Source organism: Mesorhizobium sp. M1295 (genome assembly GCF_040318135.1).
GTDB lineage: Bacteria > Pseudomonadota > Alphaproteobacteria > Rhizobiales > Rhizobiaceae > Mesorhizobium.
The window spans coordinates 565289-622959 of sequence record NZ_JAMYLU010000001.1 but is presented as its reverse complement, the minus strand read 5'-3'; the positions used below and the strand labels follow the sequence as shown (position 1 = coordinate 622959).

Annotated in this window: 51 protein-coding genes and 1 pseudogene (2 of these 52 running past the window's edge); 21 read left to right on the top strand and 31 right to left on the bottom strand. The window is 62.7% G+C overall.

The features are described from left to right. The 5 genes from gltX to NKH29_RS02915 all read right to left on the bottom strand — a co-directional run. Positions 1–929, bottom strand: the 5' portion of a protein-coding gene (gene gltX / locus NKH29_RS02935; protein WP_352998960.1) for a glutamate--tRNA ligase. Its footprint begins 445 nt before the window's first position; the window shows 929 of its 1374 coding nt (coding positions 1–929); its start codon is at positions 927–929; its stop codon lies off the left edge, out of view. A 133-nt stretch (positions 930–1062) separates the two neighbouring features. Continuing rightward, entirely contained in the window at positions 1063–2868 is a 1806-nt protein-coding gene (locus tag NKH29_RS02930; protein ID WP_352998958.1) for an ABC transporter ATP-binding protein, read from the bottom strand. Positions 2869–3255: 387 nt separating this feature from the next. Next, positions 3256–3669 carry a GNAT family N-acetyltransferase gene (locus tag NKH29_RS02925; protein WP_023720083.1) on the bottom strand — a complete coding sequence of 138 codons (414 nt, stop codon included), beginning with the start codon at positions 3667–3669 and terminating at the stop codon, positions 3256–3258. Positions 3670–3695: 26 nt separating this feature from the next. Beyond that, positions 3696–5378 (bottom strand): NAD+ synthase, encoded by a 1683-nt coding sequence (locus tag NKH29_RS02920; RefSeq protein WP_352494564.1) that lies wholly within the window; start codon positions 5376–5378, stop codon positions 3696–3698. 65 nt (positions 5379–5443) lie between these two features. Then, positions 5444–6157, bottom strand: a complete 714-nt coding sequence (locus NKH29_RS02915) for a DNA-3-methyladenine glycosylase I (protein ID WP_023720085.1) — start codon at positions 6155–6157, stop codon at positions 5444–5446. Between the two features lie 84 nt (positions 6158–6241). Between NKH29_RS02915 and NKH29_RS02910 the strand changes: the two genes are divergently transcribed. Further along, the gene (locus tag NKH29_RS02910) at positions 6242–6805 is read left to right on the top strand and encodes a DUF1003 domain-containing protein (protein WP_023720086.1); all 564 of its coding nucleotides are present in this window, start codon (positions 6242–6244) and stop codon (positions 6803–6805) included. Further along, positions 6802–7389, top strand: coding sequence for a DedA family protein (locus NKH29_RS02905; protein ID WP_023720087.1), 588 nt, complete (start codon positions 6802–6804; stop codon positions 7387–7389). The genes NKH29_RS02910 and NKH29_RS02905 overlap by 4 nt, the downstream gene beginning before the upstream one ends. Positions 7390–7392: 3 nt before the next feature. Here NKH29_RS02905 and NKH29_RS02900 read toward each other — a convergent pair whose 3' ends face one another. The 6 genes from NKH29_RS02900 to NKH29_RS02875 all read right to left on the bottom strand — a co-directional run bounded on the left by NKH29_RS02900 (position 7393) and on the right by NKH29_RS02875 (position 14378). After that, a complete protein-coding gene (locus NKH29_RS02900; protein WP_023720088.1) occupies positions 7393–7980 on the bottom strand; it encodes a hemerythrin domain-containing protein in 588 nt (195 codons plus the stop codon). A 40-nt stretch (positions 7981–8020) separates the two neighbouring features. After that, on the bottom strand, positions 8021–8380 hold the full coding sequence (locus NKH29_RS02895; RefSeq protein ID WP_023720089.1) for a diacylglycerol kinase: 360 nt from the start codon (positions 8378–8380) through the stop codon (positions 8021–8023). A gap of 76 nt (positions 8381–8456) precedes the next feature. Further along, complete coding sequence (locus NKH29_RS02890; RefSeq protein ID WP_023720090.1) at positions 8457–8876, bottom strand: GFA family protein; 420 nt, start codon at positions 8874–8876, stop codon at positions 8457–8459. 147 nt (positions 8877–9023) lie between these two features. Then, positions 9024–10397: a class II 3-deoxy-7-phosphoheptulonate synthase gene (locus tag NKH29_RS02885; RefSeq protein ID WP_023720091.1), complete on the bottom strand. Its 1374-nt coding sequence runs from the start codon at positions 10395–10397 to the stop codon at positions 9024–9026. Positions 10398–10576: 179 nt separating this feature from the next. Then, positions 10577–14077 (bottom strand): transcription-repair coupling factor, encoded by a 3501-nt coding sequence (gene mfd / locus NKH29_RS02880; RefSeq protein ID WP_023720092.1) that lies wholly within the window; start codon positions 14075–14077, stop codon positions 10577–10579. Positions 14078–14090: 13 nt separating this feature from the next. Next, positions 14091–14378, bottom strand: a complete 288-nt coding sequence (locus NKH29_RS02875) for a succinate dehydrogenase assembly factor 2 (RefSeq protein WP_023720093.1) — start codon at positions 14376–14378, stop codon at positions 14091–14093. Positions 14379–14469: 91 nt separating this feature from the next. Between NKH29_RS02875 and recG the strand changes: the two genes are divergently transcribed. Further along, complete coding sequence (recG, locus tag NKH29_RS02870; RefSeq protein WP_352547358.1) at positions 14470–16578, top strand: ATP-dependent DNA helicase RecG; 2109 nt, start codon at positions 14470–14472, stop codon at positions 16576–16578. On the opposite strand, the gene NKH29_RS02865 is transcribed toward recG, so the two are convergent. Continuing rightward, a complete protein-coding gene (locus NKH29_RS02865; RefSeq protein WP_031194320.1) occupies positions 16530–17282 on the bottom strand; it encodes a DUF502 domain-containing protein in 753 nt (250 codons plus the stop codon). The genes recG and NKH29_RS02865 overlap by 49 nt on opposite strands. An 80-nt stretch (positions 17283–17362) precedes the next feature. Next, positions 17363–19186, bottom strand: a complete 1824-nt coding sequence (gene glmS, locus NKH29_RS02860; protein WP_023720095.1) for a glutamine--fructose-6-phosphate transaminase (isomerizing) — start codon at positions 19184–19186, stop codon at positions 17363–17365. A gap of 226 nt (positions 19187–19412) precedes the next feature. Between glmS and NKH29_RS02855 the strand changes: the two genes are divergently transcribed. Continuing rightward, positions 19413–19766, top strand: a complete 354-nt coding sequence (locus NKH29_RS02855; RefSeq protein ID WP_031194321.1) for a hypothetical protein — start codon at positions 19413–19415, stop codon at positions 19764–19766. A gap of 1 nt (position 19767) precedes the next feature. Here NKH29_RS02855 and glmU read toward each other — a convergent pair whose 3' ends face one another. Together glmU and NKH29_RS02845 are read right to left on the bottom strand one after the other, a co-directional pair. Continuing rightward, on the bottom strand, positions 19768–21129 hold the full coding sequence (gene glmU / locus NKH29_RS02850; protein ID WP_352482206.1) for a bifunctional UDP-N-acetylglucosamine diphosphorylase/glucosamine-1-phosphate N-acetyltransferase GlmU: 1362 nt from the start codon (positions 21127–21129) through the stop codon (positions 19768–19770). A 130-nt stretch (positions 21130–21259) separates the two neighbouring features. Beyond that, a complete protein-coding gene (locus NKH29_RS02845; RefSeq protein WP_352482204.1) occupies positions 21260–22207 on the bottom strand; it encodes an AraC family transcriptional regulator in 948 nt (315 codons plus the stop codon). Between the two features lie 129 nt (positions 22208–22336). Between NKH29_RS02845 and NKH29_RS02840 the strand changes: the two genes are divergently transcribed. Then, positions 22337–23230, top strand: coding sequence for an SDR family oxidoreductase (locus tag NKH29_RS02840; RefSeq protein ID WP_023720099.1), 894 nt, complete (start codon positions 22337–22339; stop codon positions 23228–23230). A 66-nt stretch (positions 23231–23296) separates the two neighbouring features. Here NKH29_RS02840 and NKH29_RS02835 read toward each other — a convergent pair whose 3' ends face one another. After that, a complete protein-coding gene (locus NKH29_RS02835) occupies positions 23297–24043 on the bottom strand; it encodes a cytochrome c biogenesis CcdA family protein (protein ID WP_023720100.1) in 747 nt (248 codons plus the stop codon). Positions 24044–24240: 197 nt separating this feature from the next. Here NKH29_RS02835 and NKH29_RS02830 point away from each other — a divergent pair, with 197 nt between their 5' ends. Next, complete coding sequence (locus NKH29_RS02830) at positions 24241–24618, top strand: COG4315 family predicted lipoprotein (RefSeq protein ID WP_352482202.1); 378 nt, start codon at positions 24241–24243, stop codon at positions 24616–24618. Between the two features lie 142 nt (positions 24619–24760). Here the strand turns inward: NKH29_RS02830 and NKH29_RS02825 are convergent, their stop codons facing one another. Continuing rightward, complete coding sequence (locus tag NKH29_RS02825; RefSeq protein ID WP_023720101.1) at positions 24761–24988, bottom strand: hypothetical protein; 228 nt, start codon at positions 24986–24988, stop codon at positions 24761–24763. A gap of 76 nt (positions 24989–25064) precedes the next feature. On the opposite strand from NKH29_RS02825, the gene topA reads away from it, so the two are divergent. The 7 genes from topA to rpmG all read left to right on the top strand — a co-directional run bounded on the left by topA (position 25065) and on the right by rpmG (position 33304). After that, positions 25065–27680 carry a type I DNA topoisomerase gene (gene topA, locus NKH29_RS02820; RefSeq protein WP_352642684.1) on the top strand — a complete coding sequence of 872 codons (2616 nt, stop codon included), beginning with the start codon at positions 25065–25067 and terminating at the stop codon, positions 27678–27680. A gap of 6 nt (positions 27681–27686) precedes the next feature. Beyond that, complete coding sequence (gene rnr / locus NKH29_RS02815) at positions 27687–29993, top strand: ribonuclease R (protein ID WP_023720103.1); 2307 nt, start codon at positions 27687–27689, stop codon at positions 29991–29993. Then, positions 29993–30445, top strand: a complete 453-nt coding sequence (locus tag NKH29_RS02810) for a DUF983 domain-containing protein (protein WP_031194322.1) — start codon at positions 29993–29995, stop codon at positions 30443–30445. The genes rnr and NKH29_RS02810 overlap by 1 nt, the downstream gene beginning before the upstream one ends. Positions 30446–30518: 73 nt before the next feature. After that, entirely contained in the window at positions 30519–31259 is a 741-nt protein-coding gene (locus tag NKH29_RS02805; RefSeq protein ID WP_023720105.1) for an NUDIX hydrolase, read from the top strand. 16 nt (positions 31260–31275) lie between these two features. Further along, positions 31276–32451, top strand: coding sequence for an MFS transporter (locus NKH29_RS02800; protein ID WP_023720106.1), 1176 nt, complete (start codon positions 31276–31278; stop codon positions 32449–32451). A gap of 109 nt (positions 32452–32560) precedes the next feature. Beyond that, positions 32561–33016, top strand: coding sequence for a YqfO family protein (locus NKH29_RS02795; RefSeq protein WP_023720107.1), 456 nt, complete (start codon positions 32561–32563; stop codon positions 33014–33016). Between the two features lie 120 nt (positions 33017–33136). After that, positions 33137–33304: a 50S ribosomal protein L33 gene (rpmG, locus tag NKH29_RS02790; protein WP_006201775.1), complete on the top strand. Its 168-nt coding sequence runs from the start codon at positions 33137–33139 to the stop codon at positions 33302–33304. Between the two features lie 68 nt (positions 33305–33372). On the opposite strand, the gene NKH29_RS02785 is transcribed toward rpmG, so the two are convergent. The 8 genes from NKH29_RS02785 to NKH29_RS02750 all read right to left on the bottom strand — a co-directional run bounded on the left by NKH29_RS02785 (position 33373) and on the right by NKH29_RS02750 (position 41944). Next, entirely contained in the window at positions 33373–34440 is a 1068-nt protein-coding gene (locus NKH29_RS02785) for an ABC transporter ATP-binding protein (protein ID WP_352587004.1), read from the bottom strand. A gap of 4 nt (positions 34441–34444) precedes the next feature. Beyond that, positions 34445–35293 carry a carbohydrate ABC transporter permease gene (locus NKH29_RS02780; protein WP_352789182.1) on the bottom strand — a complete coding sequence of 283 codons (849 nt, stop codon included), beginning with the start codon at positions 35291–35293 and terminating at the stop codon, positions 34445–34447. Next, positions 35293–36216, bottom strand: coding sequence for a carbohydrate ABC transporter permease (locus NKH29_RS02775; RefSeq protein WP_352789180.1), 924 nt, complete (start codon positions 36214–36216; stop codon positions 35293–35295). The genes NKH29_RS02780 and NKH29_RS02775 overlap by 1 nt, the downstream gene beginning before the upstream one ends. 214 nt (positions 36217–36430) lie before the next feature. Further along, a complete protein-coding gene (locus NKH29_RS02770; protein ID WP_023720111.1) occupies positions 36431–37708 on the bottom strand; it encodes an ABC transporter substrate-binding protein in 1278 nt (425 codons plus the stop codon). A 30-nt stretch (positions 37709–37738) separates the two neighbouring features. Beyond that, positions 37739–38926 carry a PLP-dependent transferase gene (locus NKH29_RS02765; protein WP_023720112.1) on the bottom strand — a complete coding sequence of 396 codons (1188 nt, stop codon included), beginning with the start codon at positions 38924–38926 and terminating at the stop codon, positions 37739–37741. After that, on the bottom strand, positions 38923–39657 hold the full coding sequence (locus tag NKH29_RS02760) for a FadR/GntR family transcriptional regulator (RefSeq protein WP_023720113.1): 735 nt from the start codon (positions 39655–39657) through the stop codon (positions 38923–38925). Before NKH29_RS02760 ends, NKH29_RS02765 begins: the two co-directional genes overlap by 4 nt. A 463-nt stretch (positions 39658–40120) precedes the next feature. Next, the gene (locus NKH29_RS02755) at positions 40121–41494 is read right to left on the bottom strand and encodes a PleD family two-component system response regulator (protein ID WP_352586987.1); all 1374 of its coding nucleotides are present in this window, start codon (positions 41492–41494) and stop codon (positions 40121–40123) included. Between the two features lie 33 nt (positions 41495–41527). Then, positions 41528–41944, bottom strand: a complete 417-nt coding sequence (locus NKH29_RS02750; RefSeq protein ID WP_348625950.1) for a response regulator — start codon at positions 41942–41944, stop codon at positions 41528–41530. Between the two features lie 172 nt (positions 41945–42116). Here NKH29_RS02750 and NKH29_RS02745 point away from each other — a divergent pair, with 172 nt between their 5' ends. Then, positions 42117–42416, top strand: a complete 300-nt coding sequence (locus NKH29_RS02745) for a DUF3572 domain-containing protein (RefSeq protein WP_023720115.1) — start codon at positions 42117–42119, stop codon at positions 42414–42416. Positions 42417–42482: 66 nt separating this feature from the next. Here NKH29_RS02745 and NKH29_RS02740 read toward each other — a convergent pair whose 3' ends face one another. Together NKH29_RS02740 and NKH29_RS02735 are read right to left on the bottom strand one after the other, a co-directional pair. Further along, positions 42483–43967 (bottom strand): hypothetical protein, encoded by a 1485-nt coding sequence (locus NKH29_RS02740; RefSeq protein WP_352789174.1) that lies wholly within the window; start codon positions 43965–43967, stop codon positions 42483–42485. 108 nt (positions 43968–44075) lie between these two features. After that, a pseudogene (locus NKH29_RS02735) lies at positions 44076–44651 on the bottom strand (GNAT family N-acetyltransferase). A gap of 68 nt (positions 44652–44719) precedes the next feature. Between NKH29_RS02735 and NKH29_RS02730 the strand changes: the two are divergent. Further along, a complete protein-coding gene (locus NKH29_RS02730; protein ID WP_023720118.1) occupies positions 44720–46048 on the top strand; it encodes a DNA polymerase IV in 1329 nt (442 codons plus the stop codon). Positions 46049–46053: 5 nt separating this feature from the next. On the opposite strand, the gene NKH29_RS02725 is transcribed toward NKH29_RS02730, so the two are convergent. Then, positions 46054–46560: a hypothetical protein gene (locus NKH29_RS02725; RefSeq protein WP_352495357.1), complete on the bottom strand. Its 507-nt coding sequence runs from the start codon at positions 46558–46560 to the stop codon at positions 46054–46056. Positions 46561–46734: 174 nt separating this feature from the next. Here NKH29_RS02725 and NKH29_RS02720 point away from each other — a divergent pair, with 174 nt between their 5' ends. Then, positions 46735–47616, top strand: a complete 882-nt coding sequence (locus NKH29_RS02720) for a DMT family transporter (protein WP_352495358.1) — start codon at positions 46735–46737, stop codon at positions 47614–47616. A gap of 9 nt (positions 47617–47625) precedes the next feature. On the opposite strand, the gene NKH29_RS02715 is transcribed toward NKH29_RS02720, so the two are convergent. From NKH29_RS02715 to NKH29_RS02705, 3 genes are all read right to left on the bottom strand, one after another. Beyond that, on the bottom strand, positions 47626–48429 hold the full coding sequence (locus NKH29_RS02715; RefSeq protein WP_352482189.1) for an ion channel: 804 nt from the start codon (positions 48427–48429) through the stop codon (positions 47626–47628). A gap of 58 nt (positions 48430–48487) precedes the next feature. Continuing rightward, a complete protein-coding gene (gene dnaE / locus NKH29_RS02710) occupies positions 48488–52015 on the bottom strand; it encodes a DNA polymerase III subunit alpha (protein WP_352814555.1) in 3528 nt (1175 codons plus the stop codon). Between the two features lie 491 nt (positions 52016–52506). Next, on the bottom strand, positions 52507–54519 hold the full coding sequence (locus NKH29_RS02705) for an acetyl-CoA carboxylase biotin carboxylase subunit (RefSeq protein WP_352998953.1): 2013 nt from the start codon (positions 54517–54519) through the stop codon (positions 52507–52509). A 213-nt stretch (positions 54520–54732) separates the two neighbouring features. On the opposite strand from NKH29_RS02705, the gene NKH29_RS02700 reads away from it, so the two are divergent. The 5 genes from NKH29_RS02700 to NKH29_RS02680 all read left to right on the top strand — a co-directional run. Then, complete coding sequence (locus tag NKH29_RS02700) at positions 54733–55860, top strand: S-(hydroxymethyl)glutathione dehydrogenase/class III alcohol dehydrogenase (RefSeq protein ID WP_352961583.1); 1128 nt, start codon at positions 54733–54735, stop codon at positions 55858–55860. Next, the gene (locus NKH29_RS02695) at positions 55857–56129 is read left to right on the top strand and encodes a hypothetical protein (RefSeq protein ID WP_352792020.1); all 273 of its coding nucleotides are present in this window, start codon (positions 55857–55859) and stop codon (positions 56127–56129) included. Before NKH29_RS02700 ends, NKH29_RS02695 begins: the two co-directional genes overlap by 4 nt. A 20-nt stretch (positions 56130–56149) precedes the next feature. Further along, complete coding sequence (gene gfa, locus NKH29_RS02690) at positions 56150–56719, top strand: S-(hydroxymethyl)glutathione synthase (RefSeq protein WP_352792021.1); 570 nt, start codon at positions 56150–56152, stop codon at positions 56717–56719. 66 nt (positions 56720–56785) lie between these two features. Further along, entirely contained in the window at positions 56786–57253 is a 468-nt protein-coding gene (locus NKH29_RS02685; RefSeq protein ID WP_352482183.1) for a YaiI/YqxD family protein, read from the top strand. Between the two features lie 4 nt (positions 57254–57257). Continuing rightward, positions 57258–57671, top strand: the 5' portion of a protein-coding gene (locus tag NKH29_RS02680; RefSeq protein WP_352482182.1) for a DUF1345 domain-containing protein. 264 nt of this gene lie beyond the right edge of the window; the window shows 414 of its 678 coding nt (coding positions 1–414); its start codon is at positions 57258–57260; its stop codon lies off the right edge, out of view.

Genomic DNA, 57671 nt, shown 5'->3' with positions numbered 1-57671 from the left:
TTGGCGGCGGATTTCGATGTTGCCGCCGGATCGAAGCGCTCGGCAAGTTCAGCCATCGTCGGCACCGCCACGACGTTTTCCGAGGTACCGACGAGTACCGCCAGCGAAGCGACCGCCATTGGCTCTATGCCGCTCTCACGCAGGCTCTGTATGGACAGCGCGCCGGTGCGCTTGGAAAGCCCCTCGCCTGATGCTGTTGTCAGAAGATTGTGGTGGCCGAACACCGGCGGCTCGGCGCTGAGCGCCCGGAACAGGGCTATCTGGACGCCGGTATTGGTGACGTGGTCGTCGCCACGAATGACATGGCTGACGCCCATGTCGATGTCGTCGATCACCGAAGGCAGTGTGTAGAGATAGGTGCCGTCCTCGCGCCGCAGAACGGGATCTGAAAGCGAGGCGAGGTCGACGGTCTCCTCGCCGCGCACCAGGTCGTTCCAGTGGATTTCGGTGCGCTCCGGCTGCAGCGGATCGCTGCTGAAGTTGGGCAGCAGAAAGCGCCAGTGCGGCCGCCGGCCATCGGCCTCATATTCCGCGACCTGCTCGGGTGCCAGCGTCAGCGCCTCGCGGCCATAGACTGGCGGCAGGCCACGCGTGCGGCGCACCTTGCGCCTCAGGTCGAGCTCTTCAGGCGTCTCATAGCAGGCATAGACGAGGCGGGCCTCCTTCAGCCTTTCCAGTGCGGCATCATAGATTTCGACCCGCCGCGACTGATACTCCGTGGCATCGGGGAAGATGCCCAACCAATGCAGATCATAAAGGATGGCGTCGGAAAATTCCTGCGTCGAACGGGCAACGTCGGTATCGTCGAAGCGCTGGATGAAGCGGCCCTTGTTCTTGATGGCGAACAGCCAGTTGAACAAAGCGGTGCGCGCATTGCCGATATGGATGCGGCCGGTCGGTGACGGGGCGAAACGGACGGTAACTGTCATGAGCGGGGCGTACCGGATGGTTTTGCTGTTGACAAGACGCGCCCCCGCGCTCTGCGGCAGACATAGAACATGACGAAGACGAAGAAAAGACGGCAGCGCCGCGCGTCCATTAAGACGCGCCGCGCCGTAACCGTCAGATCACCAGGCCTTTGGTCAGCTCAAGCGCCTGACGTTCGAACAGCCGGCGGTAGATGCCGCCTTGCAGCCGGATCAGTTGGTCATGCGATCCCTCCTCGACAATGCGGCCGCGATCGAACACCAGAAGCCTGTCCAGCGCGCGCACGGTCGACAGCCGGTGGGCGATGACCAGCGTCGTGCGGCCGACCATCAAGCGCTCCATCGCCTGCTGGATCAGTACCTCCGATTCCGAATCGAGGCTCGACGTTGCCTCGTCCAGGATGAGGATGCGCGCATCGGCGAGGAAGGCGCGTGCGATTGCAACACGCTGACGCTCGCCGCCCGACAGCTTTACGCCACGCTCGCCGACCAACGTGCCATAGCCTTTCGGCAAATCGGCGATGAAGTCATGCGCGCTGGCCAAGCGCGCCGCGTGCTCGATCTCGGCCTGCGTGGCGCTCGGCCGGGCATAGGCGATGTTTTCAGCCAGCGACCGGTGGAACAGGATCGGCTCCTGCTGGACAATCGCGATCTGTGCGCGCAGCGACGCCTGCGCGACATTGGCAATATCCTGGCCGTCGATCAGGATATTGCCCGCAGTCACGTCATAGAGGCGCTGGATCAGCTTGACGAACGTGGTCTTGCCGGAGCCCGAATGGCCAACCAGCCCGACCCGCCCGCCCGGAGCGATATCCACCGAAAAGTCCCGATAAAGCGGCAAGCGGTGGCTACCGTAGTGGAACGTGACATTGTCGAAGGTGATACGGCCATCGGTGATCCGGATCGGCTTGGCTCCGGGCCGATCCTCGATGCCGAGTGGTTCGGACTGGAAGTCGACCAGTTCCTCCATGTCATTGATCGAGCGCTGCAGATTGCGGATATGCGTGCCGATGTCACGCAGATAGCCTTGCAGCACGAAGAATGAGGTCAGCACGAAGGCGACGTCGCCGGCGCTCGCCTGCCCCCACGACCACAAAAGCAGGGAAAAGCCGATGACCGCTGCCCTCAAAAGCAGCAGCATCGTGCCTTGCGTGGTGCCGTTGACGGTGCCGCGCACCCAGGTGCGCCGCGTGCGTGCGCGCCATTTGGCGACGACGTCGGCAAGCCGTGTCTCCTCGCGCTCCTCGGCGCCAAAACCCTTGACCACGGCGTTGCAGCTCACCGCATCGGCCAGCGAGCCGCCAAGCCGCGTATCCCACGCATTGGCAAGCCTTGCCGCGGGGGCGACATAGCCGAGCGACAGCATCGTCGTTACGCCGATGAACAGCACCGAGCCCGTCGCGACGACCGCGCCCATCAGCGGCCAGAACCAGCCGAGCAACAGCGTCGAGCCGACAAGCATGACGACCGACGGCAGCAGCGCGATCAGGATCGTGTCGTTGAGCAGGTCGAGCGCCCACATGCCGCGCGTTATCTTGCGCACCGTCGATCCGGCGAAGCTGTTTGCGTGCCAGTCGGTGGAGAAGCGCTGGACGCAGTGGAAGGCATCGGCGGCGATGTCGGCCATCATCTTCAGGGTCAGTTCGACGATGGCCATGAAGGCGAGATTGCGCAGCACGACACCGGTGAGCGCCAGGGCCACCAGCATCGAAAAGGCAGCCGTCGCGGCATTCCATGCGACATCGTCGGCAGTGGCACTGCTGGCAACGGCGTCGACCAGCCGGCCGGAATAGAGTGGCGTCAGCACGTCGGCCAGGGTCGACAGCAGGAATGTGGCCATGATCAGCGAAAGCCGCCACGGCTGGCGCCGCCAATGACTGAGCGTAAAACCAAGAACGCTGCGAAAGGCGCCCGCGCGCAAATCTATTCGAAAACGAGCCATGATGTCATTCGGGCGCAACGAGCCCGATCCCGGAAAGGTCGAAATTGAAAAAACCGCGTCGGGCGAATTAGCACCCAGGGAATGCGGAGGTTCGGCACATTGGCGGCTCGCCCGAATACGGGCGGCGACCGGCATCGACGAACGCCTGTTCTCAGCTCGACTTCGCCGCAAAGGTAAGAACCTTCTGGCTCGCCGATTGAGACCTAGGCTTCGCGGCCTCGCATAACGATGTCAAATCCTGGCATTTCGGTCCTCCCCTAGGGGATCGCGGAAAGGCGTTTATAGAGACGCCTCAACGCCGCGCCAAGTCAGTAGATGGTCGAAAGCGCATCTGGTCCAACCAGTGAGACGATTTTGCAACAATCGCGGGTTGTGCGCTGCCTCTGTTCAGGTTGCCGGGATACGGTCGAAGCGCATATAGCGGCCGTCGGTGGAAGGCCTGAAGCCGAGCTTCTCGTAGACCGCGTGGGCATCGTTGGTAGACAGGCTCCAGTGGGTGACAGTCTTGCAATCCGGGTGGTCGATAAGCGCCTGGACAAGCCGGGTCCCGATGCCTTGCCCGCGATACCCGGGCCAGACAATGATGTCGGCGAGATAGGCAAATACCGTACGGTCGGTGATCGCCCGGCCAAAGCCGACCTGATTGCCGCCGACATAGGCGCCGACGCACAGTGAGTTGGCAAAGGCGCGGCGGTGCAGTTCATCGCTGCGGCCGCTGCCCCAATAGCTCTCCTTCAAAATGTCGGACGTCGCCCGGAAGTCGATCTGCGACAGGTCGAAGCTGATTTCAAAGTTGGCCATGGCTAAACCGTTATGCAGCCAATCGCCTACCCGCCATCCCTGAACCGGTTGGTAATAGGATAGCGGCGGTCGCGGCCAAAATTCTTCCTGGTGATCTTCACGCCGGGCGCTGCCTGCCGGCGCTTGTATTCGGCGACGTAAAGCAGGTGCTCGACGCGCGTCACCGTCGCCCGGTCATGGCCGCGCGCAACGATCTCGTCGACACCCATCTCGTTCTCGACCAGACACTCCAATATGTCGTCGAGCACTGGATAGGGCGGCAGCGAATCCTGGTCGGTCTGGTTCTCGCGCAGTTCCGCCGAGGGCGCCTTGTCGATGATATTGTTCGGGATCACCTCGCCGGACGGGCCTAGCGCGCCCGGCGGCACATGCGCGTTGCGCCAGCGCGACAACGCATAGACCTGCATCTTGTAGAGGTCCTTTATCGGGTTGAAGCCGCCATTCATGTCGCCATAGAGCGTGGCGTAGCCTACCGACATCTCGCTCTTGTTGCCGGTAGTGACCACCATCGAGCCGAACTTGTTGGAAATCGCCATCAGGATGGTGCCACGGGCCCGGCTCTGCAGGTTTTCCTCGGTGATGCCTTCCTTGGTGCCCTCGAAAAGCTGCGTCAGTGTGTGCAGGAAGCCCTCGACCGGCTCGAAGATCGGCACGATATCGTAGCGGCAGCCGAGCGCGCGGGCGCAGTCCTCGGCGTCCTTGAGCGAGTCCGTCGAAGTGTAGCGGTAAGGCATCATCACGGCGCGCAGCCGTTCCTCGCCGAGCGCATCGACGGCAAGTGCCGCGCAGATCGCCGAATCGATGCCGCCGGAAAGGCCGAGCACGACATTCTTGAAGCCGTTCTTGTTGACGTAGTCGCGCAGGCCCAACATGCAGGCGCGATAGTCGGCCTCCTCCTTCTCCGGGATTTTCGACATCGGTCCGTCAGAGCAGACCCAGACGTCATTCTTTCGCTTCCAGGTGGTGACGTTGACCGTCTCCTCGAACTGGCTCATCTGGAAGGCCAGCGTCTTGTCAGAGCCTATGGCAAACGACGCGCCGTCGAAGATCAGCTCGTCCTGGCCGCCAAGCTGGTTGGCATAGATAATCGGCAGTCCGCATTCGATGACCTGGCGGATGACGATCTGGTGGCGGACGTCGACCTTGCCGCGGTAATAGGGCGAGCCGTTCGGGACCAGCAGGATTTCCGCGCCGCTTTCGGCCAGCGTCTCGCAGACGGCAATCTCGCCCCAGATATCTTCACAGATCGGCACTCCCACCCGCACGCCGCGGAAATTGACCGGCCCTTGGATCTCGGGTCCGGCCTGGAAGACGCGCTTCTCGTCGAACTCACCGTAATTCGGCAGATCGAGCTTGTAGCGTTCGGCAAGGATCTTGCCGCCATCGGCAAAGATGATCGAATTGTGCGTGCCGGTCTTGCGCTTCAGCGGCGTGCCGATGATGACGCCCGGGCCGCCATCGGCGGTATCGCCGGCGAAGTCCTCGGCAGCCCGCTCGCAGGCCTTCAGGAAGGCGGGCTTCAGCACCAGATCCTCAGGCGGATAGCCGGCCAGGAAAAGCTCGGTGAACAGCACGAGATCGGCGCCCTGGCGGGCGGCATCCGCCCTCGCCTCGCGCGCCTTGGCAAGATTGCCGGCGACGTCGCCGACCGTCGGATTGAGCTGGGCGACGGCGATGCGCAATATGTCTGGAGCGGTCTTGTCGATCATGCCTGTGGGTTTAGCGCGGCAAAATTCGTCGGGCAATGGCGTTCGTTTGGACCAAACAATCGGTCCTATTCGCCCATATATTCGCGTAGCGCCTCCGGCGGATGGTTCTCGCCGATCGACATTGCCAGAATGCGCGAAATGTGTCGGCGCGGCAGCTCGGTCTCCGCCGCCCAGGCGTTGATCTGCACCTGGATCTTGTCTAGGTCCTTCTTCGATGTCGGGCTCTGCGCGATGTCGAGCCCGGCGTCGCGCAGCGCTGCCGCCATGTCGGCCGAGACGATGAAGGCGTCCCACTCCAGCCAGCGCAGAAAATACTGGCCGGTATTGCCGCCGAGCCGGCTCCCGTGCTTGCCGAGATAAGCCATCAGCCCGACCTGATCGCCGGCCGGCCAGTCGGCGAGGAACTTGCCGAAGCTGCCATGCTCCTTCGACACGCGCTCGACGAAGGCTGCGTTGTCGCGTACCGACTTGATCTTCTGCGGATTGCGCACGATGCGCTTGTCGGCGGTGAGATCGTGCCAGAAATCGTCAGGCTGGAACAGCAGCCGCTTCGGCTCGAAGCCAAGAAATGCTTCCTCGAAACCTGGCCATTTCTGCTCGATGACGCGCCAGACGAAGCCGGCGGCAAAGACCCGTTCGGCCATGGTCGACAGGATCCGGTCATCCGCAATCTTTGCCAGCGCGGCATTGTCGGGCGTAGGGCCCAGCAGCGACGTCAGCGCTGCCTCACCGCCTTTGCGTTTCGCCGCACGGGCGCGAATCTTCTGAAAATCCACCATTGTTTCCTGACCCCATCGCGTCAATCTACCACTTCCCGTATGAACCGGCAGCTTCTACCTCTATCGCTGACGACGGAGGCGACGATGAACAAAACGATCGAGGACCTGGCAAACCGCTGGCTGAAGCGAAAGCCGGACGGCCTCAGCGCGCTCGAAAGCCGGGTGCTGCAATCAACGCTCGAGCGCACCACGATCTCCAAGGACACCAACAAGGCCGTCGCCTTTCACCAGACGTTTGGCGACCGCCTGGCTGACACCATCGCCCGGATCGGCGGTTCGTGGTCCTTCATCCTGACATTCATTGGCTTCCTGATCCTGTGGACGGCAGGCAATGTCTGGCTCTTGTCGCGCGCCGCCTTCGATCCCTATCCTTTCATCTTCCTCAATCTCGTGCTTTCCATGGTTGCTGCCCTGCAGGCGCCAGTGATCATGATGGCGCAGAACCGCCAGACCGAGCGCGATCGTATCGACGCCGCCCACGACTATGAGGTTAATCTCAAGGCCGAGATCGAGATCATGGCGTTGCATGAAAAGCTCGACGAACTGCGCCACAGCCAGATCATCGGCATGCGAGACGAGATCGCCCGGCTGGCCGAGCAGGTGAAGCGCATCGACGAGATTCTGTCGAAGCAGCGGACGTCTTCATGACGGAAGCCATTCATCGTCTCATTGAGCAATATGGGCTGGTCGCGGTTTTTCTGGGCTGCGTCGCCGAGGGCGAAAGCGCCGCCATCCTTGGCGGTTTCTTTGCGCATCAGCATGTCTTCGTCCCGTGGCAGGCCTTCCTCGCGGCGGCGCTCGGCGCCTTCGGTGGCGACACGTTCTTTTTCATCCTGGGACGGAGCTTCGCCGACCATAAATTCGTGATCGGACTCCGAGCCCGGCCAGGGTTCAGCCACGCCTACCGCCTTGTCACCTCTCATCCCAACATTTTCGTGCTGTCGAACCGCTACATCTATGGCCTGCGCCTGGTCGGTGGTATCGCAGCCGGGCTGTCGGGCATCGCCGCAGCGCGCTTCGTCATCCTCAACGCCATCTCGTCGGTAGTCTGGGCGGCACTGTTCTGCACTGTCGGTTATGTCTTCGGGCTGGGCGCGGAGCGCATCGTCGGCCAGGCGCTGGCCCGCCACGAGCGGTTGCTGATCGCCCTGGTCATCGGTCTCGTTGTGGCCATCCTCGGCTGGCTGGCGTCGCACGTCCTCGCCAAGAAGGAGCTTCGCAAGGGAAGCTGATCGTCAATCAATGCCGAGCGCGCGGTCGCCCTTCTCGAGGATCAGCGGAATGATCAGGTCTTCCTCGTCGGCAAGATGCCGGGTCAACATGGCGATCAGCCGGCTGTTCTCGTCGGCATAGGCATCGGCGGCGAAGCGCTGTTTGTCCTCGCTCTCCTGAAGCGTGCCGATGAAGGCATTTGCCGCCTCGGCATTGCGCTCCAGTCCCTCATGGATTGTGTGGTGGTCGGCATCCAGGATTTCGAAGCCGCGCTTCAGACGAGTCTCGGCCCTGGCGAAGACCGGGAAATAGTGATGGTCCTCGACATTGTGGTGGCCATCGAGATTGCCGAGGAAATGATTGAGGCGCGGCGCGAACCAGCGTGCGAATTCCGGCGCGTTCAGCCTGCCCTCACGATAATCGCCAATGCCGTTGGTGAGCATGCCGCCAAGGTCGCGGAACATGTCGTGCCGCTGCAGCCACATATTGGCCATGCCGTGGATGTTGGCATGCGCCTGCCAGTCCTCGCGCGGATATTTTTCCACCAGCCAGCGCAGATCGTCCGGCAGGCCCTCACGTTCAAGCAGCAGAAATCCGGCGGTATCGGCCATATCGGTCTCCTCGATTAACCGGCATGTGGTGCCTGAAACCTCAGATCGGTACCCCAACGATGCGCTCGATGACTGCGACGCCCCAGACGCCGGCGACGATCACCACCGAAATCAGCACCGCCAGCGAACCGCAATCCTTGGCTAGCTGGATGTCGATGTTGAATTCGCGGCTGAACGCGTCGCATGCCGCCTCAATGCCGGTGTTCAGCACTTCGATCATGATCATGAGCAGCACCGCACCGATCAGCAGGGCATAGCCGCGCCACGATTCTGAAAGGAACCAGCCGAGCGGCAGCGCAAGCACAAGCAGGACCAGTTCCAGCTGGAAGGCCTCCTCGCCGGCGGCCAGTTTGCGAAACGCCCGCACCGAATTGTAAAAAGCGTCGATCAGCCGCTGCATGCCAAAACCCTTCGGAATCACCGGCAGGGGATAGCGCAATGGCTGGATCAAGGGAATAAGGCGGCCTCTTCAAAAATCAGCCGTCTGCTACCTTGATCGACGGCGTCGACTTCTCGAACTGCGGCAGCCCGTCGTCGATCGCGTAATAGTCGCCCTTGTCGCCGACAAAGATATGACATTCCCCTTGAAGTCCGGTTGGCGCGTCGAACAGGCCGGCCATGACCGAAACGTAGCCACCCTCCATCGGCTTCCAGAACAGCAGAGAGCCGCATATCTTGCAGAAGCCGCGCGCGGCGAACGAAGATGCCTCGTACCAGGTGACGTTCTCTGCGCCGGCGATTGTGATGTCGCGATCGGCAACATTGGTCGCGGCATAAAAATGCCCGCTCTGCTTTCGGCACTGCGAGCAATGGCAGTAGATAACGCCGCGTAGCGGTCCTCGCGTCTGCAACCGCACTGCCCCGCACAAGCATGATCCGCTGTGACTGTCAGCCATCTCGGCCTCCCAATGCAATTGCCATCGCTTGGCAGGATTCCAGTTTTGCGCGCGTTAGGCACGAGCAAATGCGACACCCGCCGGATTGAATACAAAAAGCGCCGGATTTCTCCGGCGCTTTTCCAATACATCAAAGTTCAGATCGCATCAGCCGTTGACGGCCTGCTTGTGCTGGACCGGATGGGTCTTCTTGAGCAGATCGGATACCAGGAAGGCCAGCTCGATCGCCTGGTCAGCGTTGAGGCGCGGGTCGCAATGGGTGTGGTAGCGATCCTGCAGTTCTTCGGCGGTGATGGCGCGGGCACCACCGGTGCATTCGGTGACGTTTTTGCCGGTCATCTCGATGTGGATGCCGCCGGGATGCGTGCCTTCGGCGCGATGCACCTCGAAGAAGGTCTGCACCTCCTTCAGGATGCGGTCGAACGGCCGTGTCTTGTAGCCGGCGGCCTCGATGGTGTTGCCATGCATCGGATCGGAAGACCACACCACGCTGCGGCCTTCCTTCTGCACCGCGCGCACCAGTTTGGGCAGATGTTCGGCGACCTTATCGGAACCGAAGCGGGCAATCAGCGTCAGCCGGCCAGGCTCATTCTCCGGATTGAGCAGGTCGATGAGCTGCAACAGGCCGTCCGGCGTCAGCGACGGGCCACATTTCAGGCCGAGCGGGTTCTTGATGCCACGGCAGTATTCGACATGCGCGTGGTCGGGTTGGCGCGTGCGATCGCCGATCCAGATCATGTGGCCGGAGGTGGCGTACCAGTCGCCCGAAGTCGAATCGACGCGGGTCAGCGCCTCTTCATAACCGAGCAGCAGCGCTTCGTGGCTGGTGTAGAAATCGGTCTCGCGCAGTGCGTAATTGGTCTCCGAGGTGATGCCGACGGCCTTCATGAAGTCCATCGTCTCGGTGATGCGGTTGGCGAGCGACTCGTATTTCTCGCCCTGCGGGCTGTCGGACACGAAGCCGAGCATCCATTGATGCACGTTCTCCAGGCTGGCGTAGCCGCCCTGGGCGAAGGCGCGCAACAGGTTGAGCGTCGCCGCCGACTGGCGGTACGCCATCTCCTGCCGCGCAGGATCGGGAATGCGCGACTTGGCATCGAACTCGATGCCATTGATGATGTCGCCGCGATAGCTGGGCAGCGTCACACCGCCCTTGGTCTCATTGTCGGACGAGCGCGGCTTGGCGAACTGGCCGGCGACACGGCCGACCTTCACCACCGGCTGCGCGCCGGCGAAGGTCAGTACCACCGACATCTGCAAAAAGACGCGGAAGAAGTCGCGGATATTGTCGGCGCCATGCTCGGCGAAGCTCTCGGCGCAATCGCCACCCTGCAGAAGGAATGCGTCCCCGGCAGCGACGGCTGCAAGCTGCTTCTTCAGCTTGCGCGCCTCACCTGCAAAAACCAACGGCGGAAAGGTGGCGAGCTGGGCTTCCGTGTTCCTCAGCGCGACAAGGTCCGGATAGGCAGGAACCTGCTGGATCGGCTTAGCTCTCCACGAATTCGGCGACCATTTCGTCATCGAAGCACCCAACGCTCTTTCGCACGGACGCCATCGCCCGCCAATCCGCCCAATATGGGGTCGCGGCTCCATACACGAAGCCGATTTCCTATTCTAGACCGGAATTGGCCGCGTGGCGAATGGGCACGGCACGGTGAAAGTGCCGGTGCGGCTGTGCCCAGAGCACCAGCGACACCCTGCTATGCCGCCGCCTTCTCCACCAGCCGTGCCAACTGCGTCATGACAACCGCCGAGCCTGCCAGCCGCTTTTCGGGGGTCGGCCAGTCGCGGCTGAAGACGACGCTCTGGTCGGGCCGGATCTTGGCCAGCGAGCCCTGTTCGCCGATGAGCTTGACCAGCCCGACCGGATTGGGGAATTCCCGCTTGCGGAAATGGATGACGACGCCTTTCGGCCCGGCGTCGAGCTTCTCGACGTTGGCCTTGCGGCAAAGCGCCTTGATGAAGACGATCTTCAACAGATGTTTTACCTCTTCCGGCAGCGTCCCGAACCGGTCGATCAGCTCGGCGCCGAAAGCATCGATCTCTGCCGTATTTTCGAGATCGCCAAGACGGCGATAGAGCGCCAGCCTGAGCTGCAGGTCCGGGACATAGCTTTCCGGGATCATCACCGCTGTGCCGACGGCGATCTGCGGCGACCAGCCGCCGTCCTGCACCTCGCCGGAATCCTTCACTTCGGCCACCGCCTCCTCCAGCATCTGTTGGTAGAGCTCGAAACCAACCTCCTTGATGTGGCCCGACTGCTCTTCGCCGAGCAGATTGCCGGCGCCGCGGATATCGAGGTCGTGGCTAGCCAGTTGGAAACCGGCGCCGAGCGTATCGAGCGACTGCAGCACTTTCAGCCGACGCTCGGCTGTATCGGTGAGCTTGCGGTTGGCGGGCAGTGTGAACAGCGCGTAGGCGCGCACCTTCGAACGGCCGACACGGCCGCGCAGCTGATAGAGCTGCGACAGTCCGAACATATCGGCGCGGTGCACTATCAGCGTGTTGGCGGTCGGGATATCGAGGCCGGATTCGACGATGGTGGTCGACAAAAGCACATCGTACTGGCCGTCATAGAAGGCGTTCATGATGTCGTCGAGTTCGCCCGGCGGCATCTGGCCATGCGCCACCGCCACTTTCAGCTCAGGCACGGATTCGCGCAGAAAATCATGGATTTCCGCGAGATCGCTGATGCGCGGCACGACATAGAAGGAATGGCCGCCACGGTAGCGCTCGCGCAGCAACGTTTCGCGGATGACCAGCGGATCGAAGGGCGAGATGAAGGTGCGCACCGCCATGCGGTCGACCGGCGGCGTAGCGATCAGCGACAGCTCGCGCACGCCGGTCAAGGCAAGCTGCAACGTTCGCGGGATCGGCGTCGCCGACAAAGTCAGGACGTGGACGTCGGTCTTCAGGTCTTTCAGCCGTTCCTTGTGCTTGACGCCGAAATGCTGCTCCTCGTCGATGATCAGCAGGCCGAGATTCTTGAACGAGATCGAGGAGCCGAGCAGCGCGTGCGTGCCGACGACAATGTCAACCTGACCTTCGGCGATGCCCTTCTTGGCCTCGGCCAGTTCCTTGGCGCCGACCAGCCGCGAGGCCTGGGCGACACGGATCGGCAGGCCCGAGAAGCGCTGCGAGAAGGTCTTGAAATGCTGGCGCGACAACAATGTCGTCGGCACCACCACCGCCACCTGAACGCCTTCCATCGCCGCGATGAAGGCGGCGCGAAGTGCAACTTCGGTCTTGCCGAAGCCGACATCGCCGCAGATCAGCCGGTCCATCGGCTTTCCGGCGCCTAGATCATCCATGACCGAATCGATCGCCGTCTGCTGGTCATCGGTCTCCTCATAGGGAAAACGCGCTGCAAACTCGCCATAGAGGCCTTCCGCCGGCACCAGCGCCGGTGCGGCCCGCATCTGCCGCTCGGCGGCGATGCGGATCAGCTGCCCGGCCATGTCGAGCAGGCGCTTCTTCAGCCGCGCCTTGCGCGATTGCCAGGCGCCGCCGCCAAGCTTGTCGAGCGTCGCCTCGGCCGAATCCGAGCCATAGCGCGACAGCAGCTCGATGTTTTCCACAGGCAGGAACAGCCGATCATCGCCGGCATAGTGGATTTCGAGGCAATCGTGAGGCGCACCAACCGCCTCGATGGTACGCAACCCGATGAAACGGCCAATGCCATGATCGGAATGGACGACAATATCGCCCGAGGACAACGCCGAAGCCTCGGCGATGAAGTCGGACGCGCGCTTCTTGCGCTTCGAGCGTCGGATCAGCCGGTCGCCGAGAATGTCCTGCTCGGCGACAACGACCAGTTTCTCCGTCTCGAAGCCGGATTCGAGCGGTAGCACGGCCAGTCCCGCCTGCCCCGGCTCAAGCCTTTCGGCTTCGGCAAGCGTCGCCACCGGCTTCAGATTGCCAAGATGATGCTCGGCCAGGATCTGACCAAGCCGGTCGAGCGAACCCTCGGTCCAGCCGGCGACGATGACGCGGCGGCGTGCAGCGCGCTCGTCGGAAATGTGTTTTACGACGACGTCGAAAACGTTGGCGCTAGGGTCGGCGCGTTCCTCGACGAAGCTGCGGCCGTGGCGCGAGCCGGCATGGAACACCTTTTTCGCACCGGCATCGGGCGCATCGAACGACGTGAAGTCTATTGCTTCGCGCGGGCCAAGCGAGGCAATCAGGTTCTCTGGCGACAGATAGAGCAGATCCGGCGGCACCGGCTTGTAGGGCACCGCGTCCTTCAAGGCGCCGTCGGCCTGCTTCTTGCGCGCTTCGTAGTGGTCGAGGATCAGAGTGTGGCGCTCGGCCAGTGCCTCATGCGCCAGATGGTCGAAAACCACAGGCGCGTCGGGTAGATAGTCGAAGACGGTTTCCAGCCGCTCATGGAAGAACGGCAGCCAGTGCTCCATGCCGGCAAACCGCCTGCCCTCGCTGACCGCCGCATAGAGCCCATCGTCGCGCGAGGGTGCGCCAAAGGCTTCGATATAGGCACGGCGGAAGCGGCTGATGGTTTCCGGCGTCAGCGCCACCTCGCTCATCGCCTGCAACGCCATCGACTTGCGCTGGCCGGTGGTTCTCTGTGTTGCGGTGTCGAAGACGCGGATCGATTCCAGCGTATCGCCGAAGAAATCGAGGCGCAGCGCCTCCGCCCATCCGGGCGCGAAGAGATCGAGGATGCCGCCCCGCACTGCAAATTCGCCGATGCCGCGCACCGTCGGTACCCGCTCGAAGCCGGAAGTCTCCAGCCGCGACACCAGTACGTTCATGTCGATCTGGTTACCGGGCTTGGCGTGAAAGGTCTGCGCCTCGACGAGTTCCGCCGGCGGAATGCGCTGAAGCAACGCATTCGCGGTGGTGAGAATGACGGCGCGGTGCGGCCTCTTCGCCAGCGCAATCATTGCTGCCAGCGCATCGAGCCGCCTTGCGGCGGCATCGGCGCCGGGCGAGACGCGGTCGTAAGGCAGGCAATCCCAGGCCGGCAGTTCCAGCACCGGCAGGCCCGGCGCGGCAAAGGCAAGCGCCTCGACGATCGCCGGCAGACGCTGGCCGTCGCGTGCCACGAAAAGCACCGGCTTGTCAGGGGCGATCTCGTGCGCAGCCTGCACCAGCGCAAAGGCTTCGTAGCCGTCGGCGACGCCATCGACAATGAACTGGCCGGCGCGGCCTTTCGGCAGACCGATCGTAGGGATAAGGCTCATGGCTACACGTTGTTCAGAAGGTCATGTCCCGGCGCGAAGCCAGGATTTTTTGCAGGACGGCACAATCTATATCCGTCGGAACCGGGCGCTCGCCGGTGACGATAGGCAGGAATTCGGTGTCGGGAATGTCGAGAAGCCTCTCATATTGGTCGATTTCGTCGCCGGTCAAGGCGCCGATCTCGGCATCGGCGAAGCTGCCGAGTATCAGGTCCATCTCGCGCATGCCGCGGTGCCACGAACGAAACAGAAGCTTGCGGCGGCGGGTATCGAGCCCCTCGCTTGATCGAGTCGTTCCGGTCATCGTGCAACATCCTTGCCCAGGCGGCGCATATAGCGTGGATAGAAGGCGGTGTCAGCCTTGCGCTCCGGCCGGCGCAACATAAGCTGACATCATGCGTCCCTCCCTCCTCGATCCGCTGTTTGTCCCGATCACCTCGCTTGCCGGCGTCGGGTCGAAGGTTGGCGTATTGATCGAGAAAGTCGTGGCGGCGGATCTCGGCGACCGGGCAGCGCGCGCCGGCGACCTCTTGTTCGTGCTGCCGCATACTGTCATCGATCGCCGCAACCGGCCGGGCATCGCCGGTTCGGCCGAGGGCGCAATCGTCACGCTCGATGTGCGCATCGACCGCCACCAGCCGCCGCCGCGTGGCAACAGGTCGGTACCCTACCGGGTCTACGCCCATGACGACACTGGCGAGATCGCGCTGACCTTCTTCCATGCCCATGCCGCCTATCTCGAAAAAGCGATGCCCGTAGGCGAGCATGTCGTCGTCTCGGGCCGCATGGAATGGTTCAACGGCCGCCCGACCATGGTTCATCCCGACCATATCGCACTTGCCGGCGACGCAGAAAACCTCCCATTGGTCGAGCCGGTCTATCCGCTGACCGCCGGGCTCTCGGGCAAGGTGCTGCGCCGGGCGATTGGCCAAGCGCTGGCCCGCCTGCCGGTGCTGCCCGAATGGCAGGACGGCGAGTTCCGGCGCCGCCACGCCTTTCCTGCTTTCGGCGATGCGCTCACCCGGGTCCACAATCCTGCCGACCCGATCGACGTCTCCGTCGACGGCGCGGCGTGGCGGCGCCTTGCCTATGACGAGTTCTTGGCCGGCCAGGTATCGCTGGCGCTGGTCCGGGCCAAGGTCCGCCGATTATCGGGCCGGCCACTCGTTGGCGACGGCCGCATAGTCGAACAATTGCGCGCGGCACTCCCTTATTCGCTGACCATGTCGCAGGAAATGGCGCTTGCCGAAATCAACGCCGATCTCGGCGACCCCGAACGCATGCTGCGCCTTTTGCAGGGCGATGTCGGCTCCGGCAAGACGGTGGTCGCGCTGCTTGCCATGGCGCGTGCCGTCGAGGCCGGCGGCCAGGCGGCATTGATGGCGCCGACCGAAATCCTGGCGCGCCAGCATCTGGCAACGATTGCGCCGTTGGCGGAACGGTCCGGCTTGCGCGTCGCCATCCTCACCGGCCGCGAAAACGGCCGCGAGCGCGCCGACACGCTGACCGGGCTGGCCAATGGCGACATCGACATCGTCGTCGGCACCCATGCGCTGTTCCAGCAAACGGTGACGTTCCATGACCTCGTGTTCGCCGTCGTCGACGAGCAGCACCGTTTCGGCGTCCACCAGCGCCTTGCCATCACTGCCAAGGGCGATGCGCCCGACATGCTGGTGATGACGGCAACGCCGATACCGCGGACGCTGGTGCTGACTGCCTTCGGCGACATGGACGTGTCGAAGCTGACGGAAAAGCCGGCCGGCCGCCAGCCGATCCGCACCGTCACCTTGCCGCTTGAACGGCTCGACGAGCTGATCGGCCGCATGCTCGACGCTGTCGCCGATGGCCAGAAAATCTACTGGATCTGTCCGCTGGTTGAGGAATCCGAGGAGATCAAGCTGATGTCGGCCGAGGACCGTTTTGCCTCGCTGAAGCCGCTGTTCGGTGATCGGATTGGCCTGGTGCATGGCCGCATGAAGGGCGCCGACAAGGACGAGGCGATGCGCGCCTTCAAGCAGGGTGAAACGCGCATCCTGATCGCCACCACGGTGATCGAGGTCGGCGTCGATGTGCCTGACGCAACAATCATGGTCATCGAGCATGCCGAGCGTTTTGGCCTTGCCCAGTTGCACCAATTGCGCGGCCGGGTCGGGCGCGGCGACAAGCCGTCGTCCTGCGTGCTGCTCTACAAGGACCCGATTGGCGAGACGGCCAAACGCCGGCTGTCGGTGATGCGCGAGACCGAGGACGGCTTCCGCATCGCCGAAGAGGATCTGAAGCTGCGCGGCGAAGGCGAGTTGCTCGGCACCCGCCAATCCGGCACGCCGGGCTTCCAGGTGGCGCGCATCGAGGCGCATGCCGACCTGCTCGAGGCCGCCCGCGACGATGCGCGGCTGATCCTGTCGCGTGATCCGGAACTGCAGTCCGAACGCGGCACGGCGCTGCGCCTGCTGCTCTATCTATTCGGCCGCGACGAGGCCGTGCGGCTCCTGCGCGCCGGCTGAGGCATCGCGTCGAGCGGCGGATTGGCGAGCGCGCCGTGGATCTGCTCGCCGTTCACCGTCACCATTTTGACCGCCGGCGCCACCAGGCCGGCCGAAACGATCAGCTTGGCTCCGTCCTCGATCGTCATGTCGAGCAGCACGATGTCGGATTTCGGTACATACATCAGAAAGCCCGTAGTCGGGTTAGGCGTACACGGCATGAACACCGCAATCAGCGGATCGCCTTGCTGGTCGAGCTTCTGGTTGATCTCGGTTTCCTTCTCGCTGGCGACGAAGACCAGCGACCAGACCCCCTTGCGCGGATATTCGACCAACCCGACCTGGCGGAACATGTCGCCCTTGTTCGACAGCACGGTCTCGAAAATCTGCTTCAGCGAGCCGTAGATGCCGCGCACCAGCGGCATGCGGCCAAGCAGGCGCTCGCCGAAGTTGACGATGGCGCGACCGACGATATTGGCTGTCAGGAAACCGATAAAGGTGATGAGGATCAGGGCAACGATCAGCCCAAAACCCGGCACTGGAAACGGCAGGTAGGTGTCCGGATTGTAGCGTACCGGGATGTAGGGTTTCACCCAGGAATCGACCCAGCCGATAAGCGACCAGGCAATGTAGGCGGTGATCGCCAATGGCGCGCAAACGACGAAGCCGGTCAGGAAATAGTTTCTCAGCCGGGTCATGCCTGAGGTCTTGAGAGCATCCGACATGGTTCACCGCAGCGTGTGTTTGCAACGCGACACTACTGAACCCGAAGGCGCTTTGGAATTGCGAAGTTTTTAAACGAGACCTATTCCACCGTTACCGATTTCGCCAGGTTGCGAGGCTGGTCGACGTCCGTGCCCATGAACACGGCGGTGAAATAGGCGAGCATCTGGATCGGCAGCGCGTAGATGATCGGCGAGATGATTTCCGGCACGTCCGGCAAAACGATCGTCTCCATCGTCTTCACCGTAGCGTGTGCAGCGCCCTTGCTGTCGGTGATCAGGATGATCTTGCCGCCGCGCGCCGCCACCTCTTGCATGTTCGACACCGTCTTTTCGAAGATGCGGTCGTGCGGGGCGATGACGATGACAGGCATGTTCTCATCGATCAGTGCGATCGGCCCGTGCTTCAGCTCGCCGGCGGCATAGCCTTCGGCGTGGATATAGGAAATTTCCTTGAGCTTCAGCGCGCCTTCCATGGCCAGCGGAAAATTGGTGTCGCGGCCGAGGTAAAGTACATTCTTGTAGTGCGAGAGGTCGCGAGCGATCTTTTCGATCTGCCCATCGAGCTTCAGCACCTGGTTGGCGTAACGCGGCGCTTCGGATAGCGCGCGCACCAGTGTCTTCTCCTGCTCGGGCGAAATGGTTCCACGCGCCATACCAGCTCGCACCGCCAGCGAAGCCAGCACGGAGAGCTGGCAGGTGAACGCCTTGGTCGAGGCGACGCCGATCTCCGGGCCGGCCAGTGTCGGCAGGATGACGTCGGATTCGCGCGCCATGGTCGATTCGCGCACATTGACCACAACACCGATCTTCATGCCGGCCTTGCGGCAGTAGCGCAGCGACGCCAGTGTGTCCGCCGTCTCGCCCGATTGCGAGATAAAGAAGGCGGCATCGGTCTTCGACAGCGGCATCTCGCGGTAGCGGAACTCCGAGGCGACATCGATGTCGACCGGCAGCCGCGCATAGCGCTCGAACCAGTATTTGCTGATCAACCCGGCGAGATAAGCGGTGCCACAGGCCGAAATCGCCAGCCGGTCGATCTTGGCGAAATCGAATGGCAGGTCGAGCGGCTTCGAGACGCCACCGACGAAATCCACATAATGTGCCAGCGTGTGCGAGATCACTTCCGGCTGTTCGTGGATTTCCTTTTCCATGAAATGGCGCCGGTTGCCCTTGTCGACCATGAAGCTCGTGCTGAGCGACTGCTGGCGTTTGCGGTCGACCTTGTTGCCGTCCATGTCGAAGATGGCAACGTCGTTGCGGCGCACTACCGCCCAGTCGCCGTCTTCCAGATAGGTGATCGAGTTGGTGAACGGGGCAAGCGCGATGGCGTCGGAGCCCAGGAACATCTCGCCATCGCCATGTCCGACGGCCAGCGGCGGGCCATTGCGGGCGCCGACGATCAGATCCTCGTCGCCCTTAAACATGATGGCCAGCGCAAAGGCGCCTTCCAGCCGCTTCAGCGCCTGATGCGCGGCCTCGACCGGCTTCAGGCCCCTGGCCAGTTCGCGCGCCACCAGATGGGCGACGACCTCGGTGTCGGTCTGCGAGGAAAACGTATAGCCGTCGCGGATCAACTCATCGCGCAATTCGGCGAAATTCTCGATAATGCCGTTATGGACGATGGCGAGCCCGTCGGAAAAATGCGGATGCGCATTGGTCTCGTTCGGCACGCCATGCGTTGCCCAGCGCGTGTGGCCGATGCCGATCGTGCCACCGAGCGGTTCGTCCTTCAGCCGGCGCTCGAGATTGATCAGCTTGCCTTCGGCACGGCGACGGGCGAGATGGCCATGATCGATGGTCGCGACGCCGGCCGAATCATAGCCGCGATATTCGAGCCTTTTCAGCGCATCGACGATAAGCGGCGCGACCGGCGAGTTACCGACTATTCCAACGATACCGCACATGGCGCTTCCCCCGACTCTGACTTCAAACCCGGCACTATTTAGAGACTGCCTGGCGACCGCGAAAAATCACATTCCATTTCGTCCGGTATCAGCCGGACTATCCTGCACAGATGCACCATCACAGAGCGCTCTTGCAATCCGGTTACTGCAATTGCTCAGTTTCTCCGCTCATATATCCTATCTCGCCTCAAAGGCTCCTGAAATCAGTCAAAGACATGATGCGGCCATGAACGAACGAATTGACACGGTGACACTTTGGCGTCCGGTTGGGCCACGCGAACTGGAGTTGATCCAGAGTTCAGGGATGCGCGCCTTTCCTCCTCGACTTGCCGATCAGCCGATCTTCTATCCGGTAACGAGCGAGGCCTATGCCACCCAGATCGCCCGAGACTGGAATGTGCCCGCGAGCGGATCAGGTTTCGTGACCCGTTTCGAGGTGCGCCGCAGCTTTCTGGACCGTTACAGCGTCCAGCATGCCGGCAGCCGGGCGCATCTGGAATACTGGATCCCGGCCGAAGACCTGTCCGCCTTCAACGATGCAATCGTTGGGGAAATCCAGCTTGTCGCTGAGTTCCGTTAGGCTATCCTTTTTTGTGGGCAGCCGCGGCCGAAGCGAACCGTTCGCGCAACTCCTTGCCCTTGCCGGGCAGAGTCCGCTGGCGGGCACGGCCGAAGGCCAGTGCATCGTCGGGCACGCTTTCGGTGATGACGCTGCCCGAGGCGATGTAGCCGCCCTTGCCGATCGACACCGGCGCCACCAGCGAGGAATTCGAGCCGATGAAGGCGCCCTCGCCGATATCGGTGAAGAATTTCGAATAACCGTCATAATTGCAGGTGATGGTGCCGGCGCCGATATTGGCGCCTGCGCCGATGCGGGCATCGCCGATATAGGTCAGGTGGTTGACCTTGGCGCCCTCCTCGACGATCGCTTGCTTTACCTCGCAGAAATTGCCGACCTTGGCTTTGTTTCTCAGATCGGCCCCGGGCCGCAGCCGCGCGAACGGCCCGACATCGCAATTCGACGCGATGGTTGCGCCTTCGATATGGCTGAAGGCATGGATCTTGGCGCCCGTGGCGATTTTCACGCCCGGCCCGAACCAGACATTGGGCTCGATGATCGTATCGGCGCCGATATCGGTGTCGTGCGAGAAGAACACGGTTTCTGGCGCAATCAGCGTCACGCCGGAAAGCATCGCTTCATGCCGCCGGCGCGCCTGCCAGATGCCTTCCGCCTGGGCAAGCTCGGCGCGGTTGTTGATGCCGAGGGCATTTTCGAAACTGGCTTCGATGGCGACGACATCAAGTCCTTGCGCAGCGGCGATCTCGACGATGTCGGTGAGATAATACTCGCCCTTGGCGTTCTTGCTGCCGACTTGATCGAGCAGCTTCAGCGCATGCCTGCCGGCGACCGCCATCAGCCCGCCATTGCAGAAGGTGATTTTCTTCTCCTCGTCCGAACAGTCCTTCTCCTCGCGGATGGCGACGAGCTTGCCGGCCTTTTCGATAAGCCGGCCGTAGCCCGAAGGATTTTCCGTACGGAAGCCGACCACGACGACAGCCGCACCTTCGGCCAGCTTCAGCCGCGCCGCCGCCAGTGCTTCCGGATCGATTAACGGCGTGTCGCCAAACATCACCAGGATGTCATCATAACCCCTTGATATCGCTGCCCGCGCGGCAAGCACGGCGTGCGCGGTGCCGAGGCGCTTTTCCTGAACAAAAGTCTCGACCTTCGGCGCGAACTTGAGTGCCGCCTTGCGCATCTCGTCGGCGCCATGGCCGATCACCAGCGCCAGATCACCGCTGCCGGCGGCTTCAGCCGCCTTGACGACGTGGGCAACCATCGGCAGGCCGGCGATTGTGTGCAGCACTTTCGGCACCGCACTCTTCATGCGCGTGCCTTCACCGGCAGCGAGGATGATGGACAGGCAGGATCTCTGGCTCATGGGGACAGCAACCGTTGAAAGGAGTCTGGAATCGAAGCGTTGGTAGCACCGGCGCCATGCTGCACCAATGCGGTTAAATTCCGGTGAGACGGTGGAACCTCCAACCCGCGAGACGCTCAAGCCGATCGGCTCAGGCGGCTTCCGCCTCGTTGCGTGATGCGAAGCCGGGGGCTCGGCCACGACCGTATTGCCGTGGCGAACAGTTCATGACCCGCTTGAAGGCTGTGCTGAAGGCGCTTTCGGATTCGTAACCGAGCGACAGCGCGATGACGGCGACGGGATCGCTGGAATTCGTCAGCCGGTCGCCGGCCAGCAGCATTCGCCAGCGCGTCAAATAGTCCATGGGCGATGCGCCGACCGTCTCCTTGAATCTAAGCGCAAAGGTCGATCGCGACATGCCGGCCCGTTCCGCCAGCTCCTGTAACGTCCAGCCATGCGCCGGATCGTCGTGCATGGCGCTGATCGCCGCGCCCATCTGTTTGTCCGCCAGGGCAAAGAGCCAGCCGATGCCACCTTTCAATCCTTCCGAAAGATGCAGCCGCAGCGCCTGAACCAGCATCATGTGGGCGAGGTGCCGGATCACCAGAAAGCCGCCCGGTTGTGGCTCGCGCAGCTCCTGCATCATCCGCTCCACCGACCAGCGCAGCGCAGACTGGTCCGACTCTTTGCGGATATGCACAATGGCTGGCAGCATCCGCAACAGGATGCCGGCATGATTGCCGCCAAGCGCGAAGCGGCTGCTGACCAGAAAGAAATCACCGCCGCCATTGTGGGTCACGACACCGCCGGCTCGCGCTGGCGGAAAAATCTTGACGGCTTCAACAGGCGCCAGGCCCATGTCGCTTGCAAGGCGGAAAGGCCGTCCGCTCGGCAGCAGGAAACAGTCCCCCGTCTCAAGGTGCACTGCGTCGGCAACGCCCTCCACCGAAAGCCAGCACCGGCCCGAGACCACCGCTCCCGTCTTGATGCTTTGCTGCTGGTCGGGGAACTGGATCGACCATTCACCACCTGCATCGAAGCCGGCCGACATATAGTTTCGCGGCTTCAGCAGCGAGAGCACATCTGAAAGGGGATCCATGGGTCATTCCGGACGATTGCGAAGATAATACGGACTTTACCGCATAGATCGTATTTTCTCAAGCGCCTATCACGACGCCACCGGGCCGCGAACATGGTCGTGGTCAGAAATGAACAAGGAGAAGTCGTGATGCGTGTTTTCCTTACCGGAGCGACCGGATTCGTCGGTTCTGCCGTCGTTCAAGAACTCATCGGTGCCGGCCATCAGGTGCTCGGCCTCGCCCGCTCGGAGGCGTCGGCCAAGTCGCTTGCCGCGACTGGAGCCGAGGTGCATCGAGGCGACCTCGAAGACCTGGAGAACCTGCGCAGGGGTGCGGCAGCCGCCGATGCGGTGATCCACACCGGGTTCAACCATGACTTTTCGAAGTTCGCGCAAAACTGCGAAATGGACCGGCGCGCCATCGAGGCGATGGGCGGTGCACTCGAAGGCTCCGAGCGCCCCCTGCTCGTCACCTCCGGAACCGCGCTCCAGGCGCGGGGCCGTATCGCGACGGAGGAAGATGCGCCTGTCCCCGCTTCCGCTTCGTATCCCCGCGCCTCCGAAGCGACAGCCGCCGCGCTGGCGGCACGCGGGGTGTGCGCGTCGGTTGTCCGCCTTCCGCCGTCGGTCCATGGCCAGGGCGACCACGCCTTTGTTCCGATCCTCATCGACCTTGCTCGCAAGAAGGGCGTGTCGGCCTATGTCGGCGAAGGGCTCAATCGCTGGCCCGCCGTGCATCGGTTCGATGCCGCCCGCATCTACCGGCTTGCGCTCGAGCATGGCGCCGGTGGCGGGCGCTATCACGCGATCGCCGAAGAAGGCGTGCCGTTCAAGGACATCGCTGGCGTGATCGGCCGGCGCCTGAACGTGCCGGTCGTCGCCAAGTCCGCCGAAGAGGCCGGCGATCATTTTGGCTGGTTCACGATGTTCGCGGCGATGGATGTCCCGACTTCAAGCGAGCGAACCCGCGCGCTGCTGGGCTGGGCGCCGAGCGGACCCGGGCTCATCGTCGATATCGACCAGCCAAGCTATTTCGGAGGCTGAACGGACCACGTAGCTGTGGTACCTTGTGCCGCAGTTACGGCCTCGCGCCTCGGCCGGGCGGCAAACCTATCCCAATTGCCCCAGCACCGGAAAATTCTCGAGCAACCAATAGGACGCCGCCTGCACGCCGCCAGTCAGGAAAAACACGCCGGCCACGACCAGCAGCGCGCCAATGGCTTTTTCGACGCGGCCGAGATGGACGCGGAATTTCCCGAGAAAGCGCATGAAGGCGCCGGAAAACAGCGCCGCGACCAGGAACGGTATGCCGAGGCCGAGCGAGTAGGCGGCAAGCAGCAGCGCGCCCTCGCCCACCGTCTCGCGGCCGCCGGCAAGCGTCAGGATCGGCCCCAGCACCGGGCCGATGCAGGGCGTCCAGCCAAAGGCAAAGGCCAAGCCCATGACGTAAGCGGCGATCAGGCTGGCCGGCTTGCCTTGTGACTGGAAGCGCGCCTCGCGTGAAAGCAAAGGGATGCGCAATACGCCGAGGAAATTCAGCCCCATCAGGATGATCAGCACTCCGGCCGCCATTGCCAGCGGCTCCTGCCAGACCCGTAGCAGATGGCCGATAGTGGAGGCGCCGGCGCCCAGCGCGACGAAGACGGTCGAGAAGCCGAGCACGAAGGCGATGGAGGAATTAACCAGCGCGCCTCGCGCGCCAGCCTTTGCCGCAATGCCGGCTTCGCCGCGGAAATCGTCGACCGACACGCCGGCCATGTAGCACAGATAGGGCGGTACCAACGGCAGCACGCAAGGTGACAGGAACGAAATCGCTCCCGCCCCGATCGCGCTGACATAGCCGACGTCCAATGCCATTTCCGTCTCCCGATGACTGCGCAGCCATATAGCCGCGACAACGGCCATCCGCCAATCACCATCGCGTGGCCCCAGCAAGTCGTCGCCCTCGCCTGGATCTATGGAAAACAGCCCGGGAAGAAAGGGCCGCCAGGCAGCGTTGATCAAACGAAGCGCGTTGTTCCGCGCGCTTTTTCGAATCATCCAAGGAGAAGTCCATGAAAACGATCGCAATCGGCATGGCCGCGCTTTTGCTCGGCACCGTCGTGTCCTACGCCGCCGAGGCGTGGAAGGAAGCAGAAGTCGGCGGCACCAAGATCTACACCGACGCCGGCGGCATGACGCTCTACACCTATGACAAGGACGAGGCCGGCAAGTCGAATTGCTACGACAAATGCGCCGCCAATTGGCCGCCACTGAAAGCTGACGCCAACGCCAAGGCCGAGGGCGAATGGACGATCGTCGACCGCACCGACGGCACCAGGATGTGGGCCTATGAAGGCAAGCCGCTCTACACGTTCATCAAGGACAAGAAGGCCGGCGATGTCACCGGCGAGGGCGTCGGCGGCGTCTGGCATATCGCCAAAGCCGACTGAGCCTTGAGCCTCTGACCCGCTGTAACAGGCGGTAATACGGCTGGTCGCCGGGACGTTGACCCAACCACCCCGGCGGCCAGCTTTTCAGCACAGCAATTCCGTGCGACTGTCTGAGCAAATGCCGGGCTGCATATTGCGCAGTTCACAGCGTCTGTTCAAGCAGGGCTGGCGCGTGCTCGATGTTTCTCTTATATCCGCGGGAGAGTTTGTCCCGTTCTCCAGGATCAATTGCCGGGTTTGTCCAGCGATAGGCTGCCCATTTCCCTTGTCCAGGATTGCGGAAATCGCAAGGCGCGCCGTTGGGTTGCGCATTCGGTGCAGGGCCGCATTTTGACTGCTTGGCCTTGACCGGATGCAAAAGCGCGGCCATGTGAGCGACACATTGAATGAGATTTCGTCGCGCGCAGCGGAATTCTTCTGCCGCATCACAACTGATATGAGACCGTATGGACGTCGTCGTCGTCGAATCGCCGGCCAAGGCGAAGACAATTAACAAGTACCTGGGCAAGAACTACAAGGTTCTGGCCTCGTTCGGCCATGTCCGCGATCTACCGGCCAAGGATGGCTCGGTGCGCCCGGATGAGGACTTTGCCATGTCCTGGGCCGTCGACACCGCGTCTGGAAAGCGTCTCGCCGATATCGCCAAGGCAGTCAAGGACGCCGACGGGCTGATCCTCGCCACCGATCCGGACCGTGAGGGCGAAGCGATCTCCTGGCATGTCCTGGAAGTGCTGAAACAGAAGCGCGCGTTGAAGGACAAGCCGGTCAGCCGCGTCGTCTTCAATGCCATCACCAAGGCGTCGGTGCTGGAGGCGATGGCCAATCCGCGCCAGATCGATGCGCCGCTGGTCGATGCCTATCTCGCCCGCCGCGCGCTCGACTATCTGGTCGGCTTCACGCTGTCGCCGGTGCTGTGGCGCAAGCTGCCCGGCGCCCGCTCGGCCGGCCGCGTCCAGTCGGTGGCACTGCGTCTGGTCTGCGACCGCGAATCCGAGATCGAGCGCTTCATTCGCGAGGAATACTGGCAGGTCGCCGCCATCCTCGGCACGCCGCGCAAGGAAAATTTCGAGGCGCGGCTGACCGCCTTCGAGCGCAAGAAGCTGCAAAAGCTCGACATTTCCAACAAGGCGCAGGCCGACGACATCAAAGCGATGCTCGAAGGCGCCAGCTTCAAGGCAGTGTCGGTCGAAGCCAAGCCGACCAGGCGCAATCCCGGCCCGCCCTTCACCACCTCGACGCTGCAGCAGGCAGCCTCATCGGGTCTCGGCTTTTCGGCCAACCGCACCATGCAGGTGGCGCAGCGGCTTTATGAGGGCATGGAGATCGGCGGCGAGACCACCGGCCTGATCACCTATATGCGAACCGACGGCGTGCAGATGGCGCCGGAGGCGATCTCTGCCGCACGCGATGCGATTGCCAAGGAATTCGGCCCTAAATACCTGCCTGAAAAGCCGCGCGTCTATTCCGCCAAGGCCAAGAATGCCCAGGAGGCGCACGAAGCGATCCGTCCGACCGATTTCATGCGCACGCCGGCTTCCGTCAGGCAGTATCTCGACGCCGACCAGGCGCGGCTTTACGAGATGATCTGGAAACGCGCCATCGCCAGCCAGATGCAGCCGGCCGAGATCGAGCGCACCACGGTCGAGATTGAGGCGATCAACGGTTCGCGTACCGCCGAGCTTCGTGCTGTCGGCTCGGTCATTCGCTTCGACGGCTTCCTAGCCGCTTACATCGAGCAGAAGGAAGAAGATTCGGAAGACGAGGAAAGCCGCCGCCTGCCCGAGATCCGTGCCGGCGAGCAGCTCACCCGCGAGGCGATCAACGCCACCCAGCACACCACTGAGCCTCCGCCGCGCTATTCCGAGGCGTCGCTGATCAAGAAGCTGGAAGAACTGGGCATTGGCCGGCCGTCGACCTATACGGCGATCCTGAAGACGCTCGAGGATCGCGATTACGTCACCATCGACAAGCGCAAGCTGGTGCCGCAGGCCAAGGGCCGGCTATTGTCGGCTTTCCTCGAAAGCTTCTTCGAGCGTTATGTCGAGTACGACTTCACCGCTTCGCTCGAGGAGAAACTCGACGAAATCTCCGACGGCAAGCTAGCCTGGAAGGATGTGCTGCGCGATTTCTGGAAGGATTTTTCCGGCGCCGTCGCCGACATCAAGGAGTTGCGCGTCACCGACGTCCTCGATGCGTTGAACGAGGAACTGGCGCCGCTGGTGTTTCCCACGCGCGAGGATGGCTCCAACCCCCGCATATGTCCGAAATGCGGCACCGGCAACCTGTCGCTCAAGCTCGGCAAATTCGGCGCCTTCGTCGGCTGCTCGAACTATCCCGAATGCTCCTTCACCCGCCAGCTCGGCGACGCAGCCAATCCCAATGGCGAGAACGGCAGCGGCGAAGACGGCACCAAGGTGCTCGGCAAGGATCCCTATACCGCCGAGGAGATCACGCTGCGCAATGGCCGGTTCGGCCCCTATATCCAGCGCGGCGACGGCAAGGATGCCAAGCGCTCCAGCCTGCCCAAGGGCTGGACTGTCGATTCGATCGATCACGAAAAGGCGCTCGCCCTGCTGTCGCTGCCGCGCGACGTCGGCAAGCATCCGGAATCCGGCAAGATGATTTCGGCCGGGCTGGGGCGCTACGGGCCGTTCGTGCTGCATGACGGCACCTACGCCAATCTCGACAGCATCGAGGACGTGTTCTCGATCGGCCTCAATCGCGCCGTCTCGGTGATCGCCGAGAAGCAATTGAAAGGCAAGGGCGGCCGCAATGGGGGCACGCCCGCTGCTCTGAAGGAGCTTGGCGAGCATCCTGCCGGCGGCGGCAAGATCGTCGTGCGTGACGGCAAATACGGGCCTTATGTGAATTTCGGCAAGGTCAACGCGACGCTGCCGAAGGGCAAGGATCCGCAATCGGTGACGGTCGAGGATGCGGTGGCGCTGATTGCGGAAAAGGAAGCCAAGGGCGGCAATGGCGGCAGAAAGCCGTTCCGCAAAGCGGCCGCGCCTGTGAAGAAAGCGGCAGCGGCCAAAAAACCGGCGGCCAGGAAAAAGGGATAGGACGGGTTGGCGCGCAAAGTCTCCGGAAGAAGCCACGGCGATCTGCGCACCGCCGATACCCGTGCCAAGGTCAGGGACAATTACCGGCCTTCGCGTGACGAGATACTGCGTTACATCGCAGAAAATCCGGACCGCGCCGGAAAACGCGACATCGCCAAGGCGTTCGCGCTGCGCGGCGAAGACCGTATCTGGCTGAAGGACATGTTGCGCGATTTGCAGGACGAAGGCCTGCTGACCAAGGAGCGCAAGCGGCTTGCCCGCGTCGGGGCCCTGCCCCACGTCGCGGTGCTCGACATCTTTAGCCGCGACGCCGACGGCGTGCTGCTGGCGCACCCGACCGAAGCGATCGGCAATGGCGAACCTCCGGTCATAGCGATCCGCGTGTCGCGCGGCGGCAATGGCCCGACGCCTGGCATCGGCGACCGGGTTTTGGCCAAGACCTTTCCAACCGACGATCCGGCAGGCCCGGCCTATACGGGCCGGGTGATGAAGATCTTCGAGAAGCGCACCGATGCGGTTCTCGGCGTTTTCCGTGTGCTGAAGGACGGCACGTTCCGCATCGAGCCGGTGGAAAGGCGCCAGCCGGAGCTGGTCGTCGACAAGGAATTCCAGAACGGCGCCAAGAATGGCGACCTGGTCGAGGTCGAGCCGGCGCGGGCCTCCCGTTACGGGCTGCCGAGAGCCAAGGTGCTGGCGGTATTGGGCTCCTTGACCAGCGAAAAGGCGGTCTCGATGATCGCCATCCACGCGCACGACATTCCGCATATTTTGCCCGCCGACGTCATCGCCGAGGCAGAGGCGGTCAAGCCGGCGACGCTTGCCGGCCGCGAGGATTGGCGCGAGCTGCCGCTGCTCACCATCGATCCGGCCGACGCCAAGGATCATGACGACGCGGTGTTCGCCATGCCCGACACCGACGAGACGAACGCCGGCGGCGTGATCGTCACCGTCGCCATTGCCGATGTCGCCGCCTATGTGCGCTATGGCACGGCGCTCGACCGCGAAGCGCTGAAGCGCGGCAATTCGGTCTATTTCCCCGATCGTGTCGTGCCGATGCTGCCGGAGCGCATCTCGAACGACCTCTGTTCGCTGCGCGAGGCCCAGGATCGTCCGGCAATAGCGGTGCGCATGACTTTCTCGGCTGATGGCCACAAACTCAGGCACTCCTTCCATCGCATCATGATGAAGTCGGCGGCGAAACTCGCGTATCAGCAGGCGCAAGCGGCGATCGACGGCGCACCGGACGACACGACTGGCCCGATCCTCGATGCGGTGCTGAGGCCGCTATGGGACGCTTACGCGATCCTGAAGCGCGGCCGCGACACGCGCCAGCCGCTCGAGCTCGATCTGCCGGAGCGCAAGATCCTGCTCAAGCAGGACGGCACCGTCGACAAGGTCGTCGTGCCGGAGCGGCTCGACGCGCACAAGCTGATCGAAGAGTTCATGATCCAGGCCAATGTCGCCGCCGCCGAGACGCTGGAGGCGAAGCGGCAGGCGCTGGTCTACCGCATCCACGATGCGCCCTCGCTCGCCAAGCAGGAATCGCTGCGCGAATTCCTGCAGACGCTCGGCCTGTCGCTGGCGCGCGGTGCGCAGATGCGGCCGAACCAGTTCAACGGCATCCTCGCTCGCGTGCGCGGCGCCGACAATGAGGGACTGGTCAACGAAGTGGTGCTGCGCTCGCAGAGCCAGGCCGAATATTCGCCTGCCAATATCGGCCATTTCGGCCTCAACCTGAAGCGCTACGCGCATTTCACCTCGCCGATCCGCCGGTATGCCGACCTGATCGTGCATCGTGGGCTGATTGCCGCACTCGGCCTTGGTCCGGGCGGCCTGACGCAGGACGAGGCGGAACGGCTGGAAGAGGTCTCAGCACTGATCTCGGCGACCGAGCGCCGCGCGATGGCCGCCGAGAGAGACACGGTCGACCGGCTGATCGCCGCCTATCTCGCCGAGCGCATCGACGACCGTTTCGACGCCCGCATCTCGGGCGTCACCAAATCGGGACTGTTTGTCCAATTGCCGCAGTACGGCGCGGATGGCTTCATTCCGGTTTCAACGCTGGGCGGCGACTACTATATATACGACGAAACTGCCCGATCGCTTTTCGGAGAACGCACCGGCAAGGGCTATCAGCTTGCCGACCGCGTCGAGGTTCGCCTGATCGAGGTGGCGCCGATGGCCGGCGCGATGCGTTTCGAGATGCTGACCGAACCAAAGCCGCTGCCCGGCTCCAAACGGTCGTTCCACAAGGCCAAAGGCCGCGCCCGGGCGTCGCAATCGCGTACCGGCTCGCGCGGCAGGAGACGGTGATGCCAAAAGAACTGCAGGTGGAAGAACTGGTTTTCGGCGGCGAGCATCACTCCGGCCGGACCGCCCGGCCGCTATGGACGGCAATGAAGCGCGGCATGCTTGGCCGCTGCCCGCATTGCGGCGAGGGAAAGCTGTTTCGCGCCTTCGTCAAGACCGTCGACAAATGCGATCATTGCGACGACGAGCTCCATCACCATCGCGCCGACGATCTGCCGGCCTATCTTGTGGTGGTCATCGTCGGCCACATCGTGCTCGGCGCTTTCATGGGTGTCGAGGCGACCTCGACCCTCTCCACCTGGCAGCACATCGCAATCTGGGTGCCATTGACCATCATTCTAGCCGTCGTCCTGCTGCAGCCGGTCAAGGGCGCTGTCATCGGCCTGCAATGGGCATTTTATATGCACGGCTTTGGTGGCGAAGAAGACCTGATCGAGTCGCATCCCGAGGCTTGAAGCCATCACTGGCGCAATCGGCTATGGATGAAGCCCACTTTCGCATGAGAGAAGATTCCGCTAGGTCGAGCGCATGGACGGCATGACCAAGGCGGAAGTCGACAAGGTTGAGCGAAGCGCAATCGCGCTCGACAGCCAGCCAATACGCCCCCGTGACGCCGCGACGCTGATCCTGCTCGACCGCAAGGACGGTGAGTTGCTGGTGCTGATGGGCCGTCGCCATGCCCGCCACGCCTTCATGCCTGGAAAATTCGTGTTTCCCGGTGGCCGCACCGATCCGGCCGACAGCCGTATCCCCGTAGCCACTGCATTGCACCCTGACGAAGAAGCGAGATTGACCGCGGGCATCGGCCGCACCAGCGCTGCCCGCGCCCGTGCCATTGCTTTGTCGGCGATCCGCGAAACCTATGAGGAGGCCGGGCTGCTGATTGGCCAAAAAGGCGCCTTCGCGACCGCCAAGCGCGACTGGCAGGGCTTTGTCGAACACAGTGTTATTCCATCACTGCAAGCGCTGCGCTTCGTCGCACGCGCCATCACGCCGCCCAACCGGGTGCGCCGCTTCGATACGCGCTTTCTCGCCGCATGGCGCGACGACGTCGCCGTGGAACTGCCGGGTGGCGGTCCGACCAACGAGTTGGAAGACGTCGTTTGGCTGCCGCTGGCCAAGGCCAGTCAAGCCGACGTTCCAGACATCACGCGCACGGTCCTGGAGGAGCTGGAAACGCGGCTCGCCCAGGATCCGCTGCTGAGGCCCGGCGGTCCCGTGCCGTTCTATCGGCTTGTCCGCAATCGCTTCGTCCGCGAAATTCTCTAGAGCAGCCAGGCATTCCATGACAGTCGATACCCAGCCGCAGAGCGAGGAACGCGTACACTGGCTGCCGATGGTCGCGGCGATCTCTTCGATCAGCGTCGTCGGCATCGCCATCGGCCTCGGCATGCCGCTGCTCAGCGTCATCCTGGAAACGCGTGGTCATTCGGCGTCGATGATCGGTCTCAATACCGCGGTCGCCGGCCTCGCCTCGATCGCCGGCGCGCCGCTCGCCACCCCGCTTGCCATGCGGTTCGGGGTCGCCTGGACGATGCTTGCCATGATCGTCGCCGGGGCGCTGGCCTTTGTCGGTTTCCATTTCGCGCCAGCTTTCTGGATGTGGTTTCCGCTGCGCGTCCTGCTGCACGTCGCGCTGACGGTGCTGTTCATCCTCTCAGAATTCTGGATCAGCACCTCGGCGCCGCCACACCGGCGCGGACTGGTCCTCGGCATCTATGCCACCGTGCTGTCTCTCGGCTTTGCCGCCGGGCCATGGCTGTTCGCTCATCTCGGCAGCAGCGGCTTCCTGCCCTTCGGCGTCACCATCGCTTTGGTGACGCTCGCTGCCATACCGGTTCTGGCAGCACGCAACGAGAGCCCGACGATCGTCGCCGACGGCGAAACCAGCAATTTCCTGCGTTATATCTGGCTGGTGCCGACGGCGACCGCGGCCGTGCTGGTGTTCGGTGCGGTCGAGACCGGCGGCTTTGCGCTGTTCCCGGTCTACGGCAACCGCATCGGCTACTCCGAGGCCGACGCAGCTCTTTTGCTCACTATGATCGGGCTCGGCAACGTGCTGTTGCAGATCCCGATCGGCATGATCAGCGACCGCGTCAGCGACCGCCGCTATCTGCTGATGGCCTGTGCCACGGTCGGGCTTGTCGGCACCGTCTTTATGCCGTTCTTCGCGCAGAATTGGCACTTGATGGCAGCGCTTCTGTTCGTCTGGGGCGGCGTGGTCGCCGCCATGTACACGATCGGTCTGGCGCATCTCGGTTCCCAGCTTTCCGGCCACGAACTGGCCTCCGCCAACGCCGCCTTCGTGCTTTGCTACGGTGTCGGCATGGTGCTTGGCCCGCAGGCAATCGGCATCGGCATGGATGCTTTCGGGCCGTCGGGCTTCGGTTGGGCGCTCGGCCTGTTCTTCGCCTGCTATATCGTGCTGGTTGGCACCAGGCTGCTCCGCAAAATCCTCTGAGTGGGCCCGCTGCCGACATTGCTCCCACTGCTGACTAACTACTGACACCACCATGTCAGGAGCGCTCGCGTATATGCTCCCTCAAAGTGCATAAGCAGGGAGACCTCGGATGATCGACAGTGGCTTTGAGACGAAATCGCTGCGGATGGAATTGCTGCTGCTGGTGACCTTTCAGGCACCGGCCGCCGATGTCGACCGCATCATGGAGGCGGTGGTCGCGATCGCGCCGCTCAGAATGGGCAAATATGACAGCAATGCCTTTCAGTCAGCGGACGGCATCGAACGCTACCGGCCGCTTGAAGGTGCCGCCGCCGGCGCCGAGACGGAATTGCGCAGGCGGCCGGGCACTGTCGAGGTGTCGTTCGAACTGCCCGACGACCAGAAGCTCGCCGCTCGCGTCGTCGAAGCGATTTACCAGGTTCACAGTTATCAGGAGCCGGTGATCCGCATTCAGCCGCTGCTTGCCAGCCGCTCCAAGGGTCTCGACGACCGCGCCAACCCGAACCGCTGGTGGAACACGACTGGAGACTGGAAGAAGGCGCTGCCAGTCACGGAAGACGCTTGAACCTGGACAAGGGTTGACTTTCCGGGCGCGTTCTTTATGTGTCGCGGCAAGTTTCCCGCGTCCGGGTGTTTCCCCGTGCTCCAGCGGCCAAAACTCCACGAACATTAACGGACGAACATCATGGCCAAAGCCGCAAACATCAAGATCAAGCTTCTGTCGACCGCCGACACCGGTTTCTTCTACGTGACCAGCAAGAACAGCCGCACCAAGACGGACAAGCTGTCGTTCCGCAAATACGACCCGGTCGCCAAGAAGCACGTCGAGTTCAAGGAAACCAAGATCAAGTAATCCGGTTTTCTCTCGCAGTACCGAAACGCCGCCTTCCGGGCGGCGTTTTTCGTTTCGGGGATGCAGGACTAGCCGATGCGATCACCGCTTGCCGGATCGAACAGATGCAGCGACGCCGGGTCGGCCGACAGGCGCACGGCCTCACCCGGTTTCACACTGGCCCGACCCATGGCGAAGACGCACACCTGCTGGCCGGCAAGCTTGGTGTAGAATTGAGTCGACAGGCCGAGCGGCTCCACTACGCCCACCTCGCCTTTCAGCGCGCCATTGTCGGCAAGCCGGATATGCTCCGGCCGTAAGCCGACGGTGATCGCATCGCCATCCCTGAGCGGCAACCCGTCCGGCAGCCGCAGCTTCTGGCCGTCGGCCAGTACGGCATCCGACTTGGCGGTCTTTTCAACCACGGCAGGCAGGAAATTCATGCCGGGCGAGCCGATGAACCCGGCGACGAACATGTTGACCGGCCGGTCATACAGATCGAGCGGCGCACCGACTTGCTGGACGAGGCCGTCATGCATGACGACGATACGGTCGGCCATTGTCATTGCTTCGATCTGGTCATGGGTGACATAGACCGAAGTGGTCTTCAATTGCTGGTGCAGCGCCTTGATCTCGGCACGCATATGGACGCGCAGCTTGGCATCGAGGTTCGAAAGCGGCTCGTCGAAGAGAAAGACTTTCGGGTCGCGGACGATGGCCCGGCCCATGGCGACGCGCTGACGCTGGCCGCCGGACAATTGCCGCGGCAAGCGTTGCAGAAGCGCATCGAGCCCGAGCCGCTTGGCGGCACCGTCCACCCTTGCATCGATCGCCGGCTTGCCGGCCTTCCTCAGCATCAGGCTGAAACCCATGTTCTTCGACACGTCCATATGCGGATAGAGCGCGTAGGACTGGAATACCATGGCAATGTCGCGGTCCTTTGGCGCGATGTCGTTGACCAGGCGCTCGCCAATATGGATTTCGCCGTCGGAGACCTCCTCCAGCCCGGCGATCATGCGCAGCAGGGTCGATTTCCCGCAGCCGGATGGCCCAACCAGGACGACGAACTCGCCGTCGGCGATTTCGAGATCGACCGCGTGCAGGACGCGCACGGCTCCATAGTCTTTGCGGACTTTGTCGAGAGTGACGGAGGCCATCGATCTATCCCTTGACGGCACCAGCGGTAAGGCCGGTGACGAGGTAGCGTTGCAGGAAGGCAAAGAACATGCAGACCGGGATCAGCGCCAGGATGGAAGCGGCCATCATCTGCCCCCAGTCGACCGCGAATTTGCCGATATAGGTGAGCAGGCCGACCGCGAAGGTCTTCTGGTCGTCGCTGGAAATCAGCATCAGCGCAAACAGCAACTCACTCCAGGCGGCGGTAAAGACGAAGCCGAGCGTCGCGCCCATGCCGGGCAGCGTCAGCGGCACGATCACCTTGCGCATCGCCTGCAGACGCGTGCAGCCGTCGATCATCGCCGCCTCTTCCAGGTCCCGCGGGATGCCGTCGAAGAAGGATTGCATCAGGAAGGTCGCAAAGGCCGTATTGAAGGCGGTGTAGATGATGACGAGCCCGGTCAGGCTGTTGATGAGACCGATCTGCCCCATGATGCGGTAGATCGGCGGAATGACCATCACCAGAGGGAAGGTCTGGGTGAGCAGAAGCAGGATGGCCAGGGTCGCCTTGCCACGGAAGGAAAATCGCGACATGGCGTAGCCGGCCAGCGTGGCAATGACCGTTACGAAGGCTGCCGTCGACACCGAAACGATAACGCTGTTCAGGAAATAGCGCGGGAAATCGGTTGCTTCCAGCACGGTGACGAAGTTCTGCAGCGTCGTTTGCGACGGCCAGAAAGTGATGCCTTCGGAATAGAGCAGCCGCTCCGGCGTGACCGAGATCTTCAACGTCCAGAAGATCGGGAACAGCGCAAAGGCCATATAGGTGGCGATGGCGCCGTAAAGGCCGATGCCGCCGAGAACGCGCGAGGAGACGGAGCGTCCGGCAATCATCAGACGTGCCTCACCAGCGAGCGGCGGATGCCGATCAGTGCAATCGCATAGACGATGAGCAGCGCAAGCAGCAGCACCGCCACCGCGGAGGCATAGCCCTTGTCCAGCGACTTGAACGCGCTGACATAGATATAGACCGGCACTGTGGCGGTCGAACCGGCAGGCCCGCCTTCGGTCATGACGAAGATCAGGTCGGCGAAGGTGGCGATCCATATCGTGCGCAGCATGACGGTGATGACGATGGTCGGCGCCAGGAACGGCAGCGTCACCTTGGTGAAGCGCTGCCACGGCGAGGCGCCGTCGATCGCCGCCGCCTCATGCAATTCCGAGGGTATCGACTTCAACGCCGCCAAAAGCGTGATGGCAAAAAAGGGAATGCCGAACCAGACATTGGCGACGATCGGCCCCCACATGGCTGTCGAGGGATCGGAGAGCACGTTGGTCGGCTCGGCTTTCAGCCCCAATGCATAGAGCCAGTGGGGCAGCGGCCCGATGATCGGATTGAACAGCCAGGCCCAGGTCAGGCCCGAGAGGAAGGACGGCACCGCCCAGGGCAGGAAGACCACCGCCTGCACGATCTTTCTGCCCCGGAACGGCGTGTCGAGCAGCAGCGCCAGGCCAAGGCCGAGGAAGAATTGGAAGAACAGGCTGGCTGCCGTCCACCACAGCGTATTGACAAGCGCCTGCCCGAGCACGGGATCCGACAGCATCGCCTGATACTGCCCAAGCCCGACATATTCGGATTTGAATGCCGAGAACTTGCGGAACGAGTAGCCGATACCGATGACCAGCGGCACCAGGAGCACGACGACCAGCAGCACGATCGCCGGGCTGAGATAGAGCCAGGGTTCGATTGCGGCGTGAGACAGCCGCTTGCGTCGTGGCTTGCCGGCAGGTCGTATTTCGGACACGGCATAGGTCATTGGTGCTGGATTGTCTCCTGAGCAGCGTCGAGGACAGCGCCCTTCTCCCCGTTACGGTGAAAAGATGCCGGTCTACCCTCCGCAGCTGCAGCGCAGCTGCTGCGGAGGACGGGCAGGCAGATGAGAGGCAGCACGAGCCACGACGGGTTGGCGCCGCCCCTCATCCGTCACTTCGTGACACCTTCTCCCCGTGAACGGGGAGAAGGAAGAAAAGCTATTTCTTGTTCTTGGCCAGCCAGTCCTGCTGTTCCTTGGTCAGGAACTTGGCCCATTCGTCGGCCACGTCCTTGGCCGCCTTCTGGCCAAGCAGCACTTCCTGAAAATTCTTGATCGCCACCTGGTCGACGAAATTGCCGAGGTTTTCCAGATGCGTCGGCGGCGTCACCATCTCGTATTTGTCGCCGTTGTTCAGTTCTTCGAACCAGCCCTTGAACTGCTCGGTCCTGAAGTGAGCGTCCTGGTCGGCGCCGTTGTGGATCGGAATGACGCCGACTTCCTTTGCCCATTCCAGATTGTCCTTGGGCGACAACAGCGTCGCCATCAGCTTCCAGGCATCGTCCTTGTGCTGGGAATTGGCGAACATCGCCCAGCCGGCATAACCGAGCGTCGGATAGGATTTGCCGCTCGGCCCGACCGGCATCGGCGCCACGGCGAAGTCGTCGGCGCTCATCTTGTCGGCGATGCCGAGCAGCGCGTCGGGATCCTGGTTCAGCATGGCGCAGGTGCCACTATAGAAGCCGGTGACGGTCTCGTTAAAACCCCAGCTCACCGCATCTTTCGGCGCCAGGCCATTCTTGTACATGTCGGCGAGCATCTGCAGGCCCTTGACCGAGCCTTCCTCGTTGATGGTCGAGGTGCCGTCCTCGTTGAAATAGCCGCCCTTACCCGCGGCAATGTTCATGAACATGTGCATGCCGTTGAAGGCGCCCGGGCCACCGCGCAGGCAGTAGCCGTATTTGCCCGGTATCGCCGAGATCTTCTTGGAGTCCTCGACGAATTCGTCGAGCGTCGACGGCGGACCGTCCAGGCCGGCCTCCTTGAACAGCTTCTTGTTCCAGAACAGCGCGTTCAGGTAATAGCCGTAAGGGATCATGTACTGCTTGTTGTCGACCGTCGAGCCGAACTGCTTGGCGCGCTCGCCCAGCGTTTTGGCATCGTCCCATTTGGCCATGTATGGCCCGAGGTCCTCGAGCTGGCCGTTGGTCGCGTAGAGGCCCATCCAGCGTTCCGGCATCTCGACGATGTCGGGCGTGTCGCCGGCCTGCACCATGGTGAGGAACTTCTCGAACGCCTGGCCCCAAGGCAGCGATACGAGCTCGACCTTGACGCCCGGATTGGCCGTCTCGAACTCGGCGATTTGCTTCTTGAGGAATTCGGTACGCGGCGGGCTGGTAATGACCTCGACCATCTTGATGGTGGAATCGGCCAGCACGCTGCCGGCGGAAATCGCGAGACCCGCGACGGCACCAAGAAGGATGCTCAGTTTTTTCATGTTCAGCACTCCCATTTTGAACGGCTCCTTTTATCTTTTTGCTCTGTCGAAGGCCTGGGCGACATCCGCCCACAGGTCTTCGACACTTTCCAATCCGACACTGAAGCGGATGGTTCGCGGGCTGACGCCGAAGCGCGCCATCGAATTCAGGCCCGGCGTCTGCTCGAGCGAGGCCTTTGCCGGAACGACCAGGCTCTCATGGCCGCCCCAGCTGACGCCGATGCGAAAGAGTTTCAGCGCATCGACGAAAGCCGGGATGTCGACGTCTTCCGTCACTTCGAATGAGAACAGCCCGGCATAGCCGGCAAGCGTCGCCTTGCCTGGATGGTTGGAATAGGCCGGGTGGTTGACCCGCTCGACATGGCCATGCGCCTTCAGCCGCTCGGCGATGGTCAGCCCGCTCTTCATGTGGTGCGGCAACCGCAGCGGCAATGTGCGCAGCCCGCGCAGCAACAGCCAGGCCTCGAAAGGCGAAAGCTTGCCGCCGAGATAGGAATAGGTCTGCTCGTTGATGTGTCGGATATGGGCAGCCGAACCGGCCACCACGCCGGCGACTGTGTCGCTGTGGCCGCCGAGATATTTCGAGGCAGAATGCAGCACCAGGTCGACACCGTGTGAAATCGGCTTCTGGAACACCGGCGTCGCCCAGGAATTGTCGATCGAGGTGACGATGCCCTGCTCTTTGGCCAGCCGTGCCAGATGCGTTATGTCCTGGAGCTCGAACATCATCGACGTCGGGCTTTCCAGGTAGAGCAGCTTGGCGCCGGGAAGTGCTGCGGCGACCGCGTCCGGATCGGAACCGTCGACATAGTCGACCTTGATGTTGAGCCGAGGCAACAGCCGTTCGAACAGCCGGTAGGCATCGCCGTAGCAATTGCGCACGACAACCATGCGCTCGCCGGCACCGACGAAAGCAAGCACCGTGGCGCTGATCGCCGCCATGCCGCTGGAAAAGCCGCGCGCGGCTTCCGCGCCTTCGAGAGCCGCGACACGCGCCTCGAACTCCATGACCGTCGGGTTGTCGCCACGCGAATAGATCGGCTGGCGTCGCCTGCCGGCGAATGTGTCGGCCATCTCGGCATAATTGGCGAAGGTGAAGAGCGAAGTCTGGTAGATCGGCGGCACCACCGCACCGCCGGGAAAAGGCTCGTCATGGGCGAGAAGCGTCGCAGCCTCGGCGAGATAGTCGTTTTCGAAACCGGCGGGATGGTCGTTCATTTCTGGCCTGAGAGTTTGAGTTTGGCCGCACCGCGTTTCAGATCGTCCTCGACGGTGGCGATCAGCTTCAGCGCCTCGGCCCGGGCTCCCTCCGGATCGTGCGCGGCGATGCGTTCGTAGATGGTGCGGTGGTAAGGAAAGCTGGCGTGGCCGAAGTCGCGCACGCCGAGCGGATGTTCCCAGAAACGGTGGAACAGCTCGTGCATGGCGGCGATGATCTGCTCGAACAGCGGATTGCCGGAAGCGCGGTAGATCGACTGGTGGAATTCCCAGTCCTCCTCCGCCGACATGCCGGCGCGCGTGTGGAAGGCCTGCTCCATAATGTCGAGCTTGCGCCCGATCTCGACGAGATTTGCCTGGCCGGCGCGAACGGCGCAAAGGGCGGCTGCTTCCGCCTCCAGCGCGCGGCGGATTTCCAGCGTCTGCATCAGGCTGGTGAAATCATTGCCGCCGGCCAGCGTCAGCGGCATGTGCAGCATGTCCAGCGACACCACTCCCTTGAGATAAGTGCCGCTGCCTTGCCGCCGCTCGACCAGGCCGAGCCCTTCCCAGCGCGTCAGCGCCTCGCGCACGGTGTTGCGGCTCACCTTGAGGCGCTCGGCAAGGATGCGTTCGGTCGGCAGTCTCTGGCCGGGCCCGAGGGCTTCCCGCATCACAAAGCCGGCCAGGGCCTTGAGCACCGCGTCGTCGCGAGCAGTTGCCTGTATGGGCGAAAGGCCGAATTCGGTCATGCCAACGGGTCACCAAAAATGGCTCAATGGTCCAACCAATTTCTGCATAGAAGACAGGCTCTGTCAATCGGCTGCAGGCACATGCGTACCGCCCCCAGCGTGCTGATCAAAAGGCGGCCTACCTGTCACGGCAAAAAGCCAGCATTTTCTGGATGCTGACACAGAGTCCTGATGTGTTTTGAAATTGGGGGCCGGCCGGCGTTTGGCAGCGGTACGAGGAGGCCACTATGTGCCAGCGCCGGCCGGCCGACCCCACGGACCCAGGAGATGCGGCGGACCTGAGCATCATGGGGTATTCTTCGGGTCGAACCGGCGATCTAGCCTCGTGCCGGTTACGTCTAAGGGCTGCACATTTGCGCACCAACTTATGAAAATCAACAGTTTCTTAACCAAGCCTCGCAAATCGCTTGGATTAAGGTAAATTCGTAACCTTGTCGCGTTGACTGGCTAATTGGTGTCCGGGCTATGCCGCCTTGGCGACGACGCGATTGCGGCCGCCGCTCTTGGCCTCGTAGAGCGCGAGGTCGGCGCGTTTCATTAGCGCCGCGACCGTGTCCACCCCTTTCAGCACCGACGACACGCCGACACTGACGGTGACTTCGATGGCCTTTCCTTCTGCGCCGACGGCAAACGGCAGTTGGGCGATTTCGGCGCGAATGCGCTCGGCGACCTTTTCGGCTACCGCACCGTCCGTGTCCGGCATCACCACGACGAACTCCTCGCCACCGAAGCGGCAGGCAAGGTCGATGCCGCGCACATTCTTGCGCAACCGCCGGGCGAATTCGCGCAGCACGTCATCGCCGCCGTCATGGCCATGCGCATCGTTGATGGTCTTGAAGCGGTCCAGATCGGTGATCATCACCGACAGCGGCCGGCGCCGTGCCACGGCGCGGTCGAACAGCGTCTGCAGATGGCTGTCGAGATAGCGGCGGTTGTGCAGGCCGGTCAGGGCATCGGTCACCGCCATCTCGATGGTCTGGGTGACGCTGGCGCGAAGCTGGTCGTTGTAGCGCTTGCGGCGCACCTGCGTGCGCAGCCGCGCGGTCAGCTCCTGCTGGTCGATCGGCCGCATCAGATAGTCGTTGATGCCGAGTTCGAGGCCGCGGATGATGCGCCCCTCCTCGCCCTCGTCCGCCAGAAGGATGATTGGCAGGAAACGGGTGCGATCGAGCGAGCGCAATTGCGAGCAGAGCCTCAGCGGGTCGAAATCGGCGAAGGCCGTCGAAATCATCACGCATTCGTAGGGCAACTCGGCAGCCTGAAAGAAACCGGCATGCGGATCGGTGGCGACGTCGAGATCGGCACTGCCGCGCAGCATCTTCTGGATGCGCTCGAAGGAGGATTTGCGCTCATCGACCAGCAGCACCTTCGGCACCGCGTCGTCGGCCGCGAAGTTGCGGCTCAAAAGCTCCTCGATGCCGATATTGCGCGTCGTCGAGGCGCGCAGCCGCAGCTCGTCTGTCAGCGACTTCAGCCTGACCAGGCTCTTGACGCGCGTCATCAGCTGCAGATCGTTGACCGGCTTGGTCAAAAAATCGTCGGCGCCGGCCTCGAGGCCGCGCACCCGGTCCGAAACCTGGTCGAGCGCGGTGATCATCACGACCGGGATGTGCGATGTCGCCGGATCACCCTTCAGCCGCCGGCAGACCTCGAACCCGTCCATATCGGGCATCATCACGTCGAGCAGCACGACGTCGACCTTGCCGTTCTCGCAGATCTCGATCGCATCCGGCCCGTTGGTGGCGGTCAGAACCTCGAAATATTCGGCGAGCAGCCGAACCTCCAGCAGCCTGACATTGGCTGGGATATCGTCGACGACCAGGATCCGCGCGGTCATGTCACAAAGCTCCGGCTCGGCTGGAAAGATACATCAGGCATCGCCCAGGTAGGATTTGATGGTTTCGATGAAACGCGGCACCGAGATCGGCTTGGAAATATACGCCTCGCAGCCGCCCTGGCGGATGCGCTCCTCGTCGCCCTTCATCGCGAAGGCGGTGACGGCAATGACCGGGATGACGTGGAGATCATCGTCCTCCTTCAACCATTTGGTCACCTCGAGGCCGGACACTTCGGGCAACTGGATGTCCATCAGGATGAGGTCCGGCCTGTGCTGCCGCGCCAGATCCAGCGCTTCCAGGCCGTTGCGTGTACGCACAGTCTCGTAGCCGCTCGCTTCGATCAGGTCGCGAAAGAGCTTCATGTTGAGCTCGTTGTCCTCGACGATCATAACCTTTTTAGGCATCGATTTCCCGTCCCGGCTGGCCTTCCACTCGAAGGGTGCCGTCATGCGCCCCTTGTCGGCACGCACCAAACCTGTTCCCACTATACGGCAATATGATTGACGAAACGGAAACCGGCCGCCGGAAAAGCGTTCGGATTCCAGGTCGGCGAGCTTGCTGCCGGCAACACTTGCCACTACTGCGAAAACAGAACGATTCCCCCACGAAGGAAAAGTAGCGATGGCAAACGCAGCGTCAATGCGCGAGGAAGCCGAAACCATTGCCGTAAAGGCGTTGGGCTTCGTCGCCGCCGATCCGGAACTTCTGCCCCGCTTCCTGGCGATCACCGGCATCGAGGCCCATTCCATCCGCCGGGCGGCCGGCGAGCCGGGTTTCCTGGCCGGCGTGCTGCAGTTCATCCTCGCCCACGAGCCGACGCTGATGCGTTTTTCGGAGGAAACCGGCACGCCGCCGGCCGCAGTGGGCAAGGCGTTGCGGGCACTGCCGCTCGGCGACGACAATCATGAGCATTCGACATAAGCCACGATGCCGAGACTGCGGGCAGATCGAAGAGCCTTCCGCAGACGATGGGCCACTGCTGGTGCTTTATGGCGTTGCCTCTTCCCCACTGTTGTCCGTCCCAACGGGGTCGGCCGGCTTCAGCATGGCGCCGTTGACCGTCACCGAACCGTCGGCTTTGGTGTTGATCACCCATTCAAGCCGGCCGTCCGGCAGCGTCTTGCCAAACCCTTTGATCGCCAGCGCGCCGGTAAAATACTGCGCGGCCTGCGGGTCCGTCTTCGCCGCCGTCTGCAAGGTCTCCACGATCTTGTCGTAGCCGGTGATGTCGATTGTCACGTCCGCACGCGGCTTCTTGCCGGGGAAGGTCATCTCGCCTTCCATCGCAATCTCGATGTTGCCGTTCTTGATCGTGCTGTGTCCGAGAATGGCCTTTGGCGTCTTGGCCAGGAAATCGGCGGAGATCTGGTTGCCGAAATCTGCCGGCAGCGGTGGATCCTTGCTGAAATCAAGGGTTTCGATGGTTTTCTTCGCCATGCTGTCCAGATCGATGTTGGCGCCGCCGAAGTTGAGGTCGATATCCGTCGGCAGCAACGCAACGCTCCAGCTGGGCAGCACCTGCTGCGGTATTGTCAGGCCGGAAACCTTGAACGCGTAGTTGATCTTGCCTTCCTTGGCGATGCCGTCCATGCCGACAGCGGTATTCAGTTGCGTCGCACCGAACTTGCCGACCGGACTCTCCACCACAAGGTCCTTGAAGCCGTAGGTGCCGTCGATCCGCTCCCACAACGGCAGTGCTGCCGTCAGAAGCGATTTGAACTCCGCCCCATCCGCCTTGAATTTGGCTGCATCATCAGTCGCCACGATGAAAGCAAGCAGGTCGAGCAGCGGCTTTGTCCGCAAACCCTTGCCGGCCGCATCCACAGAAAGTTCAGGCGCTTTTACAGCAGCCGGAAAACTCAACCCACTTTTGGGATCGTTGACTTTGATCGTTTCGGCGAAGTTCGTTATTTTTTCCGTCACCGTGAAATCGACGCCGCCGTTTGCGGATTTGGTCGAAACTATTACGGCAGTGCCAGGACCGACCGTGACATCCGCCTGCTGCTTGGGCTCTCGGGTGGTCATCGTCATGCCAGCCATCGAACCGGTTGCGCTCGCGAAAGCGGCCAGGTCGGGGTCATAAACTCCGGTGAACTTGTTGTCCGACACGGAGAAGTCGATGTGCTGCGCCCCCTCAGGGCCAACGAAATCGATAGACCCCTTCGGGGACACGTCCGCCGAAACGTCCCAGTGTCCATCTTTGCGCGGCTTGACCAAGATGAAGTAAGGCGTGATGTCGAACTTGAAGGCTTGCTGCTTTGCCATCAAATCCGTGACTGGCTTGAAGTCGAATGCGAGCTTGTAGGCATCGCCGTCGACTGAAATTTTCACGAACCCGATATCGAACAGCTTCTTTCCGATATAGCGCGCCAGATCGTCGGAAAGCTGCTTCGCCCCTTGCCTGTCGACCGCTTGGCCGAAGGCCGGTCCGCTGCAGGCAAGCAGTAAAACAAGTGGCAAAACGCGCTTCATGTCGATCCTCACTTATTCGCGGCCGTCAAACCGTTTCTATCACTGGTAGGGAATTACCATCACAACCGCAAGGCGAGCCGGACGGATCGATGTCGCCCGCGGCATTGCCTAAAGCACCAGCCGCACCAGCGGCCGGCCCGGCTTGCGCTCGACCAATCGCTGGAACCCGGCCTTTTCGAAGACCCGCGACGAGCCGACGAACAGCCCGATCGAGCGCGAATCCTTCGATAGATCGATCGGGCAGGCCTCGATCAGCCGGGCACCATTTTCCCGTGCGAAGTCGATGCCGCCTGTGACCAGGCGGTGCGACAGGCCCCTGCCGCGTGCCTTGGCGCGGATGAAAAAGCAGGAGATCGCCCAGACGCCGGGATCGGTGGCATCGGCGGGGTCGAGCGGCGCCGACCCCCTGCCCTGGTTGTTCCATTCGGGCACGTCGGCGCGCGGGCCGATCTGCATCCAGCCGACTGCCCGGCCGTCCTCGAAGGCCAGCAGGCCGGGCGGCGGCCCGGCCTCGATCCGCGCCTTGATATGATCCTTGTTGCGCTCCCGGTCGCTCGCGCGGCGCGCTGCCGGCGACAGCCGGAAATGTGTGCATCAGCAGCCGTAGCAGGCGCCTTGCTTACCGAAAAGATCTTCGAAATCCGCCCAAAGCTCGGGCACTAGCGGCGCTATGGTCGTATTCATGAGCTCTCTCCCGGCCCACCGCCTTGTCGTGGCGTCCGTCCTGACGTACCATTGCATTTGTTCTCTTTATGTTCGCAGCGATGGCGGCCCCTGTCAACAATCCCGAACACGGTTTTTGCCGCGACTGCCTGAATTTTCAGCGCAGCGAGGCACGCCGTTGCGAGCGCTGCGGCAGTCCGCGGCTTGCGCGCCATCCCGAGCTTTACCGGCTGCGCCTTGCCCATATCGATTGCGACGCGTTCTACGCGGCGGTCGAAAAGCGCGACAACCCGGCATTGAAGGACCGGCCGTTGATCATCGGCGGCGGCAAGCGCGGCGTCGTCTCCACCGCCTGCTATATCGCCCGCATCCATGGCGTGCGCTCGGCAATGCCGATGTTCAAGGCGCTCGAAGCCTGCCCGGACGCGGTGGTCCTCCCGCCGGACATGGAAAAATACGTCCGCGTCGGCCGCGAGGTGCGCGCCATGATGCAGGCGCTGACGCCGCTGGTCGAGCCGCTCTCGATCGATGAGGCCTTCCTCGACCTCGCCGGCACCGAGCGCCTGCATGGCCTGCCGCCTGCGGTGGTGCTGGCGCGCTTCGCTCTCAGCGTCGAAAAGGAGATCGGCATCACCGTTTCGGCAGGCCTGTCCTATTGCAAGTTCCTGGCCAAGGTGGCCTCGGACTTCCGCAAGCCGCGCGGCTTTTCGGTGATCGGCGAGGCCGAGGCTATCGGCTTCCTGGCCGAGCAGCCGGTGACGCTGATCTGGGGCGTCGGCAAGGCCTTTGCCGCCACGCTCGAGCGCGACGGCATCCGCACCATCGGCCAGCTGCAGCGCATGGAACGCGGCGACCTGATGCGCCGCTATGGCGTCATGGGCGACCGGCTCTACCGGCTTTCGCGCGGCGAGGACGACCGCCGCGTCGTTCCCGACCAGGACGCGAAAAGCGTCTCGGCGGAAACCACTTTCGACACCGACATCGCCTCCGTCGAGGAACTGGTTTCGGTGCTGAGGGCGCTGGCGGAGAAAGTCTCGGCCCGGCTGAAAAAATCCGGCATTGCCGGACGCACCGTCGTCCTCAAGCTGAAGACCCAGGATTTCAAGATCCGCACGCGCAATCGCCAGCTCGGCGATCCGACCCGGCTGGCCGACCGCATCTTTCAGACCGGGCTCGAGCTGCTACGCAAGGAAGCGGATGGCACGAAATACCGGCTGCTCGGCATTGGCGTCAGCGATCTCTCCGACGATGACCGGGCGGACCCGCCCGACCTGGTCGACGTCAAGTCACGCAAGCGCGCCATGGCCGAAGGCGCCATCGACACGCTGCGCGGCAAGTTCGGCCGCAGGGCGGTGGAAACCGGCTATACCTTCGGCAAGGGCCGTGATGCGCACCCGCCCGAACCGATCGAGGAGTGATAGTGCTAAGTGCGCCGCAGATCGATCCGGCTGGTAATCACGCGCTCGCCGGTTTTCGGGTCGACGTCGATAACGGTCAGCCGCATGCCGTCCTCGCCATTCTTCTCGACCGTCATTTGCGCCTTGCGATCGCCATTGACCTCCTTGGCCCAGCGGATGCCGAGATTGATTGCGTTGCCTTTTCGGCTGCCGCTCAATTGCGCCGGCCCGGTGCGCGATCCGACATAGGTGCCGCTGTATTTCGTCCCGCTGGACCTGAGGTCCGCGCTGATGTCGCGCGTCACCAAGATAAGACCGCGGCAGCTGCCGTCGAGCGACAATGAGTTCGACGTCGCGTCGGAATTGAAGTGACAGGAGACATTCACCGTCGGCGCATCGGTGGTGACCTTGACGATGCCCTTGCCGGCGAAATTCCCCTGGAATGAGCGAAGAAAATCCGGATCGTCGGCATGCGCTGCGCCGGCCCCGGCCGTCAGGCAGCCGGCAAGTACAAATCGTGCGAGTGATTTCATCGGACCGCTCCTCGTTGGTATCCAAAACACGGCACGCAAACACTGAGGGACCAACGCTTCCCTCAGCGGCGGGTTCCGGCTTCAACATCACTGTTTGCAACGCTTCACGGCTGGCCCAGTCGAATGCGTCGGCTAGCGGTTGCGATGAAAGCCCCGGCTTGCGACATAGCGCCCATGGCACCCGCACCCTCGATCCCCAAGGCCGCGTTCTGGATGGCGCTGTCGATCGCCTCGTTCCTGGCGATGTCGGTCGCCGGCCGGGCCACGACGGCAGAGCTCAACGTCTTCCAGGTGCTCGAGCTGCGCTCGGTGATCGGCTTTTTCATCCTGCTGCCGCTGGTCATGATGTCAGGCGGTTTTGCGGCGATGCGCACCGGGCGTCCGCTGGCCCATATCGCCCGCAACGTCGTCCACTATACCGGCCAGGCTGCCTGGCTTTACGCCTTGACGCTGATCCCGCTTGCGGTGCTGATCTCGATCGAATTCACCACGCCGATCTGGACCGCCCTGCTGGCGGTCGCTTTCCTCGGCGAAAGGCTCTCCCGGCCACGGCTTGCGGCAATCGTGCTGGGGCTGATCGGCGTGATGATCATCGTGCGCCCGGGCGTCGGTGCGGTCAATCCGGGGCATGTTATCGTGCTGGGAGCCGCAGTCTGCTTCGGCGTCTCGGTGGTTCTCGTCAAGTCGCTGACGCGGACGGACAGCGTCGTGCGCATCATCTTCTGGATGCTGATCATCCAGTCGGTGCTTGGCCTCGTCCCGGCGCTATACGAATGGCGCAACCCGCCGCTCGAGCTCTGGCCGTGGATCCTGCTGATCGCGTTTACCGGCATGTCGTCGCATTTCTGCATGGCCCGCGCACTTGTCTATGCCGATGCGACGGTCATCTCGCCAATGGACTTTTTGCGCGTACCGCTGTCGGCGGTGATCGGATGGCTGCTTTATCACGAGCAGATCGACGCCTTCACCGCTGGCGGTGGCGCGCTGATCCTGCTCGGCAATCTGCTCAATCTGCAGAAAAAAGCCGCCAAACCGGCTGAGGTCGCAGCATCGTAGCCCTGCAATTCAATCGCCATCGTCGGGTATGTTCAGAACGTGCCCACAGGCCTTGCAATGGACGGCGTCGGGCTCGTGCCGCTGCAGCCCGCATTGCGGGCAAGGAAAGAACACCTTGGTGGGACGGAAGAGCGCCTGCGCAAGCCTGACGAACAGCGATATGCCGATGATCATGGTGGCGATCGCGGTGAGCTTGCCGGCCACGCCGGGCAGGACGATGTCACCGAAGCCGGTCGTGGTAACTGTGGCGACGGTGAAATACAGCGCATCGACATAGCCCTCGAGACCGCCCACGGTGCGGAAGAAGAAGGTGTAGACGAAGCCGGTGATGACAAAGAGGAACGTCAGGAAATTGATGACCGCGCGGCTCGCCTCGCGCCATCGCCTGAAGCCGCGCATCTCGAGAAATCGCCACAGCGCGCCGCTACGCGACAGCGACCACAGCCGCAGGATGCGCAAAAAACCGAGATTGGCCAGCGCCGTAGGCATCAGCAGAGTCAGCAGGATGAAGGCATCGATCCACGACGCCGGCTGTCTCATCAGGCGCAGCATGTCGTTGGAGGCAAGCAGCCGGGCAATCATGTCGGCGGCGACGAGTGCTGCCACGGAGTAGTCCAGCCAGAGGAACGAGGACGACTTCTGTATCACCGGCGTGGCAATAAAAAAGGCAATGATGGCGAGGTCGATGACAACAGCCGCAAGCTGAAACCGGAACGCCGCCGCTGTGCGCCCGTGATATAGCTTGCGCAGCATGTCGCGGAGCCGCGCCAAGGCTGAAGAATCCTGCGCTCCACTCTTGTCTATTGCATTCATGGCGACTGCGATAACGTTTGGGCCACCAGCCGTCCAGTGTTGCCAGCCGGGCAGCCGGCTACACCAGCTCCACTTCCACCACGCCTGGCACAGCGCGCATCGCCGACGCGATCTGCGGCGAGACGCGGTAGCGGTTGGGCAACTCAATCTCGACCTCGCCCTCGCCGCCTTCCTTGATGACGATGATGCTCACCTGACTGTCGCCACGCTGCCCAAGTTGCGATTGGATTGTCGATGCCGGTGCGTCATTTCTGACGAAGATGCGCAGCGCTTTCTGGATGCGGCTTGCCTCGTCCTCCAGCGACTGCACGGTCTGGATGCGCAGATTGACGCCTTCCGGCCTGTCCTCGGCCGAAACGGTGATCACCACCGAGCGGCCGGGTTCGAGCAGGTCGCGGTATTGTGCCAGCCCCTCCGAAAACAGCACCGCTTCATACTGGCCCGACGTGTCGGAAAACTGCACGACGCCCATCTTGTTGCCGGTGCGCGTCTTGCGTTCCTGCTTGGTGGTGACGGTACCGGCGAGCCGGCCGGCGGCAGCACCGCGTTTGACGGCGGCCGAAAACTCGCCCCAGGTCTGCACCCGCATTTTCTGCAGCGCCGCCTTGTATTCGTCGAGCGGATGCGCCGAGAGATAGAATCCAACCACCTGGAATTCGCGATGCAGGCGATCGGCGGCGAGCCAGGGGTCGGTCGCCGGCAGGTTGAGTGCCCGCGACTGTGCGCCAAGCGAAGCGCCAAAAATGTCATGCTGGCCGGTGACGGCATTCTGCTGCGCCAGCGATGCCAGCCCCATCATCCGCTCGACGCCGGCCATCATCGCCGCGCGGTCGTGGCCGAAGCAGTCGAGCGCGCCAGCCATGATCAGGCTTTCGAAGACGCGCTTGCCGACGATCTTCGGATCTACCCTTTCGCAGAAATCGGCGAGGCTCTTGAACGGCTTTTCGCCGCGCGTGGCGACGATGTGCTCGACCGCCGCGTCGCCGACGCCCTTTAGCGCGGCCAGCGAATAGAAGATGCGGTTCTCGCCGACCTCGAAATCCCGGAACGACGTCATCACCGATGGCGCCACCACTTCGATGCCGAGACGCAGCGCATCCTGGCGGAAATCGGCGAGCTTGTCCGTATTGCCCATGTCGAGCGTCATCGATGCGGCCAGGAATTCGACCGGGTAATGCGCCTTCAGATAGGCGGTCTGGTACGACACGACGGCATAGGCGGCAGCATGCGATTTGTTGAAACCATAGTCGGCGAACTTTGCCAGCAGGTCGAAAATGAAGTCGGCTTGCGGCTTGCCGACGCCACGCTCGACCGCACCGGAAACAAAGCGCTCGCGCTGCTTGTCCATCTCGGCGCGGATCTTCTTGCCCATGGCGCGGCGCAGCAGATCGGCTTCGCCCAGCGAATAGCCGGAAAGCTCCTGCGCGATCTGCATCACCTGTTCCTGGTAGACGATGACGCCTTGCGTCTCCTTGACGAGATGGTCGATCTTCGGGTGGATCGACGCCATCTCCTCCTCGCCATGCTTTCTGGCGTTGTAGGTCGGGATGTTCTCCATCGGCCCCGGCCGGTAGAGCGCGACCAGCGCGATGATGTCCTCGATACAGTCGGGCCGCATGCCGATCAGCGCCTTGCGCATGCCGGCACTTTCCACTTGGAACACGCCGACCACCTCGCCGCGCGACAGCATGGCGTAGGTTTCCGGGTCGTCGAGCGGAATGTGGGCGAGATCGATCTCGATGCCGCGGCGGCGGATCAGCTTGACCGCCCTGTCCAGCACGGTCAGCGTCTTCAGCCCAAGGAAGTCGAATTTCACCAGCCCGGCCTGCTCGACATACTTCATGTTGAACTGTGTGACCGGCATGTCCGAGCGCGGATCGCGGTACATCGGCACCAGTTCCCACAGCGGCCGGTCGCCGATAACGATACCGGCGGCGTGCGTCGAGGCGTGGCGGTAGAGACCTTCCAGCTTCTGCGCCGTGTCGAGCAGCGTTTGCACGATCGGCTCCCGCTCGGCCTCTTCGGCAAAGCGCGGCTCGTTGGCGATGGCGTCGGCGAGCTTGACCGGATTGGCCGGGTTCGACGGCACCATCTTGCTCAGCTTGTCGACCTGGCCGTAAGGCATCTGCAGCACGCGGCCGACGTCGCGCAGCACCGCGCGCGCCTGTAGTGTGCCGAAGGTGATGATCTGGCCGACCTGGTCGCGGCCGTATTTCTGCTGGACGTAACGGATGACCTCCTCGCGCCGGTCCTGGCAGAAGTCGATGTCGAAGTCGGGCATCGACACGCGATCGGGATTGAGGAAGCGCTCGAACAGCAGCGAAAAGCGCAGCGGATCGATGTCGGTGATGGTCGTCGAATACGCAACCAGCGAGCCGGCGCCCGAACCGCGGCCCGGGCCGACCGGAATGCCTTGTGCCTTGGCCCATTTGATGAAGTCGGCAACGATCAGGAAATAGCCCGGATATTTCATCTTCTCGATGACCCCGAGCTCGAAATCCAGTCTTTCGCGATACTGGTCGGCCGTGTAGCCGGGTGTGAGCCCATGCGCCGCCAGCCGCGCGTCCAGCCCTTCATGCGCCTGCCGGGCAAGCTCCTGCGCCTCCGCTTTAACCGCCGCTTCGGCGTCGGCGACATCGCGGCCGGCAAAGCGCGGCAGGATCGGGTTGCGGGTCTTCGGATAGTAGGAGCAGCGCAGCGCGATCTCGACGGTGTTGTCGATTGCTTCCGGCAGGTCGGCGAACAGCCTCGCCATATCGGCCTGGCTTCTCAGGAAGTGGTCGGGCGAAAGGCGGCGGCGATTGTCGGCCGCAACCACGGAGCCTTCGGCGATGGCGATCAGCGCGTCATGCGCCTCATAGTCTTCACGAGAAAAGAAAAACGCCTCGTTGGTGGCAACCAGCGGCAGATCGTGGCGGTAGGCGAGGTCGACCGACGACTGCTCGATCGTGCGGTCGTAGCCGGACACGCGCTCCAGCTCGACATAGAGCCGGTCGCCGAACAGGCCCTTGAGCGCCAGGAGCCGGGTCTCGGCGAGTTCGCGGCGGTCCTCTTTCAAGGCATTGCCGATCGGGCCTCGCGGCCCGCCCGTAAGGCAGATCAGACCGTCGGAGTGGCCCTGCAGCATCTCGGTCGTCAGATGCACCGCTTCGCCGGGCGGTGTCTCGAGGTAGACGCGGCTGACCAGCCTGACCAGATTGCCGTAGCCGGCCTCGGTTGCGGCGATCAGTACGACGGGCCGCATCTCCGGTCCTTGCCGCCTGCGGTCGCGCTGGCTGTCGCTCGCCTCGCCGGAAAAGGCGAGGTCGATCTGGCAGCCGATGATCGGCTGGATGCCGTCCTTCACGGCTTTCTGGGCGAATTCCAGCGCGCCGAACAGATTGTTGGTGTCGGTGACGGCGATTGCCGGGCACTCGTCCTGCACCGCATGGCCGACGATCTTGCCGAGCTGCAAGGCGCCTTCGAGCAGAGAATAGGCCGAATGCACGCGCAGATGAATGAACCGACGCGCCGCCTGCTCCGCCCGCGACGCCTTCGCATAGGCCTCGCGCAGCAAGGGATCGCGTGGAAGTCTCTCATCCGCCATGGTTTTTTCGCGCCGCCTCACAAGGACTCAGTCGATGAAGATGTATTGTCCGGCACCGGGTAACACGAGTCCAGCGGAAGCGATTGGAGCTTTGTGAGTTTAGAGCAACCGCCGAACCTGCCAATCTCCCCCCTCGTGGGGGAGATGTCCGGCAGGACAGAGAGGGGCGCTGTCCCGCCGACGTCAGGCCTGAAAACAAAAAACCCGCCACAGCGGGCGGGTCGTTGGAGCCATTTAGCACCATACCCAGACTAATAGCATAGCTGCCGGCACAAAGCAAGAACAAAATACGCCACGACGGCAAAAAGCGAATTCCTCACGGCCTCGCCTGTCCCTCCTCCACTGAGCGTGCCAACCCATTGCAAGGTCGCGTTTCTTCGCGCCCCTCTCTGTCCTGCCGGACATCTCCCCCACGAGGGGGGAGATTGGCCGTCACCTCGGCTTTCGCTAATCTCCAACGTCCCAGGCCGGCGCCGAGGCGGATTTCAGCCTCACGCGAATTGCATGATCACCGCATCGACCGCAAGGCTGTCGCCGGGCTTGGCGTTGAGCTTCGATACGATGAGATCGCGCTCGGCGCGCAGCACGTTTTCCATCTTCATCGCCTCGACCACCGCCAGCGTCTCGCCGGCCTTGACCTCCTGCCCCTCGGCAACCGCAATCGACACGACGAGGCCAGGCATCGGGCAGAGCAGCATCTTCGACGTGTCCGGCGCCACTTTTTCCGGCATCAGCCTTTCGAGTTCGGCGGTGCGCGGCAGCATGGCGCGGGCTGTCACAGACATGCCTTTCCAGGCAAGGCGGAACCCGTTCAGCACCGGCCTGACCTGCGCCGCGACTTTGCGGCCGCCGACCGTGCCGCGCCAGATGAGATCGCCCGGCCGCCAGTCGGAGGTCACCCTCAGTGCCTTGTCGCCGTCGATTGTGAGGTCGAGCTCCATCGGAATGGAAATCATGCCTTCGACGATGGCGACCGAAAGATAATCCCGGCCGATCTTCACCGCCCAATCGCGTTTCAAGGCGCCGGAATGCGGCGCCAGCCGCCCGCCCAGCCGGTCGAGCCGGTCGCGGCGCAGCAGTTCGACCGCGGTGGCGATCGCGGCCAGCACCGCTTTCTCCTCGGCGTCTGGCACGATCGGCGCGAAGCCGTCTGGGTATTCCTCGGCGATGAAAGCGGTCGATATCAGCCCTTCCCGCCAGCGCGGATGCTGCATCAGCGCCGCCAGGAACGGTATGTTGTGCTCGATGCCGTCGACGACGAAACTGTCCAGCGCTTCCGACATCGCATCTATTGCCGCAAGCCGTGTCGGCGCCCAGGTGCACAGCTTGGCGACCATCGGATCATAGAACATCGAGATTTCCGAGCCTTCGGTGACGCCAGTATCGTTGCGGATGACTATTTCGCCAAATTGCCCCTCGTCCGGCGGCCGGTATCTCGTCAACCGGCCAATCGACGGCAGAAAGTTGCGATATGGGTCTTCGGCATAGAGGCGGCTTTCCACCGCCCAGCCGTTCAGCTTGACGTCGCCCTGCTTGATGGCGAGCTTTTCGCCGGCTGCCACGCGGATCATCTGCTCGACCAGGTCGATCCCGGTGACCAGTTCCGTCACCGGATGCTCGACCTGCAAGCGCGTGTTCATTTCCAGGAAATAGAAGTTCTTGTCGCTATCGACGATGAATTCGACCGTGCCGGCGCTCTGGTAGTCGACCGCCTTGGCCAGCGCCACCGACTGCTCGCCCATGGCTTTGCGGGTCTTGGCATCGAGGAACGGCGACGGCGCCTCTTCTACGACCTTCTGGTTGCGGCGCTGGATCGAGCATTCGCGCTCGCCGAGATAGAGCGTGTTGCCATGGGCGTCGGCTAGCACCTGGATTTCGATATGGCGCGGATCGACAATGAACTTCTCGATGAAGACGCGGTCATCACCGAACGAGCTTTTGGCCTCCGACCGCGCCCGGTCGAAGCCGTCGCGCACCTCTGCCTTGCTCCAAGCGATGCGCATGCCCTTGCCGCCGCCGCCGGCCGAGGCCTTGATCATCACGGGATAGCCAATTTCGCCGGCGATCTTTTCGGCATGGGCGGCGTTTTCGATGACGCCGAGCCAGCCGGGCACCGTCGAAACCTTGGCGGCGTTGGCGAACTTCTTCGATTCGATCTTGTCGCCCATTGCCTTGATGGCCTTGGGCTTCGGGCCGATGAAGACGATGCCTTCCTGCTCCAGCGCCTCGCAGAAGGATGCCCGCTCGGACAGGAAACCGTAGCCGGGATGCACGGCCTCGGCCCCTGTCGCCTTGCAGGCGGCGATGATCTTTTCCGGGGCCAGATAGCTTTGCGCGGCGGGAGAAGGGCCGATATGCACCGCCTCGTCAGCCATTTCGACATGCACCGCGTCGCGGTCGGCGTCGGAATAGACCGCGACGGTGGCGATGCCCATCTTGCGCGCCGTCTTGATCACGCGGCAGGCGATCTCGCCACGGTTGGCGATCAGGATCTTTGTGAACATGCAGGCCTCGTCCCTCGGCTGCCCTTCTTTTCTGGGCTTCCCGTTTTATGGGCTTCAGGGGGCCGGTCAAGGCAAAGTCGGAGCCTATCCCGGATGCAAATCGGCGAGCTCTGACGAAAATCCGGGATCAGAACGTCGCTTCGTGCATAGCGCAGAGCTGAGTGGTAAGTTAAATCTAACCTGGATTGCAGACTGCCATGGGAGGATTGCCTGATGAAAACGCGCGCCGCTGTCGCCGTCGCCGCCGGAAAACCGCTGGAGATCATGGAGGTCGACCTCGACGGTCCCAGTGATGGCGAGGTGCTGGTCGAGATCAAGGCAACCGGCATCTGCCACACCGACGAGTTCACGCTGTCGGGCGCCGACCCGGAAGGCCTGTTTCCGGCGATCCTCGGCCATGAGGGCGCCGGCATCGTCGTCGACGTCGGCAAGGGCGTCACCTCGGTCAAGAAGGGCGACCATGTCATCCCGCTCTATACGCCGGAATGTCGGCAGTGCCCCTCCTGCCTGTCGCGCAAAACCAATCTGTGCACCGCGATCCGCGCCACGCAGGGACAGGGCTTGATGCCTGATGGCACCTCGCGCTTCTCGATCGGCAAGGACAAGCTGTTCCACTATATGGGCTGCTCGACTTTCTCCAATTTCACCGTGCTGCCGGAGATCGCGGTGGCCAAGGTCAATGCCGACGCCCCCTTCGACAAGATCTGCTACATCGGCTGCGGCGTCACCACCGGCATCGGCGCTGTCATCAACACGGCCAAGGTCGAGCAAGGCGCGACCGCTGTCGTCTTCGGCCTCGGCGGCATTGGCCTCAACGTCATCCAGGGCCTGCGCCTTGCCGGCGCCGACATGATCATCGGCGTCGACCTGAACAACGACAAGAAGGCCTGGGGCGAGAAATTCGGCATGACGCATTTCGTCAATCCGAAGGAGGTCGACGGCGATATCGCGGCTCATCTCGTTAACATGACCAAGCGCGGCGCCGACCAGATCGGCGGCGCCGACTACACGTTCGACTGCACCGGCAATACGAAAGTCATGCGGCAGGCGCTTGAATCGTCCCACCGTGGCTGGGGCAAGTCGGTCATCATCGGCGTTGCCGGCGCCGGCCAGGAGATCTCGACGCGGCCGTTCCAACTGGTTACCGGCCGCACCTGGATGGGCACCGCCTTCGGCGGCGCGCGCGGCCGCACCGACGTGCCGAAGATCGTCGACTGGTACATGGACGGCAAGATCGAGATCGATCCTATGATCACCCACACGCTGAAGCTCGAGGACATCAACAGGGGCTTTGACCTTATGCATGAAGGCAAGTCGATCAGGAGCGTGGTAGTCTATTGAAGGAGGTACTGATCCGGGTTCGGATCCGATATCCGAATTTCAGTGAGTCGCTCAGTATGCAGAGCTGGCAATTCGGCGAACATCTTTGGGTAGCGCTTAGGAATAACAACCGCATTCGCATCGACCTCGATGATATCGACCGTGGCAGAGAAGAAATATCGTTTCTGGTGCGTGATACATATCTGAGCAAGGCGCTCAAGGTGGTTGAGCGCGTCAAGCAAGAACACCGTATGGAGAATGAAGCGGTAATCGAAACGGAACCAGCATAGAACCAAGGGAGGAAACAAAAATGCCGGAAAAACTGCATCCTAAGATCGACAATGGACTGCCCCGGGAAAAGGCCGACTTTGCCGGCGGCACGCTGGTCTGCGCCTGCACCAGCAACCCGGTCAAGGTGAAGGTCAAAGGCCAGATCGCCCATAACCATGCCTGCGGCTGCACCAAATGCTGGAAGCCGGAAGGCGCATTGTTCTCGGTCGTGGCGGTTGCCGGTACGGGCGACGTGACGGTGACCGAAAACGGCGACAAGCTGAAGGTGGTCGATCCGGGCGCGCTGATCCTGCGCCATGCCTGTACGGGTTGCGGCGTCCACATGCATGGCCCGGTCGAGCGCGATCACGCGTTCAAGGGGCTCTCCTTCATCCATCCGGAGCGCTTCCAGGAGGATGGCTGGTCGCCTCCAGGCTTCACCGCCTTTGTCTCGTCGATCATCGAATCCGGTGTCGATCCGAGCCGCATGGAGGGTATAAGGTCACAGCTGAAGTCGATCGGGCTCGAGCCTTATGACTGCCTCAATCCTGGCTTGATGGACTATATCGCCACCTGGACGGCAAAGAGATCCGGCGCGTTGCCGGCCTAGTAGCCGCTCGACTATCATCGATCGAGCCGGGCGACGTCGCCCGGCTCTTTCACATTTGGAACAACGATGCCCGCACCCGCTATTCTCGTCGATGCCGATGCCTGCCCAGTGAAGGCCGAGGTCGAAAAGGTCGCCGAGCGGCACGGCATCGTCGTCACCTTCGTCTCCAATGGCGGCTTGCGTCCATCGCGCGATCCGATGATCCGCAATGTCGTCGTCTCCAAGGGTGCGGACGCCGCCGACGACTGGATTGTCGAAAATGCCCGGCCCAACGACATCGTAGTGACCGCCGACATCCCGCTTGCTGCCCGCGCGGTGGCGCTTGGCGCCCATGTACTCGGCCCGACGGGACGCCCGTTTACGCCTGAGACGATCGGCATGGCGGTGGCGATGCGCGACCTCAAGCAGCACCTGCGCGAGACCGGCGAAAGCAAGGGCTACAATTCGAGCTTCGCGCCGCAGGATCGCTCGCGGTTTCTCGGCGAGCTTGACCGCATCTTGCGGCGGGCGCTGAAATCCGCCTCAGCGGACTGAAACCATGACGACCGGTACCCCCACCAGGATGCCCATGCAACGCCACACGCCGTTCGCGCTGTCGGCCTGCATCGGCGTGGCAGCCTTCGCCGCAGCGCTGATCTGGCGTGCGCCGCTTGCCTATTCGATCGGCGCCAATGTGTTCTTTGCCGCCTATCTCTGTCTTGTCGTCGCTCACATGCCGCGGCTTACTGGCAGCTATCTGCGCAAGAATGCAGGCGACACGGACCTGCCGGTGCTGGCCATCTTCGCGGTCACGCTGGTTGTGGTCGCAATTGCCATCATCTCGTTGTTTCAATTGATCAACAGGGAGAAGAGCGCGGATCCCGTCGAGCTTACGGTGGCGTTATTGTCTATCCCGCTTGGCTGGTTGACCATCCACGCGATGGCGGCACTTCACTACGCGCATCTCTATTGG

Bases quoted from the DNA above. Each gene is read 5' to 3' on its own strand.
- NKH29_RS02930 (WP_352998958.1), bottom strand. From the start codon at position 2,868: ATGGCTCGTTTTCGAATAGATTTGCGCGCGGGCGCCTTTCGCAGCGTT.
- NKH29_RS02925 (WP_023720083.1), bottom strand. From the start codon at position 3,669: ATGGCCAACTTTGAAATCAGCTTCGACCTGTCGCAGATCGACTTCCGG.
- NKH29_RS02920 (WP_352494564.1), bottom strand. From the start codon at position 5,378: ATGATCGACAAGACCGCTCCAGACATATTGCGCATCGCCGTCGCCCAG.
- NKH29_RS02915 (WP_023720085.1), bottom strand. From the start codon at position 6,157: ATGGTGGATTTTCAGAAGATTCGCGCCCGTGCGGCGAAACGCAAAGGC.
- NKH29_RS02910 (WP_023720086.1), top strand. From the start codon at position 6,242: ATGAACAAAACGATCGAGGACCTGGCAAACCGCTGGCTGAAGCGAAAG.
- NKH29_RS02905 (WP_023720087.1), top strand. From the start codon at position 6,802: ATGACGGAAGCCATTCATCGTCTCATTGAGCAATATGGGCTGGTCGCG.
- NKH29_RS02900 (WP_023720088.1), bottom strand. From the start codon at position 7,980: ATGGCCGATACCGCCGGATTTCTGCTGCTTGAACGTGAGGGCCTGCCG.
- NKH29_RS02895 (WP_023720089.1), bottom strand. From the start codon at position 8,380: ATGCAGCGGCTGATCGACGCTTTTTACAATTCGGTGCGGGCGTTTCGC.
- NKH29_RS02890 (WP_023720090.1), bottom strand. From the start codon at position 8,876: ATGGCTGACAGTCACAGCGGATCATGCTTGTGCGGGGCAGTGCGGTTG.
- NKH29_RS02885 (WP_023720091.1), bottom strand. From the start codon at position 10,397: ATGACGAAATGGTCGCCGAATTCGTGGAGAGCTAAGCCGATCCAGCAG.
- mfd (WP_023720092.1), bottom strand. From the start codon at position 14,077: ATGAGCCTTATCCCTACGATCGGTCTGCCGAAAGGCCGCGCCGGCCAG.
- NKH29_RS02875 (WP_023720093.1), bottom strand. From the start codon at position 14,378: ATGACCGGAACGACTCGATCAAGCGAGGGGCTCGATACCCGCCGCCGC.
- recG (WP_352547358.1), top strand. From the start codon at position 14,470: ATGCGTCCCTCCCTCCTCGATCCGCTGTTTGTCCCGATCACCTCGCTT.
- NKH29_RS02865 (WP_031194320.1), bottom strand. From the start codon at position 17,282: ATGTCGGATGCTCTCAAGACCTCAGGCATGACCCGGCTGAGAAACTAT.
- glmS (WP_023720095.1), bottom strand. From the start codon at position 19,186: ATGTGCGGTATCGTTGGAATAGTCGGTAACTCGCCGGTCGCGCCGCTT.
- NKH29_RS02855 (WP_031194321.1), top strand. From the start codon at position 19,413: ATGAACGAACGAATTGACACGGTGACACTTTGGCGTCCGGTTGGGCCA.
- glmU (WP_352482206.1), bottom strand. From the start codon at position 21,129: ATGAGCCAGAGATCCTGCCTGTCCATCATCCTCGCTGCCGGTGAAGGC.
- NKH29_RS02845 (WP_352482204.1), bottom strand. From the start codon at position 22,207: ATGGATCCCCTTTCAGATGTGCTCTCGCTGCTGAAGCCGCGAAACTAT.
- NKH29_RS02840 (WP_023720099.1), top strand. From the start codon at position 22,337: ATGCGTGTTTTCCTTACCGGAGCGACCGGATTCGTCGGTTCTGCCGTC.
- NKH29_RS02835 (WP_023720100.1), bottom strand. From the start codon at position 24,043: ATGGCATTGGACGTCGGCTATGTCAGCGCGATCGGGGCGGGAGCGATT.
- NKH29_RS02830 (WP_352482202.1), top strand. From the start codon at position 24,241: ATGAAAACGATCGCAATCGGCATGGCCGCGCTTTTGCTCGGCACCGTC.
- NKH29_RS02825 (WP_023720101.1), bottom strand. From the start codon at position 24,988: ATGGCCGCGCTTTTGCATCCGGTCAAGGCCAAGCAGTCAAAATGCGGC.
- topA (WP_352642684.1), top strand. From the start codon at position 25,065: ATGGACGTCGTCGTCGTCGAATCGCCGGCCAAGGCGAAGACAATTAAC.
- NKH29_RS02810 (WP_031194322.1), top strand. From the start codon at position 29,993: ATGCCAAAAGAACTGCAGGTGGAAGAACTGGTTTTCGGCGGCGAGCAT.
- NKH29_RS02805 (WP_023720105.1), top strand. From the start codon at position 30,519: ATGGACGGCATGACCAAGGCGGAAGTCGACAAGGTTGAGCGAAGCGCA.
- NKH29_RS02800 (WP_023720106.1), top strand. From the start codon at position 31,276: ATGACAGTCGATACCCAGCCGCAGAGCGAGGAACGCGTACACTGGCTG.
- NKH29_RS02795 (WP_023720107.1), top strand. From the start codon at position 32,561: ATGATCGACAGTGGCTTTGAGACGAAATCGCTGCGGATGGAATTGCTG.
- rpmG (WP_006201775.1), top strand. From the start codon at position 33,137: ATGGCCAAAGCCGCAAACATCAAGATCAAGCTTCTGTCGACCGCCGAC.
- NKH29_RS02785 (WP_352587004.1), bottom strand. From the start codon at position 34,440: ATGGCCTCCGTCACTCTCGACAAAGTCCGCAAAGACTATGGAGCCGTG.
- NKH29_RS02780 (WP_352789182.1), bottom strand. From the start codon at position 35,293: ATGATTGCCGGACGCTCCGTCTCCTCGCGCGTTCTCGGCGGCATCGGC.
- NKH29_RS02775 (WP_352789180.1), bottom strand. From the start codon at position 36,216: ATGACCTATGCCGTGTCCGAAATACGACCTGCCGGCAAGCCACGACGC.
- NKH29_RS02770 (WP_023720111.1), bottom strand. From the start codon at position 37,708: ATGAAAAAACTGAGCATCCTTCTTGGTGCCGTCGCGGGTCTCGCGATT.
- NKH29_RS02765 (WP_023720112.1), bottom strand. From the start codon at position 38,926: ATGAACGACCATCCCGCCGGTTTCGAAAACGACTATCTCGCCGAGGCT.
- NKH29_RS02760 (WP_023720113.1), bottom strand. From the start codon at position 39,657: ATGACCGAATTCGGCCTTTCGCCCATACAGGCAACTGCTCGCGACGAC.
- NKH29_RS02755 (WP_352586987.1), bottom strand. From the start codon at position 41,494: ATGACCGCGCGGATCCTGGTCGTCGACGATATCCCAGCCAATGTCAGG.
- NKH29_RS02750 (WP_348625950.1), bottom strand. From the start codon at position 41,944: ATGACGGCACCCTTCGAGTGGAAGGCCAGCCGGGACGGGAAATCGATG.
- NKH29_RS02745 (WP_023720115.1), top strand. From the start codon at position 42,117: ATGGCAAACGCAGCGTCAATGCGCGAGGAAGCCGAAACCATTGCCGTA.
- NKH29_RS02740 (WP_352789174.1), bottom strand. From the start codon at position 43,967: ATGAAGCGCGTTTTGCCACTTGTTTTACTGCTTGCCTGCAGCGGACCG.
- NKH29_RS02730 (WP_023720118.1), top strand. From the start codon at position 44,720: ATGTTCGCAGCGATGGCGGCCCCTGTCAACAATCCCGAACACGGTTTT.
- NKH29_RS02725 (WP_352495357.1), bottom strand. From the start codon at position 46,560: ATGAAATCACTCGCACGATTTGTACTTGCCGGCTGCCTGACGGCCGGG.
- NKH29_RS02720 (WP_352495358.1), top strand. From the start codon at position 46,735: ATGGCACCCGCACCCTCGATCCCCAAGGCCGCGTTCTGGATGGCGCTG.
- NKH29_RS02715 (WP_352482189.1), bottom strand. From the start codon at position 48,429: ATGAATGCAATAGACAAGAGTGGAGCGCAGGATTCTTCAGCCTTGGCG.
- dnaE (WP_352814555.1), bottom strand. From the start codon at position 52,015: ATGGCGGATGAGAGACTTCCACGCGATCCCTTGCTGCGCGAGGCCTAT.
- NKH29_RS02705 (WP_352998953.1), bottom strand. From the start codon at position 54,519: ATGTTCACAAAGATCCTGATCGCCAACCGTGGCGAGATCGCCTGCCGC.
- NKH29_RS02700 (WP_352961583.1), top strand. From the start codon at position 54,733: ATGAAAACGCGCGCCGCTGTCGCCGTCGCCGCCGGAAAACCGCTGGAG.
- gfa (WP_352792021.1), top strand. From the start codon at position 56,150: ATGCCGGAAAAACTGCATCCTAAGATCGACAATGGACTGCCCCGGGAA.
- NKH29_RS02685 (WP_352482183.1), top strand. From the start codon at position 56,786: ATGCCCGCACCCGCTATTCTCGTCGATGCCGATGCCTGCCCAGTGAAG.